This is a genomic window from Teichococcus rhizosphaerae, from assembly GCF_002631185.1.
Classification (GTDB): Bacteria; Pseudomonadota; Alphaproteobacteria; order Acetobacterales; family Acetobacteraceae; genus Pseudoroseomonas; species Pseudoroseomonas rhizosphaerae.
In genome coordinates, this window is sequence record NZ_PDNU01000001.1 from 222,076 (window position 1) to 270,991 (window position 48,916).

A 48,916-nucleotide genomic window follows, 5' to 3' on the forward strand; every position below is an offset into this window, starting at 1 on the left:
CACGGCGGAGGAAGCCAGGGGCCGGTGGAAGCCGATGCCCTGCGCCGCCGCCAGGAACTCGACGGCCAGGATGCCCGCCGTGTTGTCCGCCATCTCCGCCAGGCGCAGCGCCGCGCCGGTGGCCATGGAGACGTGGTCCTCCTGGTTGGCGCTGGTGGGCAGGCTGTCCACGCTGCGGGGGTGGGCGAGGGACTTGTTCTCGCTGGCCAGCGCCGCCGCCGTGACCTGCGCGATCATGAAGCCCGAGTTCAGCCCGCCCTCGCGCACCAGGAAGGCAGCCAGGCCGGACAGCACCGGGTCGGTCAGCAGGGCGATGCGGCGCTCGGACAGCGCGCCGATCTCGGCCAGCGCCAGGGCGATGGTGTCCGCCGCGAAGGCCACCGGCTCGGCGTGGAAATTGCCGCCCGACAGCACCTCGCCCTCGGCGGTGACGAGCGGGTTGTCGGTCACGGCGTTGGCCTCGCGTTCCAGCACGGCGGCGGCGTGGTCCAGCAGGTCGAGGCAGGCGCCCATCACCTGGGGCTGGCAGCGCAGGCAGTAGGGGTCCTGCACGCGGCTGTCGCCCGTGCGGTGGCTTTCGCGGATGGCGCTGCCCTCCAGCAGGGCGCGCAGCGCGGCGGCGGCGCGGATCTGCCCCGGCTGGCCGCGCAGCGCGTGGATGCGCGGGTCGAAGGGCGTGTCCGAGCCGCGCGCCGCATCGACGCTCATGGCACCCGCCACCAGCGCGCTGCGCCACAGCGATTCCGTGGCGAACAGTCCGGCGAGAGCGAGGGCGGTGGAGACCTGCGTGCCGTTCAGCAGCGCCAGCCCCTCCTTCGGCCCCAGCTCCAGCGGCGCGAGGCCGGCGCGCCTCAGCGCCTCGGCGCCGGGCAGCACCTCGTCGCCGACAAAGGCCTCGCCCTCGCCGATCAGCACCAGCGACATGTGCGCCAGCGGCGCGAGGTCGCCCGAGGCGCCGACCGAGCCCTTGGCGGGAATGGCCGGCAGCACGCCCGCGCGCAGCAGCCCGAGCAGTGTGGAGACCACCTCCGGCCGCACCGCCGAGGCGCCGCGCGCCAGGGAGAGCGCCTTCAGCGCCAGGATCAGCCGCACCACCGGCGCGGGGAGAAAGGCGCCGGTGCCGGCAGCGTGGCTGCGCAGCAGGTTGCGCTGCAGCCGCGCCAGGTCCTCGGTGCCGATGCGCTGGCTGGCCAGCTTGCCGAAGCCCGTGTTGACGCCATAGAGCGCCTCGCCCGTGGCGATGCGCGCCGCCAGCGCGGTGACGGAGGCCTGCACCACGCCTTCCCACCCTTCGGGCAGTTCCAGCGCGGCGCCTTCGAGGAGAGCGCGCAGATCGGCCAGCGTCGCCTGGCCGGGCGCGATGCGGCGGATGTCGCTCACCGGGCATCTCCCAGCATCGGCAGGTCCAGCCCCTGTTCCCGCGCGCAGTCGATGGCAATGTCGTAGCCCGCATCGGCATGGCGCATGACGCCGGTGGCCGGGTCGTTCCACAGCACGCGCTTCAGGCGCCGCGCCGCGTCCTCCGTGCCATCGGCCACGATCACCATGCCGGCGTGCTGCGAATAGCCCATGCCGACGCCGCCGCCATGGTGCAGCGAAACCCAGGTGGCGCCGGAGGCGGTGTTGAGCAGCGCGTTCAGCAAAGGCCAGTCGGACACGGCGTCTGAGCCGTCCTTCATCGCCTCCGTCTCGCGGTTGGGCGAGGCGACGGAGCCGGAATCCAGGTGGTCGCGGCCGATGACGATGGGCGCCTTCAGCTCGCCGCGCGCCACCATCTCGTTGAAGGCGAGGCCGAGCCGGTGCCGCTGCCCGAGGCCCACCCAGCAGATGCGCGCCGGCAGCCCCTGGAAGCGGATGCGCTCGCGCGCCATGTCCAGCCAGCGGTGCAGGTGCCTGTCGTCGGGGATCAGCTCGCGCACCTTGTCGTCGGTGCGGCGGATGTCCTCCGGGTCGCCGGACAGCGCGGCCCAGCGGAAGGGGCCGACGCCGCGGCAGAAGAGCGGGCGGATATAGGCCGGCACGAAGCCCGGAAAGCCGAAGGCGCCCTCCAGCCCTTCATCCTTGGCCATCTGGCGGATGTTGTTGCCGTAGTCGAGCACGGCGCTGCCCATGCGCTGGAAGTCCAGCATCGCCTGCACATGCGCCACCATCGACTTCTTCGCCGCCGCCGCCACGGCCTTCGGGTCGCTCTCGCGCTTCGCTTCCCATTCCGCCAGCGTCCAGCCGGCGGGGAGGTAGCCGTTGGCGGGGTCGTGCGCGCTGGTCTGGTCGGTGACGATGTCGGGCACCACGCCGCGCTTCACCAGCTCGGGGAAGATCTCCGCCGCGTTGCCGAGAAGCCCGATGCTGACAGGCTTCTTCTCGATGCAGGCGGCGCCGATCATCGCCAGCGCCTGATCGACCGAGGTGGCGCGCCTGTCGAGATAGCCGGTCTCGAGCCGCTTCTCGATGCGCGAGGGCTGGCACTCCACCGCCAGCACGGAGGCGCCGGCGAACACGCCCGCCAGCGGCTGCGCGCCGCCCATGCCGCCGAGGCCGCCGGTCAGGATCCAGCGCCCGGCGAGGTCGCCGCCGAAATGCTGGCGCCCGGCCTCCACGAAGGTCTCGTAGGTGCCCTGCACGATGCCCTGGCTGCCGATATAGATCCAGGAGCCCGCCGTCATCTGGCCGTACATCATCAGCCCGGCGCGGTCGAGCGCGTTGAACTGCTCCCAGTTCGCCCAGGCCGGCACGAGATTGCTGTTGGCGATCAGCACGCGCGGCGCGTCCTTGTGCGTCTCGAACACGCCCACCGGCTTGCCGGACTGCACCAGCAGCGTCTGGTTCTCCTCCAGCCGCTTCAGCACGGAGAGGATGGTCTCGTAGCTCTGCCAGTCGCGCGCGGCGCGGCCGATGCCGCCATAGACCACCAGCTCGCCCGGGCGCTCGGCCACCTCGTCGTCGAGGTTGTTCATCAGCATCCGCATCGCCGCCTCGGTGGTCCAGTGGCGGGCGGTGAGGGTGTCCCCGCGCGGGGCGCGGATGGCGGGCGCGTTGCGGAACCGGGTCTGCGACATGGGTCTGTCTCTTCCGATGCGGGTCAGTCGAGCGCGCTGCCGAGGCGGTAGCGCGTGCCGGGATGGGTGAGGAAGGCCCGCGTCGCCACCACGCGCCACGACCAGGTGCGGCGGTGGACCAGCAGGCAGGGCTCGTCGGGCGGAATGTCCAGCGCGGCGGCGATCTCGGGGGCGGGGCGGGTGGCTTCCACCACATGCTCCACCCGCTCGGGCGGCGCGCAGGAGGTGAGGTAGCGGTAGGGCGTGATGCGGGTGAAGTCCTGCTCCAGGAAGCGCGGAGCGATCACCGGGTTGACGAGGCGCTCCTCGAACTGCACGGCCACGCCATCCTCCCGGTGCACCAGCCGCACCTCGAACAGTTCTGCTCGTTCGGGCAGGCCGAAGGCGGCGGCCATGGCCGCATCGGCGCGCAGGCGGCCGAGCGAGAGCACTTCGGCGCCGTGCGTGCCGCCGCGCTCGCCGATCTCCTCGGCGATGTCGCGCAGCTCCAGCAGGTTGGATTGCGGCTTGGCGCCGGCGACGAAGGTGCCCACGCCCTGCACCCGCACCAGCAGCCCCGCATCGGCCAGCTCGCGCAGCGCGCGGTTGACGGTGACGCGGGAAACGCCGGTCAGCCTCACCAGCTCATGCTCGGAGGGCACCCGGTCCTCCGCGCCCCATTCGCCGCTGGCGACGCGGCTGAGGATGAAGGCCTTGATCTGCTGGTAGCGCGGCGTCGCCGGGCTGGGGGTCGGCAGCAGGGCGGGGCGTCCGGCGGCTTGCATGGTGCGGAGCATGGTTGTCTTGACAAGTCCAGTCAACTGGAAAGACGATGCGCTCCATCGTCGTGAGAAGGCTTCCCGGCATGACCTCCTACTTCGCCCCCGCCGCCCTGCTTCCCGATGGCTGGGCGCGCGACGTGCGCATCGAGACCGATGCGGCCGGCAGCATCTCCGCCGTGCTGGCGGGGGCGGCACCGGAGGGGGCGGAACTTCTGCCGGGCGTGGTGATCCCCGGCGTGCCGAACCTCCATTCCCACGCCTTCCAGCGCGCCATGGCCGGGCATGCCGAGCGCCGCTCGCCGCCCGAGGCGCGCGACGCGGAGGGGGGCGAGGATTCCTTCTGGACCTGGCGCACCACGATGTACCGCTTCGTCGGCCGCTTCACGCCGGAGGACGCGGAAGCCGTGGCCGCGCAGCTCTACGCCGAATGCCTGGAATGGGGTTTTACGAGTCTCGCCGAGTTCCACTACCTGCACCACCAGCCGGACGGCACGCCCTATGACGAGCCGGCGGAGATGGCGCTGCGCCACCTGGCGGCAGCGCGCAGCACGGGCATCGGCATCACCCTGCTGCCCAGCCTGTACCGGCATGGCGGCATCTTCGGAAAGGAGCCGGTGCCGGGGCAGCGGCGCTTTCTCAACGACCTCGACGGCTTCTGGCGCATCGCCGATGGCATCCGGGGCGCCATCGCGGGCGACGCCCAGGCGGGGCTCGGCCTCGCGCCGCACTCCCTGCGCGCGGTGACGCCGGAAATGCTGGCCGAGTGCGCCCGCTTCGAGGGTCCCATCCACATCCACGCCGCCGAGCAGCGGCGCGAGGTGGCGGAATGCCTCGCCGCCACCGGCGCCCGCCCGGTGGAATGGCTGCTGGGCAACATGCCGCTCGATGCGCGCTGGTGCCTGATCCACTGCACCCACATGACGGAGGAGGAGGCCGCCGCCCTGGCGCGGAGCGGCGCGGTGGCGGGGCTCTGCCCCAGCACGGAGGCCTCGCTCGGCGACGGCATCTTCGGCCTGCCGGCCTATCGCGCGGCGGGCGGGCTTCTCGGCTTCGGCACGGACAGCCATGTCGGCACCTCGCCGCGCGACGAGATGCGGCAGCTCGAGACCAGCCAGCGGCTGGCATGGCAGCACCGCTCCATCGCGACCGACGCGGCGCACCCGCATCCCGGCCGCAACCTGCTGGAGGCGGCGCTGGCGGGCGGCGCGCAGGCCAGCGGACGGGCGGTCGGCGCCATCGCGCCCGGCCGGCGCTGCGACCTGGTGGCGCTGGACGACGGGCACCCCGCGCTGTGCGGCCGCCGGGGCGACGAGCTGCTCGATGCCTGGGTGTTCAGCGGCCAGGGCAATCCGGTGCGGCAGGTGGTGGCGGGAGGTCGCGTGGTGGTGCGGGAGGGGCGGCACGTTGCGGCGGAGCCCATCGCCGCCGCCTTCCGCGCCGCGATGCGGAGGCTCTCGGCATGACCCCCGCCATCCGCGTCGCGCGGCCCGAGGAGATGGGGCTGCTGCTCGACTGGGCGGCCGAGGAGGGGTGGAACCCCGGCCTCGCCGATGCCGCCGCCTTCCATGCCGCCGACCCTGGCGGCTTCCTGCTGGGTGAGGTGGCGGGCGAGCCCGTGGCCTGCATCGCGGCCCTGCGGCAGGGCGCGCGGCATGGCTTCATCGGCTTCTATATCGTGCGGCCGGAATGGCGCGGGAGAGGCATCGGCATCGCGCTCTGGCGGGCGGGCATGGAGCGTCTCGCCGGGCGCGTGGTGGGGCTGGATGGCGTGGTGGCGCAGCAGGCGAACTACGCGCGCTCCGGCTTCGCGCTGGCCTGGCGCAACGTGCGGTATGCCGCCGGGGCGCCGCGCGCGGTGCCGGGGGCATCGGGCAGGGTGGTGCCGGCGGCGGAGGTTCCCTTCGCAGTGCTGGCGGCGCTCGATGCGCGCGTCTTTCCGGCGCCGCGCGAGGAATTCCTGCGCGCCTGGCTGGACGCGCCGGGCCACCAGGCCCTCGCGGTGCTGGACGAGGCGGGCGCCGCGCGGGGCTTCGGCGTGCGGCGCCCCTGCCGGGAGGGCAGCAAGATCGGCCCGCTGACGGCGGCGGCGGCGCCCTTCGCGCGGGCCTTGTTCAACGCGCTGGCCGGCGATGCGCCCGGGCCGGTGTTCCTGGACCTGCCCGAGCCCAACGCGGCCGCCGTGGCGCTGGCCAGGGAGGCCGGCATGGCGCCCGTGTTCGAGACGGCGCGCATGTATGCCGGCCCCGCGCCCCGCCTGGCGGTGGGCGAGATCTTCGGCGTGGCGAGCTTCGAGCTGGGCTAGGAGGGCCGCCGCCTCATCCGGCCGCGGAGACCGCCTCCGCCGCCCGCATCACCCGCAGGAAGTTGCCCGACCAGAGCAGCCCGACGGCCTCCGCGTCATAGCCGCGGCGCAGCAGCTCGGCGGTGAGGTTGGCGCTGTCGGCCGCGCTCATCCAGCCTTCCACGCCGCCGCCGCCGTCGAAATCGGAAGACAGGCCGACATGGGCGATGCCGATGCGCTGCACCGCGTAGTCCACATGGTCGGCGATGTCCGCCACGCGGGCGCGCACCTTGCCGTCCGGCCCTGGCCCGCGCAGGAAGCCGGGCACGGCGGTGATCTGCATCAGCCCGCCGCTGGCGCGCAGCGCGTCCATCTGCGTGTCGTCGAGGTTGCGCGGGTGGTCGCGCAGCGCGCGGACGCAGGCATGCGTCGCCACCACCGGCGCGCGCGAGATCTCCACCGCCTGCAGCATGGCGCTCTTGGCGACGTGGCTGACATCGACGAGCAGGCCGAGCGCGTTCATCTCCGCCACCGCCTCGCGGCCGAGGCTGGAAAGGCCGCCATGCAGCACCGGCCCGTCGCCGAGATCGGGACGGGGGATGGCGCTGTCGGCCAGCAGGTTGTGGCCGTTATGGGTGAGGGTGACGTAGCAGGCGCCGAGGCCGCGCCACAGCGCCAGGCGGGACAGGTCCTCGCCCATGCCGTAGCCGTTCTCCACCGCCAGCATCACGCCGAACTTCCCGCTTTCCCGCAGCGTCTCCAGCTCGGCCGCGCGGCTGACGATGCGGCGGTCCTCGCCGCCGGCCGTGGCGCGGATGGCGCGCAGCATCGCCTCGCAGCGCCGGGCGGCGGCCGCGTGCCCTTCCGGCGTGCGCGGTCCCTGCGGCAGGTAGGCGGCGAACACCACGGCGCGCAGCCCACCCGCCCGCATCTTCGGGAAGTCCACGCAGCGATTCGTCTCGCCGCGCGGATCGGGCGTCTCGGGCCAGGGGATGTCCACATGCGTGTCGAGCGTCAGCGTCGCGGCGTGGACGGCGGCGGGGGGCTGGATGTCGGTCATGTCTCGTCCTGCGGCGGTGGCTGTCGCCGGAATCTCGGGCGGGGCGGCGGCGGCGTCAATCGGGCCGCGCGCCGGCCAGGCCGTGGCGGTTTCCTCAGGCCGCCTTCTCGAGGTTCCAGAACAGGGCGATGGGGCTCGGCACGAAGCCCGAGAGCTTCGTGCTGTAGGCCTGCGGGGTGAAATACTGGCCGAGCGGCAGGAAGGGCGGCTCCTCGAAGGCGATGGCCTGCATCTGGCTGGTGATGCGGCGCTGCTCGGCGGCGTCGGCCGCGTCGAACCAGGCATCGCGCAGCGCCTCCATGCGCGGGTTGGGGCGGGTGCCGTAGAGATGCAGGTGGCTGCCGGGGTTGGAAACCCACAGCCCCGCCCAGCCGGTGCAGTAGCAGTGCCAGTTCGCCCGCTCGGCAGAGCCCGAGGCGTTGGCGCGGCTGATCAGCGTCCCCCAGTCCACGCTCTGGTAATCGACGTTGAGGCCGATCTCGCGCAGCATCTGCTGCGCCACCGGCGACATGGCGGCGGCGGAGGAGATGTCGGTGGCCGCCATCTGGATGATGGTCTCGCCCTGGTAGCCGGCCGCCTTCACCGCCTGCCGCGCGCGCTCGATGCTGCGCTCGCCGGTGACGGCCTCCAGCCCGGCCTCGCTCGCCGCCGGCGAGCCGGGCAGGAAGGCGCCGACGCCGGTGCGGTAGAGCGAGGGGTCGTCGCCCACCAGCGACTGCATGTAGTCCACCTGCCGCAGCGCCGGGAACAGGGCGCGGCGCATCGCGGGGTTGTCGAAGGGCGGCACGCTGTCGTTCAGGCGCAGCTCGGCCCAGACGCCGATCGGGTCGATCGTCTTCACATCCAGCCCGCGCCGGCCGCGCAGCAGCGGCAGCAGGTCGGCGAGCGGCCGTTCCAGCCAGTCCACCTCGCCCGTCTGCAAGGCCGATATGGCGGTGGAAGGGTCGGGCATGATGCGCCACTCGACGCGGTCGAGCTTCGCCACCTTGCCGCCGGCCCACATGTCGGGGCGCTCGTCGCGCGGGACGTAGCTCTCGTTGCGGGTGAACACGACGGAGGCGCCGGAGACCCATTCCTCCCGCCGGAACACGAAGGGCCCGCTGCCGGTGAAGTCGGTGACGGTGGTGGTGGCGGGCGTCCGCGCCACGCGCTCGGGCATGATGTAGCAGGCGGTGGCGCCAAGGCCGTAGAGCAGCTGATTGTAGGGCTGCTTCAGCCGGATCTCGAACTCCGTGTCGCTGGTGGCGCGCATCTCGTCGAGCTGGGCCGCGAGGCGCTTGCCGAACAGGTCGCGCTGCGACCAGCGGTGGATGGAGGCCACGCAATCGGCCGCGCGCACCGCCTCGCCATCGTGGAAGCGCAGGCCTTCGCGCAGGCGGAAGCGCCAGCGCAGCCGGTCCGCGGAAAGCTCGTGGCCCTGCGCCATCTGCGGGCGCGGCTGCAGCTTGCTGTCCAGGCCGTAGAGCTGGTCCCAGATGGCGCTGGCCGCGTTGAGCGAGATGAGGGTGCTGGATTGCAGCGCGTCCGGCGTCTGCAGGTTGGTGTGCGGCACGAAGCGCAGCGTGCGGGCGGCGGACTGCGCCAGGGCAGGGCGGCCCGGCGCGCCCGCGCCTGCTGCTACCAGCCCGGCGCCCAGTCGCAGGGCGGCGCGGCGGGGGAAGGCGGAGGCGGTCATGCTGTCTCTCCCTCGGCTTTCGGCTCCTGGAGCCTGGGCGCCGCCGAGGAAGGGGGCAAGCGGCACCGCGCGCCGCTCCGCCTTTCCTGATGTCGCTCCGTTGCGGAGCGGGCCCGTCAGCCCCGCCGGAGGGCGGCGGTGACGCGCGCCACCATCTCCGGCAGCGCTGCCGGGTCAAGCCAGCGGAAGGTGGCGACGATCGCGTTCTCCGGGTCGATCCAGATGTAGTTGCCGCCCGCCCCTTGCGCGAAGAAGCTGGCGCGGCTGGCGCCCGGATAGCGGCCCTGGCCGTTCAGCCACCACAGCAGCCCGTAATCGGCGTTCAGGCGGCAGGGGGTGGTGCAGGCGGCAACCCACCCCTCGGGCAGCACGCGGCGGCCTTCCCACACGCCGTCCCCCAGCATCAGCAGGCCGATGCGCGCCTGGTCCTCGGCATGGGTGAAGACGCCGCCGCCCCAGTGCCCGCCACCCGAGACGGACTGGACGCGGCGGCCGCCGATCTCGACGAAGCTGGTGCGATAGCCTTCCCAGCGCATCTCGCCGCTGCCGCCGATCGGCGCCATGATGCGCTCGGCGAACACCTCGGGCAGCGGGCGGCGGAAGCGGTGCAGCAGCGCCAGGGACAGGGCGTTCACCCGCACGTCGTTGTATTCCCAGTAGGTGCCGGGCGCCTTCAGGGGGCGCTCATGGCCCTTGGGGCCGCTGCCCTCGCGCTTCAGGTCGCGGCCGCGGTCGATGCGGTCGGCCTTGCCGAAGAGGGTGCCCTCCCACTCGCTGGTCTGGTCCAGCAGCATCCGCCAGGTGACGGCGCCGTTGCGCGGCCCGGTGAAGGCCGGGTCGTCCACGCTGGCGGCGACGGGGGCGTCGAGGCTGTCGATCAGGCCGTCGCCCAGGGCGAGGCCGGCCAGCAGCGCGAGGTAGCTCTTGGCCACGCTGAAGGTCATGTCCACCTGCCGCGTGTCGCCCCAGCGCGCCACCAGCGCGCCCTGGCGCAGGATCAGCCCGTTCGGCGCGCCGCGCGGGGCGGTGTTGCCCAGCACCTCGTTATCCGGCGCCGGCTCGAAATAGCCGCTCTCCAGATGCGCCAGGATGTCGCGCGGGAAGGGGCTCTCATGCGCCGTGGCGAAGGTGACGGCCGCGCCGAGGGCGTCGGGGTCGAAGCCGGTCTCGGCCGGGCTCCGGGTGGGGAAGGGGAGGTTCGATTCCATGGCGGCGACGGTGGCGCCGCCAGCAGGCCCGCGCAAGCACCCCGCCGGAGGGGTGCGCGGCGAACAGGGCGACACCATCTCTGCGCCAGCATCCCGTATCGAGGAGAGATCCATGCCCGACCAAGCCCCGCGGGAGACCGCCATCCTGGGTGGCGGCTGCTTCTGGTGCATCGATGCCGCCTATCGCGAGCTGACCGGCGTGACCGAGGTGGTTTCCGGCTATGCCGGCGGCCATGTCGTGAACCCGACCTATGAGCAGGTCTGCGGCAAGCGCACCGGCCATGCCGAGGTGGTGAAGGTGGTGTTCGACCCCGCCGTCATCTCCTATGCCGACATCCTGCGCGTCTTCTTCACCCTGCACGACCCGACGACGAAGGACCGGCAGGGCGCCGATGTCGGCCCGCAATACCGCAGCATCATCCTCACGACCTCCGAGGCGCAGGCCGGGACGGCGCGCGGGGTGATGGCGGAGATCGAGGCGGCGGGCCTGTGGCCGGCCCCGCTGGTGACGGAGCTGGAGCCCGCCGGCACCTTCTGGCCGGCCGAGGCGGAACACCAGGACTACTTCGCGCGCAACCCGTGGTCCGGCTATTGCCGCGTGGTGGTGGCGCCCAAGGTGGCCAAGTTCCGCAAGAACTTCGCCAGCCGGCTGAAGAGCCGCGCCGCCTGAACAAGGCCCGCCCGGGCACGCGCCGCACAGCCCTGGCGCGCCCGAAGCCCCGCCCGCCAATGCGCGGCGGGGCCTTGCGCTGCCCAGGATGATCAATGGCTTGGTGGGTGCCCTGGCGGGCCTCTGCGGCCTCGCGGGCCGTGGCGGATGGGGTGGGATTCGAACCCACGATACCCTTTTGAGGTATACACACTTTCCAGGCGTGCGCCTTCGACCGCTCGGCCACCCATCCAGCGCAGGGCGGCGGTATAGCAGCCTTTTTGCGCCCGGCAAGGGGCGAGATGCGGTTTTGCCGCCAGCCAGGCCCCAGCTCCGCAAGTGACAGAAGATTTTCCGAGAGCCGCACCGCTCCACGGGGGGCATTTGCGGACCCGGCGGGGGGCGGCGCGGCGAGATACGCGCTGAACGCGGGAAGGACCCGCGTTTTTTTCGGCCTCAAAGTCCCGATTTCTGTTGCGGGGGCACCCCCCCATGCCCCATATGCGCCGCCGTTGACCTGATCGATCCACGATCACCCTGGTCATCTTCTGGTGGGAAGGAGCCCTCAAACCATGGACGCTCTCGTTTCTCCGCTGGGGATGGTTTCGGATTGCAGCCCGAGCGAAGCCCAGTCTGTTGATATCCGCGGCGAGGCGAAGGACCACTTCGTCGAGCGCGACGGTGTGCGCTTTGCCGGCACGCATCTGATCGTCGATCTGTGGGGCGCCACGAATCTCGACGACCCCGCGCACATCGATTCCGTTCTGCGCGAGGCCGCCATCGAGACCGGCGCGACCATCCTGCACGGTCACTTCCATCACTTCGCTCCGGACGGCGTTTCCGGCGTGCTGGTGCTGGCCGAGAGCCACATCTCGATCCACACCTGGCCGGAGCGCGCCTACGCGGCGCTCGACATCTTCGTCTGCGGCATCTGCAACCCCTACAAGGCGGTGCCGATCCTGAAGAAGGGCTTTGGCCCGGAGCGCGTGCAGCTTGCCGAGCACAAGCGCGGCCTGATCGGCTGACACCAGCCTTTCACGTGACGAGGCGGGGGCGGGGTCTCACGATCCCGCCCCCTTCTTGCGTTTCCCGACCGAGGAACTTCTCCATGCCGACCGATTCTTGGGTGAACGAGACGCTCTACGCCGAGTGGGGCCAGCGCTTCCTGGTGAAGCGCGAGCTGGCCCGCGTGCAGAGCGACTTCCAGGACATCATGCTGTTCGAGAGCTACAGCCACGGGCGCGTCATGCTGCTCGACGGCGTGGTGCAGATCACCGAGAAGGACGAGTTCGTCTATCAGGAGATGCTGACCCATGTGCCGCTGCTGGCGCATGGCGACGCGAAGCGGGTGCTGATCATCGGCGCCGGCGACGGCGGCGTGCTGAAGCGCGTGCTGCAGCACCGCAACGTCGAGAAGGCCGTCATGGTCGAGATCGACGGCGAGGTGATCCGCCTCTGCAAGGAGCACATGCCCGACATCGCCGGCGACGCCTGGAACGATCCGCGCGCCGAGGTGATCGTGGGCGACGGCATCGACTATGTGCGCAAGGCCGAGGCCGGCAGCTTCGACGTGGTGATCGTCGATTCGACCGACCCGATCGGCGTCGGCGAGGTGCTGTTCACCGACGAGTTCTATGCCAACGCCGCGCGCCTGCTCTCCGGGCGGGGGCTGATCGTCAACCAGTGCGGCGTGCCGGCCATGCAGGCGGAGGAGCTGGCCGAGACCAGCCTGCGCCGCGGCAAGGTCTTCCCCGACATCTGGGCCTATGTGGCCGCGGTGCCGACCTATGTCGGCGGCTTCATGACGCTGGGCTGGGCGGCGAAGGACGCGACGCTGCGCCAGGTGGACACCGCCACCATCCGCGCCCGCGCCGAGGCCGCCGGCATCCTGGGCGCCACCGGATACTGGACGCCCGAGATCCACACCGGCGCCTTCAACCTGCCGCCCTACATCAGCAAGCATCTGCCGCAGGGTTGATGCCGGACGGGAAGGGGGAGAGCGGCGGCTTCCCCCTTCGCGGTTTCGCGTTGCCTCACAGGAGGCGCTGCAGCCGCTCCACCCGCGCGAGCAGGCGGCGCAGCGCCAGCCTGGCCTCGTCCTGCCGGGCGGCGGGCAGGGAAAGCGTGGCGGCGCAGAGGGCGGTGATCTCGGCATCCAGGCCCTCCAGATCGACGGCCCGGCCGCCGCTGGCCAGCGCCTCGGCTAGCGTCAGCGTCGCTTCCGTCGATTCGAGGGCGGCCATCAGGGCGGGCAGGGGCGTGGCGGGCATGTGGAAAGGCTAGCGCGGCCTTTCTTACCGGAATCTGCAAGACGTGCCGCCCTAACGAAATCCTCACCTCCCGGCTGCCATCCTGCCGTCTCCCACCGCGCGCACGGAGGCACCATGGAGATCAACGAGGCGCTGGACACCTGCCTGGCCGGCATGCTGGCGCCGTCGGAGCGGCTGCTCGCCCTCGCCAGCCAGCTCTCCCGGCGGAAAGATCCGGCGCCCGCGGCCGGCGCCGGACAGATCCCGCCCACATCCTTTCGCGGCCTGGAGGGGGTGGACGGCACGCCGCCGCCCGCCGGCGTCGCCGCGCGCAACCGCCTGGTGCTGGGCAATGCCCGCGCCACCCTGCGGCAGGCGCTGGAGCAAACAGGCGGCCAGCGAAAAGCCTGACATCACGGGTTCGTGATGATAGGGTTCAAGGGTCATGGCGCTGCGCGATTCCTGGAGCCGCTGGATGGGCCGCCTGTGGCCCGACCCTGCGGGAGCCTTCCAGTCCCTCCTGGCCGGCTTGCCGGAGCCGGCGCTGTGGCTCGACCGGAAAGCCTGCCTGCGCGGCGGCAACGCCGCCTTGCGCCAAGCCCTGGGTCCGAGCCTGCCGCTCCGCATCGGCCAGCCCGCCACCCTTTTCTTCGCTGCCGGTTCCCGCGCTGCCCTGAGGCTGTGGCTGGAAGGCGGCACCGAACCCGCCGAGCTTCGCCTGGCCGCGCCACAGGGACAGACGGGCATGGCGGTGTTGCCGCGGCGCATCATCCTGCCGCGCGGCGAATCGGTGCTGCTGCTGGCGGATGCCGCGCCACGCCAGGCCCTGGCCGCGCAACTCGCGGAGTCGGACCGGCTGCAGGCCCTGGGCAGCCTTGCCGGCGGCATCGCCCACGACTTCAACAACCTCCTGAGCGTGGTGCTGGGCGCCACGGAGGAGGCGCAACGGCGCCTCGGCGCCACCCCCGACCCCGCCATGGCTGCGGAGCTGGAGCAGGTGCGGCAGGCGGCGGAACGTGGTGCCGCGCTGGTGCGGCAGTTGCTGGCCTATGCGCGGCAGCAGGTGCTGGAGCCCCGGCTGGTGCCGCTGAACACCGCCGTCTCCGCCATGGCGCGGATGCTGCGCCCGCTGCTCGGCCGCGCCATCCTGCTGGAACTGGCACTGGATGCGCCTGAGCGCATGGTGCTGATCGATCCCTCGCAGCTCGACCGCGTGCTGATGAACCTGGCGATGAATGCCCGCCAGGCCATGCCGGAGGGTGGGCGGCTGGTGCTGTCCACCAGCCGCGCGCTGCTGCTGCAGCCCGAGCCCGCCATGCCCGAACCCCTTCCGCCCGGGCGCTGGACCGTGCTGGAGGTGCGCGACAGCGGCCACGGCATCCCGCCCGAGATCCTGCCGCGCATCTTCGAGCCCTTCTTCACCAGCCGCGCCAAGCAGGGCGGCACCGGCATGGGGCTGGCCACGGTGCATGGCATCGTCCGGCAATCGGGCGGCTACATCGCGGTGGAAAGCCGGCCGGGGCAGGGCACGCGCATCCGCATCCTGCTGCCGCGCGTCGAGGCGCCGGTGTCCGGGGCGGCGGGCCCGCCTGCCGCCGATCCGCCTCCTGCCCTGGCCTTGGCGCCGGACGCTTCCGCGCCCGGCACTGAGGCCGGCACTGAGCCCCTGCCGGGGCCGCTGCTGCTGGTGGAGGACGAGGCGCCGCTGCGCCGCCTGGCCGAGCGGACCTTGCGGCGGGCCGGCTGGTCCGTGCTGGTGGCGGAGGATGCGGAGGCGGCGCTGGCCATCGCCGCCCGGGCGCCGCCCGCCCTGCTCGTGACCGACGTGATGATGCCGGGCTCCATGGATGGCCCCGCCCTGGCGCGTGCCCTGCGTGCCACGAATCCACGCCTGCCGGTGCTTCTGGTGAGCGGATACGCGCCATCCGTGATAGAAGAGGGCCTTGCCGGCGAGGCGCTGCGCTTCCTGGCCAAGCCCTATGGTGCGGCCGAGCTGACGGCGGCGGTGAAGGACTTGGCGGCGGTCGCGGAAGGCTCTTGCGAAACGCGTCAATCATGAACATATAGCGAACACAGGGATGGTGCGAAGGGGTGGCGCGGGGCGCGACCTTTGCTCCATCCACATGTTATTCCAGACACCCGGAGCGGTCCCCAGGCCGCGCCCGATCGCGAGACGAACAGAGCCGAAGGGCGAAGAGGTTCCAGAATGGATAAGAACAAGGCGCTCGACGCCGCGCTCAGCCAGATTGAACGGGCCTTCGGCAAGGGCTCGATCATGCGCATGGGCGCCAAGCAGCAGTCCGACGAGATCGAGGTGATCCCCACCGGCTCGCTCGGCCTCGACCTGGCTCTCGGCATCGGCGGACTGCCCAAGGGCCGCATCGTCGAGGTGTATGGCCCGGAAAGCTCGGGCAAGACCACGCTCGCGCTGCACGCCATCGCCGAGGCGCAGAAGCGCGGCGGCACCTGCGCCTTTTTGGACGCCGAGCACGCGCTCGACCCCGGCTATGCCCGCAAGCTCGGCGTGGACGTGGACAACCTGCTGATCAGCCAGCCCGATGCCGGCGAGCAGGCGCTCGAGATCGCCGACACGCTGGTGCGCTCCGGCGCCATCGACGTGCTGGTGGTGGACAGCGTCGCCGCCCTGGTGCCGCGCGCCGAGCTGGAAGGCGAGATGGGCGACAGCCATGTCGGCCTGCATGCCCGCCTGATGTCCCAGGCCCTGCGCAAGCTGACCGGCTCCGTGTCCCGCTCCAACACGCTGCTGATCTTCCTGAACCAGATCCGGCTCAAGATCGGCGTCATGTTCGGCAACCCGGAAACGACGACGGGCGGCAACGCCCTGAAGTTCTATGCCTCCTGCCGCCTCGACATCCGCCGCATCGGCCAGATCAAGGACCGGGACGACGTCATCGGCAACCAGACCCGCGTGAAGGTGGTGAAGAACAAGATGGCCCCGCCGTTCCGGCAGGTCGAGTTCGACATCATGTATGGCGAGGGCATCTCGAAGGTGGGCGAGCTGCTGGACCTTGGCGTGAAGGCCGGCGTGGTCGAGAAGTCCGGTGCCTGGTTCAGCTGCGACAGCCAGCGCATCGGCCAGGGCCGCGAGAACGCCAAGCAGTACCTGCGCGACAACCCCGCCATGGCGGACAGCATCGAGCAGCGCATCCGTGCCCAGGCCGGCATCGTCGCCAACAGCCTGATGGTGGCGGGCCCCGATGCGGACGACGCCGCCGCGGCCGAGTAAGGCGGCAAGGCAGCGGCGCGGGGAGCGGAAACGCCCCCCGCGCCTTTTCCGTGTTCAGCGGCCGAGCAGGCCGCGCAGCAGGTCCACCGGGCTGGAAGGGCGCTCCTGCGGGGTGGCGGCGGGCTTGGGCGCCGGAACCGGCCCGGCCCGGCCGCCACGCGCCACGGCGAGCTGCTGCGCGCAGTCGGGCAGGGCGTTGCCGCGCCCGGCGAGCTGCTGCGCGAGCTGGCCCAGCACGGAGCCCTGGTTCTCCATCTGCCGCGCCACCAGGTCGCCCACGATGCCGGCGGTGGCATCGGCCACTCCGGCCGGGTCCAGCCGGTAGCTCGGCGCGGCCAGCGTGCCGCCCACCAGCACCGGGGCCGTCAGCCCCAGCCCGCCGAGCCGCACCTGCGGCAACAGGCGCAGCGCGAGCTTCTCCTGACCGAGATCGATGCTGCCGCTGCCCACCACATCGGCGAGGCCGGTTTCCAGCAGCATCGCCTGCGGCCGGGCGACACCCTCCCGCAGGTTCAGCCGCAGGGCGATGCAGCGCAGCGGCGTGCCGCCCTCGGTCGGCGCGTTCGGCACCAGCATGCGGCGCAGGTCGCCGCCCAGGCGGTCCAGCAGGCGGTTGTCGATCTGCCCGTTGGCCATGGCGAGGCCGAGATGCCCGCTCAGGCTGGCCGCCAGCGCGCGCAGCCCGGCACCCGCGCCGACGAGATCCGCCTCCACCTCCAGGCGGCCGCTCGCATGGCCGTTCAGGCCATAGGCCTGCAGCAGCGGCCGCAGGTCCAGCCCCGCCCCCTCGTGCCGCAGCGCCAGGGAAAGGCGCGGAACGGGGCCGGTGGCATCGGCGCCGAGGCGGCCACCCAGGCGCCCGCCGGGCAGCGTCACCCCGAGCGGCTCCACCGCGAGGAGGCCATCCTGCAGCTTCGCCGTGCCGCGCAGGTCGCGATAGGCGACCCCCTTCGCCACCAGTTCCGCCACGGCGAACTGCACCTCGCCATCCAGCCCGCGCGGCGCCAGGCCGGGCAGCGGCAGGTCCGGGATCACCCGTCGCGGCCCAGCGGTTCCGGCGGGCGGCGCGGGCGGGCGCGGCGGCACGTCCGGGGCCGCGGGAGGCGCAGCCGGCGCGGGAGTGGCGTTCGGGGTAGCCGGCGGGGACGCCAGCAGCGCGTCGAGGTCGAGCCTTGCCGCGTTCAGCCGGGCGGTCAGCGCCGGGCGGGGGCCGCCCGTGGCCAGCCGCGCCTCGCCCTCGAGCACGGCCTCGCGGGCGCGCAGGCGGAGCCCTTCGAGGACCGCCCCGCCCGCCGGCAGCAGCAGCCGGCCTTCCAGGCTCGCCTCGGTCAGGCGTGGCCCCGGCAGGCCCAGCGCCGCCAGCAGCGCCGCGGTGTCGGGCGCGGCGAGGCTCAGCGCGACCGCGGCGCCGTCCAGCCGCGGCCCGTTCAGCTCGGCCCGCGCCTCGGCGGTGGCGCCGGCGCCACGCAGCGCCAGCCGCAGCGGCCACGGGCCGCTACCCAACAGGGCCGCGGGGCCGGGAATCTGCCCTTCCGCGCGCACCGGCAGGCTCCCCCAGGCGAGTTCCGCCTCAAGCTGCCCCGGCGCTTCCGGCTCCGCCAAGCGGAGCGTCGCCGCGCCCAGGGAGAGGCCGGGCAGGAAGGCGCCGAGATCGCCGCCCGCGCTGCGGGCCGTCAGGGGGCCGATCCGGGGCGGTTGCCCGGCGCCGCCATCGGCCAGCTCGGCGTCCAGTTCCAGGGCGCGCAGCGGCGGCAGCTTGGCGCGCGGCAGGAAGGGCGCGAGGCGGGCGGTGCTGTCCGCCATGGCCTTCACGTTCAGCCGCCAGCCGGCGGCGACCTCCGGCCGTGTGGCGCTGCCATCGGCCACGAGCCGGAGCCCGGGCGCGGACAGCGCCACATGCAGCGGCCAGGGAGCGGCCTGATCCTCCGGCGCGGAGCCGGTGCCGAGGAGCCGCGCCAGCGGCCCGGCCTGGCCCTCCAGCGCCACCGCCACGCCGCGCAGCCCGAGCGTGCCCCGCAAGCCGAGCGGCGCCGCCGGCGTTTCCGCGCGCAGCGCCAGGCCGCGGATCTCCAGCACCTCGCGCCGCGCGGCGCGGGGATCGTGCCAGGTGAGCCGCCCGCCCTCGATGTCGATGGCGGCGATGAACAGCGCCAGCCGCCCATCGCCCGCACTGTCCGCCATGGCGGCATCTGGCCGGTCCATGGCGGGGCCGGGGGCGGGGGAGAAGCGCCAGTTGCCCCGGCCGCGCGCATCCACCTCCAGCAGCAGGTCCGGCTCCACCAGCGTCAGCTGCTCGAAGGCGATCCGGCGCGAAAGCAGCGGCAGCAGCGCGAGCCGCGCCTCGACGCGGCGGGCGGTCAGCATCTCCGGCCGGCTGCCGCCCGGCATGTTGGCCAGCGACACGCCTTCCAGCGTCACCGTCGGCACCAGGGACAGCTTGATGCCGACCGGGCCGGACAGGGTGAGGGCGCGCCCCGTCGCCTGTTCCACGGCGGCGGTGATGCGCGGGCGCAGCACGGAATCGCGCAGCGCCAGCTTCAGCCCGCCCCAGGCCAGGACGGGCAGGGCGAGGATCACGGCGGCGCCGATCAGCGCGGCGCGGCGCGGGCGGCGGGGCGCGGCCATGCGCTCAGCTTACCCGGCGCGGCTGCGGCGTGCGCGGCACCTCGAAGCCCAGGGTGCGGAAGCTCTCGACCATGTGCGGCGGCAGCGGCGCCGAGACCTCCAGCGTGCCCCCTTCCGGATGCGGCACGCGGAGCGCGCGCGCATGCAGGTGCAGCGCGTGGGACATGCCCTCCAGGTGCGCGGCCTGCCCGCCATACTTGCCATCGCCCAGGATCGGGCATTCCAGCGCGGCGGTGCAGTGGACGCGGAGCTGGTGGGTGCGGCCCGTCAGCGGCCGCAGCTCCAGCCAGGTGGCGTGGCGGCGCGCCACGTCCACCGTGCTGAACTCGGTGACGGCGGGCACGCCTTCCTTTCCCTCGGCCGGCGCGGTGCGCTCGCCCTGGCCGGTGCCGACGCGCGCCAGCTTCATGTCGATCCGCCCCGCCTCGTAGCGGGGCTGGCCCACCACCAGCGCCCAGTAGGTCTTCTGCGCGTCCCGCCCGCGGAAGGCACCGGCCAGGTGGCGCGCCGCCCGCGCGTCCCGCGCCAGCAGGATGACGCCCGAGGTGTCGCGGTCCAGCCGGTGGACGAGGCGCGGCCGCTCCTCATGGCCGAAGCGCAGCGCGTCCAGCATCCCGTCCAGGTGCTTGCGGATGTTCGGGCCGCCCTGCACCGGCAGGCCGTGCGGCTTGTTCAGCGCGATGATGCTGTCGTCGCGGTAGAGCACCAGCTTCTCCAGCGCCCGCGCATCCTCCTCGCTCACCTCCCGGTCGCGGCGCTCGGGCTCGGGCGCGGGGCCCTCCGGCAGGGGCGGGATGCGGATCTCCTGGCCGCGCGACAGGCGGGTGTTGGCCTCGGCGCGCTTGCCGTCGACGCGGATCTGCCCGGTGCGCAGCATCTTCTGCAGCGCGCCCTGCGTCACCTGGGGGAAGTGCCGGCGGAACCAGCGGTCGAGGCGGGAATCCTCGTCCGCCGGATGGACGATGCGATGCTGGATGGTCATGCGCGGGGAGGTAGCCCCGGCGGCGCGCCGCGTCGAGCGAAAACCGGGCCGAATCCGCTTGCGCGAAAGGAATATATTCCTTATTTCCTTACCATCTTACTTTCCTTGGGAGGCCGCGCATGAACACCCCGAAACTGGCGAAGCTGACCAGCAAGAACCAGCTCACCCTGCCGCGCGCCGTGGTCGCCGCCCTGGGCCACCCGTCGCACTTCCGGGTCCAGCTGCATGCTGGCGCGCTGGTGCTGTGGCCGGGGCGGGTGGTGACGGTGCTGGACGAGCCGGAAGCGGCGATGATGCTCGAGGGTAGGGCCGGGAGCGCGCCGAAGTAAAGGTATTTATTCCTCTGCGTCGCGCCACTGCCGGCCGGCCATGCCCTCCGGCCGGGCCGCTTCCGGCAACAAGCGGCGCGGCGCGGGGCGGGTGAATGATCGGACGCGGCCGGCGTTCCTTTCCCGATCCGCAACAGGAGACGGAACATGGATGACGGCCGGGTCTGGTCCTTCGAGGAAAGCCTCTGGACGGGGGATGCCGAGCACTACCGCGAGCTGGTGGACGAGGAGTGCCTGATGGTGCTGCCGCAGCCGCCCTTCGTGCTGAGCGGCGAGCAGGCGGTGGCGGCGGTTTCCGACACGCCTCGCTGGACCAAGGTGGCGATCTCGGAGCGGCAGGTCTCGCGCCCGCAGGAGGGGCTGATCGTCGTCGCCTACAAGGTGAACGCCGAGCGCGAGGGCACCACGCCCTATGAGGCGCATTGCACCTCCACCTACCGGCGGCTGGAGCATGAGGTGTGGCGCGTGGTGCAGCACCAGCAGACGCCGCCGCTCACCGTCACGCCCTGAGCCGGCGCGCCGCCGCCCCGCGCCGGCCAGAGCGGCGCGGGAAGAAGGGGGCGGCGCGGGAAGAAGGGGGCGGCGCGGGAAGAAGGGGGCGGCGCGGGAAGAAGGGGGCGGCGCGGGAAGAAGGGGGCGGCGCGGGAAGAAGGGGGCGGCGCGGGAAGAAGGGGGCGGCGCGGGAAGAAGGGGGCGGCGCGGGAAGAAGGGGGCGGCGCGGGAAGAAGGGGGCGGCGCGGGAAGAAGGGGGCGGCGCGGGAAGAAGGGGGCGGCGCGGGAAGAAGGGGGCGGCGCGGGAAGAAGGGGGCGGCGCGGGAAGAAGGGGGCGGCGCGGGAAGAAGGGGGCGGCGCGGGAAGAAGGGGGCGGCGCGGGAAGAAGGGGGCGGCGCGGGAAGAAGGGGGCGGCGCGGGAAGAAGGGGGCGGCGCGGGAAGAAGGGGGCGGCGCGGGAAGAAGGGGGCGGCGCGGGAAGAAGGGGGCGGCGCGGGAAGAAGGGGGCGGCGCGGGAAGAAGGGGGCGGCGCGGGAAGAAGGGGGCGGCGCGGGAAGAAGGGGGCGGCGCGGCAAGAGGGCAGTGGCGCGGGAAGGGGAAGCGCAGGGGCCGCCTCAGCCCGGGGGGCGGCCCAGTGCGTGGCCCAGCGCGAAGGCGGCGGCGAAGGCGCCGAGCCCGCCCAGCAGCGTCAGCCCCAGATAGAGCGCCGCCAGCGCCGGGTTCCGCAGGAACAGCGTGCCGGCGTCGAGGGAAAAGGCGGAGAAGGTGGTGAAGCCGCCGAGAAAGCCGGTGACGACCAAGAGCCGCGCTTCCTGGCCGAATGGCATGCCGCCCAGCATGGCCCCGCCCAGCAGCCCGATGGCGGCGCTGCCGGCGACGTTCACCGCCAGCGTGCCCCAGGGCAGGTGGGTGCCGAGCCAGCCGGCGCACCAGATGCCCACCGCGTAGCGCAGCACCGAGCCCGCCGCGCCGCCCGCCGCCACCAGGGCCAGCAGCCCGGGCGAGAAGGGGCCGCTCAAGCCGGCCCGCCGCGCCGGGTGCGGCGGGCGGGCGGGGCGGCCGCCTCCTCGCGGGCGCGCTCCTCCCGCAGCCGCGCCCAGTGCTCGAGGCGCTCCAGGATGCGCGCCTCCATGCCGCGCCCGGCGGGGCGGTAGAACTGCGCGCGGTCCATCCCGTCGGGGAAGTAGTTCTGGCCGCTGAAGCCTTCCGCCTCGTCATGGTCGTAGGCGTAGCCGTCCCCGTAGCCGAGGCTCTTCATCAGCTTCGTGGGCGCGTTCAGGATGTGGGCGGGCGGCATCAGGCTGCCGGTCTCGCGCGCCGCCCGCCGCGCCGCCTTGTAGGCGGCATAGACGGCGTTGGACTTGGGCGCCGTGCCGAGATGCACCACGAGCTGCGCCAGCGCCAGCTCCCCTTCCGGGCTGCCGAGCCGCTCATAGGTTTCCCAGGCGGCGATGGCGGCGGGCAGCGCGGTGGGGTCGGCCAGCCCCACATCCTCGGCCGCGAAGCGGGTCAGGCGGCGGGCGATGTAGCGCGGGTCCTCGCCGCCCTCCAGCATGCGGGAGAACCAGTAGAGTGCCGCGTCCGCGTCCGAGCCGCGCAGCGACTTGTGGAGCGCGGAGATGAGGTTGTAGTGCTCCTCGCGGTCCTTGTCGTAGAGCGCGGCGCGCTTCGCCAGCAGCGCGGCGAGACCGGCGGGGTCGAGCGGCGCGGCGCCCTCGGGCAGGGCCAGGAGCTGCTCGGCCATGTTGAGGAGGTAGCGGCCGTCGCCGTCCGCCATGGCGCGCAGCACGCCGCGCGCCGCCTCGTCGAGCGGCAGGGGGCGGGCGGAGACGTCCTCGGCGCGGGCCAGCAGCCGCTCCAGCGCCGCGTCGTCCAGCCGCCGCAGCACCATCACCTGGCAGCGGGACAGGATGGCGCCGTTCAGCGCGAAGGAGGGGTTCTCGGTCGTCGCGCCGACCAGGGTGACGGTGCCGTCCTCCACCACGGGAAGGAAGCCGTCCTGCTGCGCGCGGTTGAAGCGGTGGATCTCGTCCACGAAGAGCAGCGTGCCTTGCCCGCCGCTGCGCCGCGCCCGGGCCTCGTCGAAGGCGCGCTTGAGGTCGGCCACGCCCGAGAACACCGCCGAGAGGGCGGCGAAGCGCAGCCCCGCCGCCTCGGCCAGCAGGCGGGCGATGGTGGTCTTGCCCACCCCCGGCGGCCCCCACAGGATCAGCGAGGCGAGGGCGCCGCGCTCCAGCATGCGGCTGATGCTGCCTTGCGGGCCGAGCAGGTGCTCCTGTCCCACCACCTCCTCCAGCCGGGCGGGGCGCAGCCGGTCGGCGAGCGGGCGGGGCGCGCCGGGCTCCGGCGGCGGGCCGTCCTCCCCGGCCGTGGCGGGGGGCTGGCCAGGGGGCATTCCGGGGGTAGGGCCGAACAGGTCCCCGGCGGGCGGGTTGGCGGCGGTGGCGGGGCGGCGAGGGGGCATGAGGGCCTTATAGCGCCGGGCGGGCGGCGCTGGCTTCCCCCCGCCGGTTCTTCCCCGGCGCCCGGCGCGATGTGAGTTCTTCCCACATCGGGTCCGCCGCGCTAGGTCAGCGGCCACGGAATGACCACGCCCAGGGCCACAAAGCGGAAGGCGACAGAGCGGACGATGACCAGCAGCAACGACATCCGGGCCACCTTCCTCGACTACTTCGCCCGCAATGGCCACACGGTGGTGGAATCCTCGCCCCTCGTGCCGCGCAACGACCCGACGCTGATGTTCACCAACAGCGGCATGGTGCAGTTCAAGAACGTCTTCACCGGGCAGGAGAAGCGGCCCTACAGCCGCGCCACCACGGCGCAGAAGTCGGTGCGGGCGGGCGGCAAGCACAACGACCTCGACAATGTGGGCTACACCGCGCGGCACCACACCTTCTTCGAGATGCTGGGGAACTTCTCCTTCGGCGACTACTTCAAGGAACAGGCGATCACCCATGCCTGGACCCTGCTGACCAGGGATTTCGCTCTCCCCAAGGAGAAGCTGCTGGTCACGGTGTTCTCGGAGGACGAGGACGCGGCCGCCCTGTGGCGCAAGATCGCGGGGCTGCCGGACGAGCGCATCATCCGCATCGCGACCTCCGACAATTTCTGGCGCATGGGCGACACCGGCCCCTGCGGCCCCTGCTCCGAGATCTTCTACGACCACGGGGACAAGATCCCCGGCGGCCCGCCCGGCTCGCCGGACGAGGACGGGGACCGCTTCATCGAGATCTGGAACCTGGTGTTCATGCAGTACCTGGAGGAGCCGGCGGGGACCCGCAACCCGCTGCCGCGCCCCTCGATCGACACCGGCATGGGCCTCGAGCGCTTCGCCGCCATCCTGCAGGGCAAGCACGACAACTACGACATCGACACCTTCCGCGCGCTGATCCTGGCCTCGGCCGAGGCGACGGGGCAGGAGCCGGACGGGCCGTTCCGGGTGAGCCACCGCGTGGTGGCGGACCACCTGCGCTCGGGCGCCTTCCTGATCGCCGACGGGGTGATGCCCTCCAACGAGGGCCGTGGCTATGTGCTGCGCCGCATCCTGCGCCGCGCCATGCGCCACGCCCACATGATGGGCGCCCAGGAGCCGCTGCTCTACCGCCTGCTGCCCGCCCTGATCCGCCAGATGGGCGCCGCCTATCCCGAGCTGGTGCGCGCGGAATCGCTGATCAGCGAGACGCTGAAACTCGAAGAAAACCGCTTCCGCAGCCTGCTGGAGCGCGGCCTCGGCCTGCTGGCGGAGGAGAGCGAGAAGCTGGGCGAGCGCGGCACGCTGCCCGGAGACGTCGCCTTCAAGCTCTATGACACCTATGGCTTTCCGCTCGACCTGACGCAGGACGCGCTGCGCGGCGAGGGCAAGGCGGTGGATGTCGCCGGCTTCGAGGCCGCCATGGCCGAGCAGAAGAAGCGCGCCCGCGCCGCCTGGGCCGGCTCCGGCGAGGCGGCCACCGAGACGCTGTGGTTCGACCTCAAGGAGAAGCTCGGCGCCACCGAGTTCCTGGGCTACTCCACCGAGAGCGCCGAGGGCGAGATCCTCGCCGTGGTGGCGGGCGGGGCGGTGGCGGAGAAGGCCGGCCCCGGCACCGAGGTGGCCGTGGTGCTGAACCAGACCCCCTTCTACGCCGAGAGCGGCGGCCAGGTGGGCGACAGCGGCACCATCACGGCCGCCGACGGCCTGCGCATCGCGGTGCGGGACACGCAGAAGAAGCTCGGCCTGTTCGTGCATCTCGGCACGGTGGAGGCGGGCGAGGCGCAGCCGGGCAAGGCGGTGCTGGCGGAGCTGGACCATGCGCGCCGCGGCGCCATCCGCGCCCACCATTCGGCCACCCACCTGCTGCACGAGGCGCTGCGCCGCCGGCTCGGCAGCCATGTGGCGCAGAAGGGCTCGCTCAACGCGCCGGACCGCCTGCGCTTCGACGTCAGCCAGCCGACGCCGATGCAGCCTGACGACCTCGCCTGGGTCGAGGCCGAGGTGAATGCCCGCATTCGCGAGAACGCCGAGGTGGTGACGCGGCTGATGACGCCCGAGGCCGCGGTCGAGGCGGGCGCCATGGCGCTGTTCGGCGAGAAGTATGGCGACGAGGTGCGGGTGGTCGGCATGGGCCATGACGAGGCCGCCACCGAGAAGCACGGCGTCTATTCGCTGGAGCTGTGCGGCGGCACGCATGTGCGGCGCACGGGCGATATCGGCCTGTTCAAGATCGTGGGCGAGAGCGCCGTCTCGGCCGGCGTGCGGCGCGTGGAGGCGGTGACCGGCGCGGCCGCGCTCGCCGTGATCGAGGCGGAGCAGCGCACGCTGCGCGAGGCCGCCGCCGCGCTGAAGATCGCCCCCGCCGAGCTGCCGGCGCGCATCGCGGCGCTGGTGGAGGAGCGGCGCAAGCTGGAGCGGGACGTGGCCGAGCTCCGCAAGAAGCTCGCCACCGGCGGCTCCGACGCCGCCATCGAGGAGGTGGGGGGGCTGCGCTTCTCGGGGCGCGACCTCGGCGAGGTGCCGCCGCGCGACCTGAAGGGCCTGGCCGAGGCCATCCTGAAGTCCGGCACCACCGACGTGGTGGCGCTGCTCTCCACCGCCGAGGGCAAGGCCAGCATCGTGGTCGGCGTGGCGGAGGCTGCGAAGGGCAAGGCAGACGCCGTGGCGCTGGTGCGGGCGGGCAGCGCCGCGGTGGGCGGCAAGGGCGGCGGCGGGCGCCCCGACATGGCGCAGGCCGGCGGGCCCGAGGCCGGCAAGGCCGCCGAGGCGCTGGCCGCCATCAAGGCCGCCATCGGCGCCACGCTGGCCGCATGAGCGGAGGCGGCCCGGATGCGGTCGGCGGCGCGGCGCGCTGCCGCGCCCGCGCGCTCGGCCTGCGCCCGGGCATCTTCCCGCCCGGGGCGCTGAACGCCATCACCGATGTGGCGGGCGTGCTGGTGGGGCAGGTGACGAAGCGGGAGGGGGAGTTCACCCGCACCGGCGTCACCGCCATCCGCCCGCATGGCGGCAACCTCTTTCGCGAGCGGGTGCCGGCGGGGCTCGCGGTGATGAACGGCTTCGGCAAGCTGGCCGGCGCCACGCAGCTCCAGGAGCTGGGCGAGCTGGAATCGCCCATCGTGCTGGTCAACACGCTCAGCGTCGGCCGCGCCATGGAGGCGGTGGTGGACTGGACCCTGGCGCAGCCCGGCAACGAGGCGGTGCTCTCCGTCAATGCCGTGGTGGGCGAGACCAATGACGGCCGGCTGAACGACATCCGCCGGCGCGGCATCGAGGGCGCGGACGTGCTGGCGGCGCTGGAAGGGGCCACCGCGGGCCCGGTGGCGGAGGGCAGCGTCGGCGCCGGCACGGGCACCATGGCCTTTGGCTGGAAGGGCGGCATCGGCACCTCCTCGCGCCGCCTGCCGGAGGCGCTGGGCGGCTTCACCCTGGGCGCGCTGGTGCAGAGCAACTATGGCGGCGCGCTGCTGATGGACGGGCACCGGGTGGGGGAGGCGCTGGGCCGCTTCCATCTCCGCGAGCACGCCGACAAGGGCGACGCCGATGGCTCGGTGATGGTGGTGCTCGCCACCGACGCGCCGCTCTCCGACCGCAACCTCTCGCGCCTGGCGCTGCGCGCCATGGCGGGGCTGGCCCGCACCGGCGCCGCCTTCTCGGACGGCTCGGGCGACTACGCCATCGCCTTCTCGACCCATCCCGGGGTGCGGTGCCCGCGGGACAGCTATCCCGACTGGCCGAACGAGCGCATGTCGCCGCTCTTCGTAGCCGCCATCGAGGCGGTGGAGGAGGCGGTGCTCAACTCGCTCACCATGGCCACCACCATCGAGAGCCGCGACCCGCTGACGCGCCGCAAGCGGAAGGGCGAGGCGATCGACCTCGGCGCGTTGCGCGCGCTGCTGGCGGGACGGGGCGCCCCGGCGGGTTGAGGGCGGCGGCGGCGGAACCGGCGCGGCGGTGGCGGGTTGCAGGAACGAACCCTCCAGGAGGCGCAGACATGCCGACCCGCACCGTCGATTGTCCCGTGGCCCTGCGGGCCAATCCGGCCCTGGCCCAGAGCTACAAGGGCCGGGACGTGACCATCACCGTCGCCGAGGGGCACCCGCCCCGGCTGATCATCACCGCGCCCGACGAGGCGGCGCTGGACCAGGTGGAGGTCTGGCTGGCGGAGATGGACACGCCGGCCGATTGAGTCCGGCAGCCGCGTCAAAAACAAGAATCGCCTTGGAAAACAATTCCGGGGCTCGGCGCGCGGACACGAAAACGGCATTTGACGCCCGGCTGGCGGCTTCGCAGTAAGAGCGGCAGTCGCAGCAGCCAAGGCGGTTCATGCCCTCCGGTCGTCCTTTCCCTTCCCCGGCGCTGGTTTCCATCGCCGTGCCCGTGCTGAACGAGGAGCACTACATCGCCGGCTGCCTCGCCTCGCTGCTCGCGCAGGGCGATGCCTACCGGCTGGAGATCCTGGTGCTGGACGGCGGCAGCACCGACCGCACGCGCGAGATCGTGGCGGAGATCGGGGCCAGCCATCCCGAGGTGCGGCTGCTGGACAACCCGGCGCGGCTGCAATCGGCGGCGGTGAATTTGGCGGCGCGCGAGGCGAGCCCCGAGGCGCGTATCCTGCTCCGCGCCGATGCCCATGCCTGGTACCCGCCGGGCTTCGTCACCCGCGTCTGCCGCTGCATGGAGGAAACGCCCGACGCCACCTCCGTGGTGGTGCCGATGCGCACGGAGGGGCGTGCGGGGATGCAGCGCGCCATCGCCCTGGCGCAGAACAGCCGCCTCGGCAATGGCGGCTCGGCGCACCGCGCGGGCGGTGTCTCGGGCTGGGTGGACCATGGCCACCATGCCGCCTTCGACCGTGCCTTCTTCCGCTCCCTCGGCGGCTATGACGAGGCCTTCACCCACAACGAGGACGCCGAGCTGGACCACCGCGCGCATCTGGCGGGCGGCAAGGTCTGGATGTGCCGGGAAGCGCCCGTTACCTACTTCCCGCGCAAGGACCTGCCCGCGCTGGCGCGGCAATACATGAAGCACGGCGCCGGGCGCGCCCGCACCCTGATGAAGCACGGGCTGCGCCCCCGGCCGCGCCAGATGGCGCCGGTGCTGGCGCTGCTGGGCTGCGCGGGCGCGGTGCTGCTGGCGCCGTTCTGGCCGCCCTTCTTGTTCGTGCCCCTGCTCTATGCCGCCATCTGCCTGGGCTGGGGCGCGGCCCAGGCCCTGAAGGCGCGGGACCTTTCCCTGCTGCCCGCGGGCCTGGCGGTGATGACCATGCACCTTTCCTGGGGCTTCGGCTTCCTGCGCGGGGTGCTGCGGCACCGCCGCGAGGGAATGCCGGCGCCCGTGCTGCAGCGCACGGGCACGTAGCTGCGCCTCAGCGCCCCACCGCGTAGCCCTGCATGCCGCGCGGGTTGGCGCCCGCGAAGATCTGCCCGTCCAGCTCCTGCCGCACGGCGGAAAGCCGGCCCTCGGACCAGTCGCCGCCCATCTCGGCCTGGTGGCCGCGCGCCAGCATCTCCCGCAGCACCTCCGGCGCGTAGCGGCCCTCCAGCACCACCTTGCCCGGGCGCGCCACGCGCGGCCAGAAGGAGGAGGGCCAGTGCTCCGTGTGGAAGGCCGGCGCGTCGATCGCCTGCTGGATGTTCAGGCCGTGGTTCAGCATGCGCGCCAGCATGATGGGCTGCCACTGGTCCTGCTGCTCGCCGCCCGGGGTGCCGAAGGCCATCCAGGGGCGGCCGTCGCGCAGCGCCATGCCGGGGGAGAGGGTGGTGCGCGGCCGCTTGCCGGGCTTCAGGCCGTTGGGCAGCCGTTCATCGAGCCAGAACATCTGGCCGCGCGTGCCGAGGCAGAAGCCCAGGCCCGGAATGGCGGGCGAGGATTGCAGCCAGCCACCCGAGGGCGTGGCCGAGACCATGTTGCCCCAGCGGTCGATGACGTCCACATGGCAGGTATCGGCGCCCGAGACGCCGAGGCGGGACACGGTGGGCTCGCCCACCCCCGCCACCTCCGAGAGCTTCTGCGCGCGGGCGGCGGCGCCGTGGTCCACCCAGCCCTCATGGCCGGGGATGCGCCCCGGGCGCAGCTCCAGCGAGGCCGCGGCGCCGAGCAGCGCGCGCCGCTCCGCGTTGTACTCCTCGGAGAGCAGCGTCCCCACCGGCACCTCGCAGAAATCGGGGTCGCCGTAGAAGGCCTCGCGGTCGGCGAAGGCGAGCTTCATGGCCTCCACCACATGGTGCGCGAAGTCGGCGCCCACCGGGTCCATGGCGGCGAGGTCGAAGCCGGCCAGGATGGCGAGCGTCTGCAGCATGGCCGGGCCCTGGCTCCAGGGGCCGCACTTCAGGATGGTGGTGCCGCGGTAGTCATAGGCCAGCGGCTTCTCCACGGGAGCGCGCCAGCGCGCCATGTCGTCGCCGCTGAGCACGCCCCGATGGGCGCGGCCCGAGGCGTCCAGCGCCTCCGTGCCGCGGCAGAAGCGGTCGATCGCCTCGGCGACGAAGCCGCCATACCAGGCGCGGCGGGCGGCATCGATCTGCGCCACCCGGTCGGGCCCCGCCGCCTCGGCCTCGCGCACGACGCGGGCATAGGTTGCGGCGAGCTCCGGGTTGCGCCACAGCCGGCCGGCGCGTGGCCCGCCATCGCGCAGCCACAGCGCGGCGGAGGTCGGCCAGGCCTGCTCGAAGAGCGGCCGCACGCTTTCCACCGTGGCGGCGATGCGCGGCACATAGTGGATGCCGCGCGCGGCGTAGCCGATGGCGAATTCCAGCACGTCCGCCAGCGTCCAGCTGCCCCAGTCGCGCAGCATGGTGGCCCAGGCGTCGAAGGCGCCGGGCACCATGGCGGGCAGCAGGCCGGTGCCGGGGATCATGTCGAGCCCGAGCCCGTCCCTCACATGCCCGACCGTGAGCCCCGCCGGCGCCGGGCCCTGGCCGCAGATGACGTGCTGCGCGCCGGCCTTCGCGTCGTGGATGATGATGGGGCAGTCGCCGAGCGGGCCGTTCAGGTGCGGCTCGGCCACCTGCAGGGTGAAGCCGGCGGCGGCGGCGGCGTCGAAGGCGTTGCCGCCGCGCTCCAGCACCGCCATGGCCACCTGGCTGGCGATCCAGTGCGTGCTGCCGACCGCCCCGAAGGTGGCGGCGATCTCGGGGCGTGTCGTGAACATTTCATGGCCTCCCGGGAGGAATGCTTGCGCCTTGCTGATTGCGCGCCGAAAAGCCACCGGTCAACCGGCGGAAAGGGTGGAGCGGGATGGCTGGCAGTCTGGTGACGGTGGTGGGCGCCTCGGGGGCGGGAAAGGACACGCTGCTGGGCGCCGCGCGCGCGGCTCTCGCCGCCGATCCGCGCTTCGTCTTCGCGCGCCGCGTCATCACCCGCCCCGCCGAGGCGCGAAACCATCCCGGCGCCGAGGACCACAGCCCGATGACCGAGGCCGAGTTCGAGGCGGCGCGCGCGGATGGCGCCTTCGCGCTGCACTGGCGGGCGCACGGGCTCTGCTACGGCATTCCGCGCGCCATCGAGCGCGACATGGTGGAGGGGCGGGTGGTGGTGGCCAACCTGTCCCGCACCGTGCTGGCCGAGGCCGCCGCGCGCTACCGGCTGCGCGTGCTGCTGGTGACGGCGCCGCCCGCCGTGCTGGCGGCGCGGCTGGCGGGGCGGGGGCGGGAAAGCGCGGCCGAGATCGCGCTCCGCCTCGGCCGCGAGGCGACGCTGCCCGAGGGGCTGGCGGTGCGGGAGGTGGCCAATGACGGCACGCCGGAGGAAGGCGCCGCCCGGCTGCTGGCGGCGTTGCGGGCGGTGGCGGCGCCATTCCCGCCGGAGCGGCTTGCGGACCGGCTTCCACCTGGCAAGGCTTTTCCGGAGCCCGGCCGGCCGAACGGCTGAGGGCGGCAAGGGGCGGGGCCGCCGGGCATGGTGGCCACGAAGGGGGAAAGGGCGCACCGCGCGGCAACCCCCGAACGGCCCTGGAAAGGCGGCGGGGGTGTCCGGCAGCCTATCGACCTTGCCTTGGTCCCGCACCCTGGGCGGCCGCCTTTCCGGAGCGGTTTGCGTTCGCCTTGGCTCACCTCTGCTGCTCCAGCCTTCCGTTTTTGCGAGCATCTTCACCCGATCGGATGCTTCCATCCGATCGGGTGAAGATGCTCTAGGCGGCGCGGAGGGCTTCCCCGGTGCCGCCATGGTGCAGGTGGCAGGCGGCGCTCTGCCCCGGTGCCACCGGCAGCAGGGCGGGCGGCTCCACCCGGCAGCGCGGCCCGGCATGGGGGCAGCGCGGATGGAAGTGGCAGCCCGGCGGCGGCGAGAGCGGCGAGGGCAGCTCCCCCGCGATGGGGTGGAACACGCCGCGCCCCTGGCCCAGCCTCGGCACGCTGTCCAGCAGCGCGCGGGTGTAGGGGTGTGCGGGGGTGGCGTAGAGGGTGCGGGTGGGCGCCAGCTCGACGATGCGGCCGAGATACATGATCGCCACGCGGTCCGAGACGTGGCGCACCACGCCGAGGTCGTGGCTGATGAACAGGCTGGTGAGCCCGAGCGCCTGGCGGAGGTCCATGAACAGGTTCAGCACCTGCGCCTGGATCGACACGTCGAGCGAGGCCACCGGCTCGTCCAGCACCAGCAGCGCCGGGTTGAGGGCGAGGGCGCGGGCGATGGCCACGCGCTGCCGCTGGCCGCCGGAGAACTGGTGCGGGTAGCGGCCGCGCAGCGCCGGGTCGAGGCCCACGCGCCGCAGCGTCTCGGCCACCAGCGCGTCCGCGCCGGCGCGGGGCACCATGCCATGCGCCACCGGGCCCTCCGACACCGTCTCCCCCACCTTCATGCGCGGATCGAGGCTGGCGAAGGGGTCCTGGTGGATCATCTGCACGCGCGGGGTGCGCTTGCGGCCGCCGGGCATGACGGGGGCGCCGCCGAACAGCACCGCCCCCTCGCTCGGCGCGTAGATGCCCGCCACCATGCGGCCGAGGGTGGACTTGCCGCAGCCGCTCTCCCCCACCAGCCCGACCACCTCGCCCGCCGCGACGGAGAGCGAGACATCGGTGACGGCGCGCACCACGCGCGGCGGTGGCGGCCTGCCGAGCCAGGCGGCCAGCCTCTCGCCCAGCGGCACGGGCTGGCGGAAGCGCTTGCTGACCCGTTCGACGCGCAGCAGCTCGGTCATGCGGTGGTCCCCGCCGGATGGTGGCAGAGGGCGGTGTGGCCGGCGCCGAAGCCGGCCTCCGGCGGCGGCGTGGCGCAGACCGGCGTGGCGCGCGGGCAGCGGGTGCGGAACAGGCAGCCCGCGTCGGCGGCCCCGCCCGGCCCCTGCGGCGGCAGCCCCGCGGCGAGCTGCGGCAGCCGCGCGCCGGGCGCGTGCCCCGAGGGGACGGAGCCCACCAGCGCCACCGTGTAGGGGTGGCGGGGTGCGGCGATGACGGCGCTGGCCGGGCCGCGCTCCACCACCCGGCCGGCATACATGACGCAGAGGGCGTCCGCGAGGGAGGAGACCACGGCGAGGTCGTGCGTGATCCAGAGGAAGGCGGTGCCGGTGGCGTCGGCCAGGCGCCGCACCTCGGCCAGGATCTGGCCCTGGATGGAGACGTCGAGCGCCGTGGTCGGCTCGTCGGCGATGATGGCCTTGGGGCGGTGCAGCAGGGCGGTGGCGATGGCCACGCGCTGCCGCATGCCGCCCGAGAGCTGGTGGGGGTAGGATTCGAGCCGCGCGCGCGGGCTCGGGATGCCGACCACGGCCAGCGCCTCCTCCGCCCGCGCCCAGGCGGCGGCGCGGGAGACGCGGTCATGCGCGCGCACCGCGGCCGCCATCTGGGTGCCGATGCGCAGCACCGGGTTCAGCGTCATCAGCGGGTCCTGGAACACCATCGCCACCTCCGCGCCGCGGATGCGCCGCAGGGCGGAGCCGGACAGGCCGTTGATGGGGCGGCCCTCCAGCAGCACCTGCCCGGCGGTGATCCGCCCCGGCGGCTCCACCAGGCCCAGGATGGAGAAGCCGGTGACGGACTTGCCCGAGCCGCTCTCCCCCACCAGGCCGAGGATCTCGCCGCGGCGGATCGAGAAGGAGACGCCATCGACCGCGCGCACCACGCCGGCGCGGCCGGGGAACTGGGTGCGCAGGCCGCGCACCTCCAGCGCGGGAGGCGTGGCGCCCGTGCCGGGAGCCGGCTCCATGCCTGTCGCGGCGCCGCTCACCGGCGGCGCTTCGGGTTGAGCACCTGGCGGAGCTGGTCGCCCACCAGGTTGATGGCCAGCACCGTCACCATCAGGGTGATGCCGGGATAGACGGAGATCCAGTAGCGGCCCGAGAGCAGGAACTGGAAGCCGTTGGAGATCAGCAGCCCGAGCGAGGGCTGGGTGATGGGCAGGCCGAGGCCGAGGAAGGAGAGCGTCGCCTCCAGCGAGATGGCGGTGGCGATCTGCACGGTGACCACCACGATCAGCGGGGGGAGGGTGTTGGGCAGCAGGTGGCGCAGCAGCACGCGCCGGCCGGAAAGCGGGGTGGAGAGCGCCGCCTCGATGTAGTCCTTGCGCCGCTCGGCGCTGGCCGCGCCATAGGCGGTGCGGGCGAAATAGGCGTATTGCGCGGCCACCAGCGCCGCCATGAGCTGCAGCACGCCCTGGCCCAGCATGGCCACCAGCACCAGCGCCAGCAGGATGGCGGGAAGCGAGAGCTGGAGATCGACCACCCGCATGGCCAGCGCGCCGAACCAGCCGCCGTAATAGGCGGCCGAGAGGCCGATGGCGGTGCCGAGCGCCAGCGCCACCAGCCCGGCCGAGACGGAGATCGTCAGGCTGAGGCGCAGGCCGTAGAGGATGGCGGAGAACAGGTCCCGCCCCGCATTGTCGGTGCCGAGCCAATGGGCGTAGCCGCCCGAGCCGACCTCGCCGGGTGGCAGGCGGGCGTCGAACAGGTCGAGCCCCGCCTGGTCGTAGGGGTCCTGCGGCGCGATCCAGGGCGCGAGGAGGGCGAGCGCCACGATGGCCAGCACCACCAGCAGCGCCGCGACGGCGACGGGGCTGCGGCGGTATTCGCGCCAGCCCTCGGCCAGGGCGGTGCCGCTCACGCGCCGCCCTTCAGCCGCACGCGCGGGTCCAGGAAGCCATAGGTCAGTTCCACCACGAGGTTGATCACCACGAAGAGCAGCACGACGAGGATGAGGTAGGCGACCATCACCGGCCGGTCGAGCGCGGTGATGCTCTCGATGATCAGCTTGCCCATGCCGGGCCAGTTGAACACCGTCTCGGTGACGACGGCGAAGGCGAGGGTGGAGCCGAACTCCAGCCCGAACACCGTGACGATGGGGATGCCGATGTTCTTCAGGACGTGCAGCCCGACGACCTGCCATTCCGGCAGCCCCTGGGCGCGGGCGAAGCGGACATGCTCGGAGCCCATCACCTCCTCCGTGCCGGCCCGCACCAGGCGGATCAGCAGGCCGAGCTTGAACAGCGAGAGGTTGAGGGCGGGCAGGATCAGGTAGGTCCAGCCCTGCGCGCTCCAGATGCTGAGGCCGAGCGGGCCCACCGGGCCGCGCCCGCCCGAGGGCAGGAGGCGGAACTCCACCGAGAAGAACAGGATCAGCAGCAGCCCCACCCAGAAGGTGGGCACCGAGAAGCCCAGCACCGAGCCCGCCATGATGACCTTGCTGGAGCGCGCCTCCGGCCGGTAGCCCGCCCAGATGCCGAGCGGCACGCCGAGCAGCGTCGCGATCAGCATGGCGGTGACGGCCAGCTCCAGCGTCGCCGGCAGGCGCGACAGGATCAGCGACAGGACGGGGATGCGGAAGACGAAGCTGTTGCCGAAGTCGCCGCTCAGCACGTTGCCGATGAAGTGGCCGTACTGGCGCCACAGCGGCAGGTCCAGGCCGTATTGCCGGATCAGCGCCGCCCGCATGTCGGGCGTGGCGGCGGGGTCGATCAGCACGTCGATCGGGTTGCCGATGGCGTAGACGCCAAGGAACACCAGAACCGACATCACCAGCATCACCAGCGCGGCCTGCGCCAGGCGCCCGAGGAGAAAGCCCAGCATGGCCGCGCGGACGCTCTCCCTCAGCCCGCCTTGGGCGTGATGCGGTGGGCCAGCGTCTCCTGGTCCACCCGCGTGGTGAAGGCGAACTTGCCCTTGCCCATGGCCCACACCGTCTGCGGCATGACGATGGGCAGCATCGGCCGGTCCTTCATGCTGATCTCGGTGGCGCGCTCGAACAGGGCGCGGCGCTTCGCGTCGTCCAGCTCCGCGCTGCCCTGCTCCAGCAGCCGGTCCACCTCGGGGTTGGAGTAGTTGGCGCGGTTGAAGCCGCCGAAGCCCTTGGCGGCATCCTTGGTGTGGACCAGGGCGCCATAGGTGTAGGCGGCCTCGCCGGTCAGCGTGCCCCAGCCGGACATCTGCAGGCTGTAGTCGCCGCGCGTGCTGGCGGGGAAGAACACCGTGCCGGTCAGCGCGTTCGGGATCACCTTGAGGCCGAGGCGCGACCATTGCTGGGCCAGCGCCTCGCACAGCGCGCTGTCGCCGGGCAGGCGGTTGCTGGTGGAGAAGAACTCCACCTCGAAGCCCTTCGGGTAGCCGGCCTCGGCCAGCAGCGCCCTGGCGCGGGCGAGGTCCGGGCGGCGCTCGGGCAGGTTGGCGCTGGAGCCGAAGAAGTTGTCCGGCATGAGCTGGCTCATCGGCTTGGCCAGCCCCTCGAACACCACCCGCGCCAGGGCGCGGCGGTCGATGGCGAGGTCCATCGCCTCGCGCACGCGCGGGTCGAGGAAGGGGTTCTTCTCGATCTCGCGGCCATCCACCTTCACCGGCTTGGGCAGCTTCTCGGCCAGGTTGAAGTAGACGTTGAAGACATAGACGCTGTCGCCGACCAGCACCTCCATCGTGCTGTCGCGCTGCAGGGCCGCGACATCGGTGGCGGGGACGTAGTTGACGATGTCCACCTGCCCGCTCTTGAGCGCCGCGATGCGGGCCGCGTCGTTCGGGATCTCGCGGCGGATGACGCGCGCCCAGGGCTGCTGCCCGCCCCACCAGCCATCGAACCGCTCCAGCACCAGGTCGCCGCGCGGCTCCCACTTGACGAAGCGGAACGGCCCGGTGCCGATGGCGGCCTCGCCGGAGTTGAACTGCTCGTTGCGCGGCCCCATGCCGATCCGGTGGCTGACGATCATCAGCCGGCTGAAGTCGTTCGGCAGGGAGGGGGCGGGGCCGTTGGTCCTGACCCGCACCGTCAGCCGGTCCACCACCTCGGCGCCGGTGGCGCGCTTGGTGTAGAGCGTCATGCTCATCGGGCCGGTCACCTGCGGGATGCGCTCCAGCGAGAACTTCACGTCCTCGGCCGTGAAGTCCGAGCCGTCGTGGAACTTCACGCCGTCGCGCAGCTTGAACTCCCAGGTGGTGTCGTCCACCGCCTTCCAGGACAGGGCGAGGCCGGGCTGCAGGCCGAGATTCTCATCCTGGCCCACCAGGCTGTCGAAGATGTGGCGCAGCGCCTCGATATGGCCGCCGAGGGTGGACCAGTGGGGGTCGATGCTCTCCGGCCCGGTGCGCACGCCCACCGTCAGGGTGCGGCCGCCGGCCTGTGCGAGGGCGGGGCGGGGCATGACGGACAGCGGCAGCGCGGGAAGCAGCGTGGCGGCCACGCCGGCCGACAGGAATTGACGACGTTGCATGACCACACCTTCGCTGTTGTGCGGCGCCCGCGGCATCTCGCCCCGGGGCCGGAATTGTTCCGGGGAAGCGTAGGATCGGACCGCCGGGCCCGTCAATGCGAAGCGGCCGTGCCTCATGCCCAGCCCTCCGCCAGGATCTCGCGCGTCTCGGCCACCGCCGTTTCCCAGATGTCCAGCATCTCGGCATCCGCCCGCTGGTAGAGGCCGCCGAAATTGCCGTCCCCCAGCAGGCGGCGCGCCTCGCCGGGCGGCACGGCGCGCAACCTTTCCGTGTCCACCACCGGCTTGGCGGCGGCGGGCGGAACCTGGCCGGCCAGCCGGGTCCAGGGGAAGTTCTCCATCCAGGAGGCATGCGTCCCCACCGGGTCGTGCAGCCGCGCGCGGGCCAGCGTGCGCGGCGCGTTCCACCAGTTGTGGAAGCGGATTCGGCAACCGGCGTGCTCGCCCATGAACTCGGCCGCCGCCGCCCGCGCCGGGTCGTTGCCGCCATGGCCGTTGACCACGAGGATGCGGCGGAAGCCCGAGCGGTGCAGGCTTTCCAGCACGTCGCGCACCACGCGCAGATGCGTCTCCGCGCGCAGCGACACCGTGCCGGGATAGGCGGTGAAGGCGGGGGCGATGCCATAGGGCAGCACGGGGAACACCGGCACGCCGAGGGGCTCGGCCGCCTCCTCGGACACGCGCGCGGCCAGGATGCTGTCCACCGCGAGGCTCAGCCAGGCGTGCTGCTCGGTGCTGCCGAGGGGGAGCACGGCGCGGTCGTCATGCCGCAGCCATTCCTCGACCTGCATCCAGTTCATCGCGTCGATGCGCATCGGGCGGGCCGTCCGTGCCAGGTGGCGGGACCGCCACGCTAGACCCGCCGCCGCAAGGCCGGAAACCCCGGCCGCGCCGCTTTTCGCCGCTTCCGGCACGGTGCTGCACAGGGCGTGTGCAGGCGCTGCCCGCCCTTGCGGCTTCCGGACCTTCCCGGCCCGCCGCGCTCAGCCCAGCAGCGGCAGCCGCTCGGCGATCAGGAAGGGCGCGTCCGGCGCGGCCTGGGTGAACAGGCAGAGCTGCCGCACATGGCGCATCCGCCCCGCCGCCGGCCCCAGCGCCGCCTCCGCCGCCGGGCGCACCACCGCCATCTCCTCCGCCGTCAGGCGGCGGGACAGGGTGAGGTGGAAGCGCCAGGCTTCGAACACATGCGGGTAGCCCCACTGCCCCAGATGCGCCCGCTCGCGCTCGGAAAGGCGCTCCGGGCGGCGGCGGGCGATCTCGGCCTCGGTGGGGGGGGCGCGGTGCGGGTCGAGGCTCCGCACGCAGTCATCGGCGAAGTCGTGCAGCGCCGGGCAGCGCGTCACCTCGCGCAGCGCCAGGAAGCCGTCCAGGCTGGCCACGCGCAGCGGCGGCAGCGCGAAGGGGCGGGTGCGCGCGGCGAGGTGCATCGCCGCCGCCCGCGCCTCGGCATAGCTGGTGGACAGGCGGAAGGGCGGCTTCAGCGTGGCGTGGAAGCCGTAGCGCCGCGCATCGGCGGTGATCTCCGCCATGTCCAGCCCGCCGAGCGGCGCCTGCGGGATGGTGGCGCCCGTCTCGGCGTCCCGCCCCAGCCAGGCGGAGGCCGCCGCGTGCAGCGGGTCCGCCAGCTCCGGCGCCCAGTAGAGGGCGAGGCGCGTCCGGCCGGGGTCGTTGCCGATGGCGGGCCCAGGGGAACGACTGGGGCTCACGCGATGCGCTCCCCGGCGCGCCACACGGTGCGGACCACGGGCATCGGCCCGGCCGGCCCGTCCAGCGGGCGGATGCGCACGAGGTCGGCGCGCAGCTCCGGGGCGATGCGGCCGCGATCGGCCATGCGCAGCATCCGCGCCGGCGCCTCGGTGATGGTGGCGATGGCGGCGGCGAGGCCGATCTCGCCCGCCGCGCGCCAGGCGGCCTCGATCATGGCGGGGGGCACGTAGTCGCTGGCCAGCACGTCCACGAGGCCGGCGCGCACCAGGTCGGCCGCCGCCACGTTGCCCGAGTGGCTGCCGCCGCGCACGATGTTGGGCGCGCCGGCGATGATCTCCATGCCCGCCCCGCGCGCCGCCTCGGCCGCCATCATCGAGACGGGGAACTCCGAGATCAGCACGCCGTCGGCGGCGTTCTCGGCGATCTCCTCGGCGTGCCAGTCGTCGTGGCTGGCCAGCGCCATGCCGCGCCCGCCGAAGCGCTCCAGCAGCGCCCGGCGCTGCGGCCCGCGCAGCCGCGCGCGCTGCGCCACCAGCTCCTCAATGCGGCGGTCCACCTCGGCGATGGACTTGCCGCCGCGCACCCGCATCTGCCGGTAGCGCTCGATGTCGGCGTACTGCCCGACGCCGGGGGTGTGGTCCATCAGGCTGACCATGCGCACCGCCGGGTGGTCCGCCACCGTCTCCAGCAGCGGCAGCAGGTCGGCCGCCGGCAGCTCGCAGCGCAGGTGCAGGTAGTGCTCGCTTTTCAGCAGGCCGGTGGGCACCAGCGCGTCGAGGTCGCGCACGCCGTTGAGGAAGGTCTCGGTGCGCTCCGCGTCGAAGCCGAGATCGCCCAGGCAGAGCGCGTCCAGCACGGTGGTGACGCCGGCCGCCGCCGTCTGCGCGTCATGCGACAGGAAGGCGGAGCGGGACGGCCAGCGGGCCAGCGAACGCGGCTGGACCTGGCGCTCCAGGTTGTCGGTGTGGACGTCGATGACGCCCGGGATCAGGTGGTCTCCTTCCAGGTCGCACGCGGCCGGGAGGTGGCTGCGGCCGGGCTGTATCTCGGCGATCCGCCCCTCGCGCAGCACCAGCGTGCCGGGTTCCACCCGGTCCGGCAGCACGAGCAGGGCATTGGTCAGGATGGTCTCGGGGGTCATGCGGCGTCCTGGATGGGCAACACTTCGAAGAGACGGCCGGCCACCTGGTCGCGCACTTCCGCGTCGTGGAAGATGCCGATCAGGGCCGTGCCGGCGCGCCTGGCCTCGGCGATGAGGCCGATCACCACCGCGCGGTTGGCGGCGTCGAGGCTGGCGGTGGGTTCGTCCAGCAGCAGGATGGGGTAGCCGGGGGCGAAGCCGCGGGCAAGGTTCACCCGCTGCTGCTCGCCGCCCGAGAAGGTGGCCGGCGGCAGGTGGTGCAGCCGCTCGGGCAGGTTCAGCCGCAGCAGCAGCTCGCGCGCCCGGGCGCGGGCGGCATCGGGCGCCGCGCCGCGCGCGATCAGCGGCTCGGCCACGATGTCGAGCGCGCCCACGCGGGGGATGACGCGCAGGAACTGCGACACATAGCCCAGCGTGTGCCGGCGGATCTCCCGCACGGCGCGGGGGTCGGCCGCCGTCAGCTCCACCGCCTCGCCGCCGTGGCGCAGCCAGATGCGCCCCTGCTCGGCGCCGTAATTGCCGTAGAGGCAGCGCATCAGCGTGGACTTGCCGGCGCCCGAGGGGCCGGAGAGCGCCACGCACTCGCCAGGGCGCACCGCGAGGTCGATGTTCTCCAGCACGGGGATGCGGAGCCCGCCCTGGAGGTGCAGCCGGAAGCTCTTGCCGAGCCCCTCGGTCCAGAGGGCATTGTCGGACATGCTCATGCGGCCAGCACCGAGGCGACGAGGAGTTGCGTGTAGGGGTGCTGCGGGTCGTCCAGCACCCGGTCGGTCAGGCCGTGCTCCACCACCTGGCCGCGCCGCATCACCAGGATGCGGTGGGCGAGCAGGCGGGCGGCGGCGATGTCGTGCGTCACCAGCAGCACGGCGATGCCGAGATCGGCCACCAGGGCGCGGATCAGGTCCAGCAGCCGCGCCTGGACGGACACGTCGAGCCCGCCTGTGGGCTCGTCCATGAACACCAGGCGCGGGCGCGTCACCAGCGTGCGGGCGATCTGCAGCCGCTGCTGCATGCCGCCCGAGAAGGTGCGCGGCAGGTGGTCGATGCGGGACGGGTCGATCTCCACCCGCTTCAGCCACTCGGTGGCCTCGTCGCGGATGCCGCCATAGTTGCGGGCGCCGATGGCCATCAGCCGCTCGCCCACATTGCCGCCGGTCGAGACGCCCATGCGCAAGCCATCCCGCGCGTTCTGGTGGACGAAGCCCCAGTCGGTGCGCATCAGCCGGCGCAGCGCGGCCTCGCCCATGCCGTGCACGGGGTGGGCGTGGCCCGCGGGGTCGCGGTAGAGCACGGTGCCGGCATCGGGGCGCATCTGCCCGGCCAGCACCCGCAGCAGCGAGGACTTGCCCGAGCCGCTCTCGCCCACGATGGCGACCACCTCGCCGGGGTGGATGTCGATCGCCACCCCGTCCAGCGCGCGCACGGCGCCGAAGGCGAGGTCCAGGCCGGAGGCTTCCAGCAGGGGGGCGCTCATGCCGCGTCCTCCGTCTCGGAGGCCGGGGCGGCGGCGGCCGCTTCCTGGCGCTCCTCGCAATAATCGGTGTCGGAGCAGACGAACATGCGGCCGCCCCGGTCGTCGGTCACCACCTCGTCGAGATAGGAGGTGGCGGAGCCGCACAGGGCGCAGCACCCGTCGGCGCGGTGCGGGCGGAAGGGGTGGTCCTCGAAATCCAGGCTGCGGACCTCGGTATAGGGCGGCACGGCGTAGATCTTCTTCTCGCGGCCCGCGCCGAAGAGCTGGAGGGCGGGCATGCGGTGCATCTTCGGGTTGTCGAAGGCGGGGATGGGTGAGGGGGACATCAGGTAGCGCCCGCCCACCATCACCGGGTAGTTGTAGGCCGTGCTGACATGGCCGTGGCGGGCGATGTCCTCGTAGAGCTTCACATGCATCAGCCCGTAATCGGCCAGGGCGTGCATGCGCCGCGTCTCGGCCAGGCGCGGCTCCAGGCGGAACAGCGGCTCCGGCATCGGCACCTGGTAGACGATGGTCTGCGCCTCGGTGAGCGGCGTCTCGGGGATGCGGTGGCGGGTCTGGATGATGGTGGCCTCCGCCGTGCGGGTGGTGCCCCGCACGCCCGCCACGCGGCTGAAGAAGCGGCGGATGGAGACGGCGTTGGTGGTGTCGTCCGCGCCCTGGTCGATCACCTTCAGCACGTCGCGCGGGCCGAGGATGGCGGCCGTCACCTGGATGCCGCCGGTGCCCCAGCCATAGGGCAGCGGCATCTCCCGCGCGCCGAAGGGCACCTGGTGGCCGGGGATGGCCACGGCCTTGAGCAGCGCGCGGCGGATCATCCGCTTCGTGTTCTCGTCCAGATAGGCGAAGTTGTAGCCCCCGGACCCAAAGCCTGAATCGTGGCTCATTCCGCCACCTCCTCCTCGCGCGGCGCACGCATGGCCTCCCGCTCGGCCGTGGCGGTGGCGCGCATCCGGCGCACCACCTCCAGCTCGCTCTGGAAGTCCACGTAGTGCGGCAGCTTCAGGTGCTCGACGAAGCCGGTGGCCTCGACATTGTCGGAGTGCATCAGGACGAACTCCTCGTCCTGCGCGGGGGCGGTGCGCTCCTCGCCCAGCTCGCCCGCCATCAGCGCGCGGTCCACCAGCGCCATGGCCATGGCCTTGCGCTCGCCACGGCCCAGCGCCAGCCCGTAGCCGCGGGTGAACTGCGGCGGCTCGGCCTTCGAGCCATGGAACTGGTTGACCATCTGGCACTCGGTGACGTCGATCTCGCCGATCTCGATCTCGAAGCCCAGCTCCGGCGGCGTCATGCGCACGGCCACGCTGCCCTGGCGGATCTCGCCCACGAAGGGGTGGGCGTTGCCGTAGCCGCGCTGGGTGGAATAGCCGAGGCCGAGCAGGAAGCCCTCGTCGCCGCGCGCCAGGTTCTGCAGGCGCGCGGCGCGGCTGGCGGGAAAGGCCAGCGGCGCGCGGGTCAGGTCGGCCGGCTCGCCGGGGGCGGGGGCCTCGCGCGCCATCAGCCCCTCGCGCGCCAGCAGCTCGGTGACGTGCGGGGCGGGCTCCTGCGGCGCCTCGGCCTGGGGGGCGGGCGGCGGTGGCGGCGCGCCCTCGGCGGCGAGGGCGAAGTCCAGCAGGCGGTGGGTGTAGTCGTAGGTCGGGCCCAGCACCTGCCCGCCGGGCAGGTCCTTGTAGGTGGCCGAGACGCGGCGGCGGATGCGCATGGCGCCGGTTTCCAGCGGCGCGGCGTGGCCGAAGCGGGGCAGGGTGGTGCGGAAGGCGCGCAGCAGGAAGGCGGCCTCGATCAGGTCGCCCTGCGCCTGCTTGATGGCGAGCGCGGCGAGGCCGCGGTCGTGGCACGCCCCCTCGGCCATCACCCGGTCCACCGCGAGGCCCATCTGCGCCTCGATCTGCGCGACGGAGAGGGCGGGCAGGCCGGGATCGCCGCGCCGCGTCTCCTCCAGCCAGGCATGGGCGTTGCCGATCGCCCGCTCGCCACCCTTGACGGCGACATAGGCCATGGTCTCAGCCCTCCATCACATGGGTCGTGCGCGGCAGGGCGGCAATGCGCGTGCCGGCGCAGAGGATGACGTCCATCCCGCGCGGATAGAGCGGCGCCAGCGCGGCGCGGGCGGCGAGGAAGCCCTCCGGCAGCCCTTCCACATGCAGGCGGTGCTCCCGCTCGATGCCGGGGCCGGAAAGCCGCAGCGCGCCGCCTTCCCGCAGCGCCGCCACCTGCAGCACCAGCGTGGCGCCGTCCTGCGGCGCCTCGTCAGTGCCGAGGTCGATCTCCTCCAGCGCCGGCGGCGTGCCGGTGACGCAGAGAAAGGTGGCGGCGGCGGGGGAGGCCACCAGCGGGCAACCGGCATGGAAGCGCAGCCACTCGGCCGCCGCCGTGCCGGCATCGGAGAAGACCGGCGTCTCGGCGTCGGCCAGGGTCAGCAGCACGGCGGCGGTGGCGGGCTGGAGCGGCGCGGGCGGCGTGAGGCCGGGGGGAAGCGCCTGCACGCGGCCGGGGCGGCTCATCGCCTCCAGCACGGCGCGGAAGCCGGACTGCGCGTCCAGCACGGGGTCGTGGAAGCCGGGCTGCATCATCGCATCGTCGCCATGGTGAAGAACTGCACGCGGGTGGCGGCGGCCTTGCGGGCCTCGGCCTCGGCGGCGCTGGCCTGGGCGCGCGCCAGCGGCTCGATCACGGCCGCCAGCAGCGCCGGGCGGCGGGCGGGGTCGAGCAGGGCGGCGTCCAGCACCGCGGCCAGCTCCGCCTGCGCCCTGTCGCGGCCCGCCACATAGGCGTGGCCCAGATGGGCCTGGCCGGCCGGGCCGTCCTCCAGCCGCACGGAGCAGCGGGTGACGGTCATCTCGGACAGGTTGAAGGCCGCGCCATCGCCGCCGGCGCGGCCGCGCAGCATGACGAGGCCGGTTTCCGGCCCGCGCAGCCGGGTGTGCGGCGGCAGGGGGGGAGCGTCCTCCAGCCGGGCGCGGAGCTCGGCCAGCCCGGCGCGCGCCAGCACCGCCATCCAGCGCTGGCGCGCGGCCGTGTCCGGGGATGTTCCGGGTGGTTGGGTGGGGGCGGGTTCAGGCAAGGCGGACCTCGGCGGTCGTGGAAGATGTCTAGACGACTAGATATCCGCCGGGTTACCGTCAATTCGAAACTGGCATGCCGGAGCCCTCATGGAGTTGAAGTTTCGATGACGCCGCCGCTGACGGAGGCGCAGGAGCCGCCCCTGGCGCGGGGCGATGGCGTGGCCCTGTGGCGGCAGATCGCCGCCGTTCTGGAGGCGGCGATCGGGCAGGGCGAGCTGCCCCCCGGCGCCCGGCTGCCCACCGAGGCGGCGCTCGCCGCCCAGCACGGCGTCAACCGCCACACCGCGCGGCGGGCGCTCGACTCCCTGGCGCAGCGCGGGCTGATCCGCGTCGAGCAGGGGCGCGGCTCCTTCGTGGCGGAGGATGTGGTGGATTACCGCCTCGGCCCGCGCACCCGCTTCTCCGAGCTGATCCGCGCGCAGCGGCGGGAGCCGGAGGGGCGCATCCTGTGGGCGCGGGAGGTGCCGGCCGAGGCGGCGGTGGCCGAGGCGCTGCACCTCTCCCCCGGCGCGCCGGTGCTGGCGGTGGAGCGTCTGGGCCTGGCGGATGGCCGCCCCGTGGTGCTGGGGCTGCACCATTTCCCGCTGCCGCGCTTCGCGGGGCTGGCGGGCTCGCTGGCGGGGGGGCATGGCTCCATCACCCGGGCGCTCGCCGATTGCGGCGTGGCCGACTACCGCCGCGCCTGGACGCGGCTGACCGCCCGCATGCCAACCCCCGAGGAGGCGGCGCATTTGCAGCAGGCGCGCGCCCGCCCGGTGATGGTATCCGAGGCGCTGACGGCCGACCTGGCGGGCCGGCCGATCGACCATACGCTGTCGCGCTATGCCGCCGGGCGCGTGCAGATCGTCATCGAGGACGGCGCGGGAGCGGCATGATGCGGGACTGGCTGATCGAGGATGGCCGCGTGCTGGCCGGGGGCGCCCTGCGGCCGGGCACCCTGGCGCTGGGCGGCGGCGTGGTGCGGGAGCGCCCGGCACCCGGCGCGGCGCGGCTCGATGCGGGCGGGCTGCTGGTGCTGCCCGGCATCGTCGACATCCATGGCGACGCGCATGAGCGGCAGTTCCAGCCGCGCCCGGGCATCAACATGCCGGCCAGCCTCGCGCTGCGCGATTCGGCGGCGCAGATCCTGGCCGCCGGCATCACCACCGCCTTCCTGGGCGTGACGCTCTCCTGGGAGCCGGGGCTGCGCTCCATCCAGGCCTGGCGGACGCTGCTGGCCGGCCTCGCGGCGCTCGCCGCCACGCCGGGCGGCTGGCACGGTGCCGAGCTGCGTGTGCATCTGCGCTTCGAGGCCGACAACTTCGCGGCGCTGGACGAGGCGGTGGCGGACATCGCCGCGGGGCGCGTCCATCTTCTGGCCTTCAACGACCACACGCCGGGGATCCTGCGCAAGCTGGAGGGGGAGGCGGCGGCGGCGAAATATGCCGAGCGCTCCGGCGTTCCGGTCGCCGCCTTCCGGGCTCTGGCGGAGGCGGCGGTCGCGCGGCGGGGCGATGTGCCGGCGGCGCGGCGGCGGCTGGCGGAGGCGGCGCGCGCCGCCGGCCTGCCGGTCGCCAGCCACGATGATGCCACCATCGCCGAGCGCGAGGCGTTCCGGGCGCTGGGTGCCGGGATCTGCGAGTTCCCGATGGCCGAGGCGGTGGCCGAGGCGGCGCGCGCGGCGGGCGAGGCGGTGGTGATGGGCGCGCCCAACGTGGTGCGCGGCGGCAGCCATCTCGGCTGGGCCAGCGCCGCGCCGCTCGCCGAGCGCGGCCTCGTGACGGTGCTGGCCTCGGACTATGTGTGGCCCTCTCTGCTGGAGGCGGCCTTCGTGCTGGAAGCGCGCGGGGTGCTGGACCTGCCCGCCGCCTGGGCGCTGGTCAGCGCCAACCCGGCCGCGGCCGCCGGGCTGCGGGACCGGGGCCGGCTGGAGCCCGGGCTGCGCGGCGACGTGGTGCTGGTGGACCCCGCGCGCCGGGCGCCGGTCGCGGTGTTCTGCGCGGGCCGGCTGGCCTGGCTGGCGCCGGAGGCCTCGGCGCGCCTCGGCGTGGCGGCGGCCATGGCGTGAGGTGGGCGGCGGCGGCAGGCGGGCGGGGAGGGCATGGCGCCGCCCCGGCCGGGCCATGCGCAGCAAAGCCGCGTGGCAACGGCAAGCCGGCGGCAACGAAAAAGGGCGCCGTTGCCGGCGCCCTTTTCCATGATTGGCTCCCCGAGTTGGACTCGAACCAACGACCTAGCGATTAACAGTCGCGTGCTCTACCAGCTGAGCTATCGGGGATCAGCGTGTGGCCGGCGCTATAGCGGGGCGTTCCGGGCTCTGCAAGACCCCTTTGAAACCGTTCCGCTTTCGCGCCGTCCACCGGATGACCGGTGGGGTAGTCCGTGGAGGCCCGAGCCGGAATTGAACCGACGTACGCGGATTTGCAGTCCGCTGCATCACCACTCTGCCATCGGGCCTTCGGTGGCGGTGTATCGGGGGTCTGAGGCTTCCGGTCAAGAGCGCCTCGCGCTTGGCGTGCGGGTTCGGCCGCGCCTATAAGGCTGCCACGGCGCGGCAAGTGGCCCGTGCCCCGGCAGTCGAGGACAGCAGGCGATGGATTTCGCGGGTGCGCGCAAATGGATGGTGGACGGCCAGCTCCGGCCCAACAAGGTGACCGACCCGCGCATCATCTCGGCCATGCTGGACCTGCCCCGGCACCGCTTCGTGCCGCAGGCGCAGGTGCCGCGCGCCCATGCCGATGAGGACGTGCCGCTGGGCGGCGGCCGCGTGATGATCCAGCCGATGATGCTGGCGCGGCTGATGCAGCTCGCCCAGATCCGCGCCGACGAGCAGGTGCTGCTGCTGGGCGCCGGCAGCGGCTATGGCGCGGCGCTCGCCGCCCGCATGGGCGGCCGCGTGACAGCGGTGGAGAGCGACCCGGCGCTGCTCGCCCTGGCGCGCGATGCGCTGGACGAGGTGTCGGTCGCGCCGGGCAGCATCCGCCTGGTGGAGGGCGATGCCTCGCGCGGCCACGCCGCGGGCGCGCCCTACGACCTGATCCTGATCGAGGGGCAGGTGCCGGAAATTCCCGCCGGCCTCGTGGAGCAGCTGGCCGAGGGCGGGCGCGCGGTGGCGGTGCGCCGCCTGCCGGGCCAGTCCGGCGCCGCCGTGCTGGGCCGCCGGCTGGGCGGCTCCTTCAGCGTCAGCGAGGCGTTCGACTGCAACACCGCGCCGCTGCCCGACTTCCTGCCGCAGCCGGGCTTCGTGTTCTAAGGCCCTTCCGGCCTCTTCCCGTTCTTCACCCCGTTCTTCTTGGCGCGGGCGGCGGCCGCCCGCTCCCGCGCCGCGCCCTTTTCCACGCTGCCCGCTGGCAGCCGCCGCGCCGCTCCGCTAGCCTGCGCCGTCCCCGGGCCTCCGGCCCGGATGTTCGCCGCCCGGGCAGCAGGCCCGGCCTTCTCCGCAGGAGCATGCCCGTGCCCATGAAAGTGTTTTCTCCGGTGCTGCGTCCGGTTGTGGCTGGTGTGGCGGTGTTGCTGCCGCTGCTGGGTTCTGGGGTGGCTGTGGCGCAGACGCTGCAGGAGGCGCTGAGCCAGGCCTATGCGAACAACCCGGTGCTGCAGACGCAGCGGGCGCAGCTGCGGGTGGTGGACGAGAACGTGCCGCAGGCGCTGGCGGGGTGGCGGCCGAGCGTGGTGGTGGCGGGCAATGCCGGCTATGTGGACGGGCAGGTGCGGCAGCGCGTGACGGATGCGTTCGGCACCACGCGGGGCATCTACAACGACGTGAACCGGCAGACGGCGGGGCTGAACGCGACGGTGACGCAGCCGCTCTACAGCGGCGGGCGGACGGTGGCGGCGACCAAGCGGGCGGAGAACCAGGTGCTGGCGCAGCGGGCGCGGCTGCTGGCGGCGGAGCAGCAGGTTCTGTCGGACGTGGTGCAGGCCTATGTGGCGGTGATCCGCGACCAGGAGACGCTGCGGCTGAACGTGAACAACGTGCAGGTGCTGCAGCGGCAGCTGGACGCGACGAACGAGCGCTTCCGGGTGGGCGAGATCACCCGCACGGACGTGGCGCAGGCGGAGAGCCGGCTGGCGGGGGCGCGCTCGGCGCGGGCCAATGCCGAGGGCACGCTGCAGACCAGCCGGGCGACCTTCCGCCGCGTGGTGGGGCTGGCGCCGGAGCGGCTGGTGGCGCCGCAGCCGCTCGGCGTGCCGGTGCGGGCGGAGGCGGATGCGCGCGAGGTTGCGATGCGCAACAACCCCGCCGTGGTGGCGGCGCTGTTCGACGAGGCGGCGGCGCGCGACGCGGTGGACGTGCAGATGGCGGCGCTGCTGCCGCAGGTGAGCGTGCAGGCGCAGGCCTTCCGCTCGGACAACCAGCAGCAGCCGCACACGCGCGGCACGGGCCAGCAGATCACCGCCAACCTGTCGGTGCCGCTCTACCAGGGCGGGGCCGAGCACGCGGCGGTGCGGCAGGCGCGGCAGGATGCGGTGCGGCTGCGGCAGGTGGTGGACGACCAGCGCCGCCAGGCGATGCAGCAGGCGACGCAGGCCTGGGAGGGGCTGCAATCGGCCCGCGCCCAGGTGGAGAGCGTGCGGGCGCAGATCCGCGCCGCCGAGATCGCGCTCGACGGCGTGCAGCGCGAGGCGGTGGTGGGCAGCCGCACCACGCTCGACGTGCTGAACGCCGAGCAGGAGCTGCTCAACGCCCGCGTCACCCTGGTGCAGGCGCTCTCCAGCGTCGTCACCGCCAGCTACAACCTCGCCGGCGCCGTCGGCCGCCTCACCGCCCGCGACCTCGCCCTCCCCGTCGCCCAGTACGACATGGAGGCCTACTACAACACCGTCCGCTCACGCTGGTTCGG

The 48,916-nt window shown here is 73.4% G+C and carries 45 protein-coding genes and 3 tRNA genes (1 of these 48 cut by a window edge); 19 read left to right on the top strand and 29 right to left on the bottom strand.

The genetic code is table 11. The features are described 5' to 3' along the window. The 3 genes in view from hutH to hutC are tightly spaced (at most 23 nt apart) and all read right to left on the bottom strand, a layout consistent with a single transcriptional unit that may run on beyond the window. Nucleotides 1-1,380, bottom strand: partial view of a histidine ammonia-lyase gene (gene hutH, locus CR162_RS01010; RefSeq protein WP_099093670.1) — the 5' portion only. The gene continues 129 nt to the left of window position 1, outside the view; the window shows 1,380 of its 1,509 coding nt (coding positions 1-1,380); the start codon lies at nucleotides 1,378-1,380; its stop codon lies off the left edge, out of view. Next, nucleotides 1,377-3,056: a urocanate hydratase gene (gene hutU, locus CR162_RS01015; protein WP_099093671.1), complete on the bottom strand. Its 1,680-nt coding sequence runs from the start codon at nucleotides 3,054-3,056 to the stop codon at nucleotides 1,377-1,379. The genes hutH and hutU overlap by 4 nt, the downstream gene beginning before the upstream one ends. Nucleotides 3,057-3,079: 23 nt before the next feature. Further along, entirely contained in the window at nucleotides 3,080-3,820 is a 741-nt protein-coding gene (gene hutC / locus CR162_RS01020) for a histidine utilization repressor (RefSeq protein ID WP_099093722.1), read from the bottom strand. A 47-nt stretch (nucleotides 3,821-3,867) separates the two neighbouring features. On the opposite strand from hutC, the gene CR162_RS01025 reads away from it, so the two are divergent. Then, the gene (locus tag CR162_RS01025) at nucleotides 3,868-5,280 is read left to right on the top strand and encodes a formimidoylglutamate deiminase (protein ID WP_367604082.1); all 1,413 of its coding nucleotides are present in this window, start codon (nucleotides 3,868-3,870) and stop codon (nucleotides 5,278-5,280) included. Then, a complete protein-coding gene (locus CR162_RS01030) occupies nucleotides 5,277-6,119 on the top strand; it encodes a GNAT family N-acetyltransferase (protein WP_099093672.1) in 843 nt (280 codons plus the stop codon). Before CR162_RS01025 ends, CR162_RS01030 begins: the two co-directional genes overlap by 4 nt. 13 nt (nucleotides 6,120-6,132) lie before the next feature. Here CR162_RS01030 and CR162_RS01035 read toward each other — a convergent pair whose 3' ends face one another. From CR162_RS01035 to CR162_RS01045, 3 genes are all read right to left on the bottom strand, one after another. Further along, nucleotides 6,133-7,158: a dipeptidase gene (locus CR162_RS01035; RefSeq protein ID WP_099093673.1), complete on the bottom strand. Its 1,026-nt coding sequence runs from the start codon at nucleotides 7,156-7,158 to the stop codon at nucleotides 6,133-6,135. 94 nt (nucleotides 7,159-7,252) lie between these two features. Further along, the gene (locus tag CR162_RS01040) at nucleotides 7,253-8,833 is read right to left on the bottom strand and encodes an ABC transporter substrate-binding protein (protein WP_099093674.1); all 1,581 of its coding nucleotides are present in this window, start codon (nucleotides 8,831-8,833) and stop codon (nucleotides 7,253-7,255) included. A gap of 116 nt (nucleotides 8,834-8,949) precedes the next feature. Next, nucleotides 8,950-10,041, bottom strand: a complete 1,092-nt coding sequence (locus tag CR162_RS01045) for a serine hydrolase domain-containing protein (RefSeq protein WP_099093675.1) — start codon at nucleotides 10,039-10,041, stop codon at nucleotides 8,950-8,952. 112 nt (nucleotides 10,042-10,153) lie between these two features. Here CR162_RS01045 and msrA point away from each other — a divergent pair, with 112 nt between their 5' ends. Continuing rightward, the gene (gene msrA / locus CR162_RS01050; RefSeq protein WP_099093676.1) at nucleotides 10,154-10,711 is read left to right on the top strand and encodes a peptide-methionine (S)-S-oxide reductase MsrA; all 558 of its coding nucleotides are present in this window, start codon (nucleotides 10,154-10,156) and stop codon (nucleotides 10,709-10,711) included. Between the two features lie 141 nt (nucleotides 10,712-10,852). Here the strand turns inward: msrA and CR162_RS01055 are convergent. Next, nucleotides 10,853-10,943: transfer RNA gene (locus CR162_RS01055), tRNA-Ser, on the bottom strand. Nucleotides 10,944-11,262: 319 nt separating this feature from the next. Here CR162_RS01055 and speD point away from each other — a divergent pair. Continuing rightward, on the top strand, nucleotides 11,263-11,715 hold the full coding sequence (gene speD, locus CR162_RS01060; protein WP_099093677.1) for an adenosylmethionine decarboxylase: 453 nt from the start codon (nucleotides 11,263-11,265) through the stop codon (nucleotides 11,713-11,715). A gap of 83 nt (nucleotides 11,716-11,798) precedes the next feature. Further along, the gene (gene speE / locus CR162_RS01065) at nucleotides 11,799-12,668 is read left to right on the top strand and encodes a polyamine aminopropyltransferase (protein WP_099093678.1); all 870 of its coding nucleotides are present in this window, start codon (nucleotides 11,799-11,801) and stop codon (nucleotides 12,666-12,668) included. A 55-nt stretch (nucleotides 12,669-12,723) separates the two neighbouring features. Here speE and CR162_RS01070 read toward each other — a convergent pair whose 3' ends face one another. Beyond that, entirely contained in the window at nucleotides 12,724-12,960 is a 237-nt protein-coding gene (locus tag CR162_RS01070) for a hypothetical protein (protein WP_099093679.1), read from the bottom strand. 114 nt (nucleotides 12,961-13,074) lie between these two features. Between CR162_RS01070 and CR162_RS01075 the strand changes: the two genes are divergently transcribed. From CR162_RS01075 to recA, 3 genes are all read left to right on the top strand, one after another. Then, nucleotides 13,075-13,350, top strand: a complete 276-nt coding sequence (locus CR162_RS01075; RefSeq protein ID WP_099093680.1) for a hypothetical protein — start codon at nucleotides 13,075-13,077, stop codon at nucleotides 13,348-13,350. A 34-nt stretch (nucleotides 13,351-13,384) separates the two neighbouring features. Beyond that, nucleotides 13,385-14,998 carry an ATP-binding protein gene (locus tag CR162_RS01080; RefSeq protein WP_245870052.1) on the top strand — a complete coding sequence of 538 codons (1,614 nt, stop codon included), beginning with the start codon at nucleotides 13,385-13,387 and terminating at the stop codon, nucleotides 14,996-14,998. 147 nt (nucleotides 14,999-15,145) lie between these two features. Then, nucleotides 15,146-16,186 carry a recombinase RecA gene (gene recA / locus CR162_RS01085; RefSeq protein ID WP_099093681.1) on the top strand — a complete coding sequence of 347 codons (1,041 nt, stop codon included), beginning with the start codon at nucleotides 15,146-15,148 and terminating at the stop codon, nucleotides 16,184-16,186. A 54-nt stretch (nucleotides 16,187-16,240) separates the two neighbouring features. Here recA and CR162_RS01090 read toward each other — a convergent pair whose 3' ends face one another. Together CR162_RS01090 and CR162_RS01095 are read right to left on the bottom strand one after the other, a co-directional pair. Beyond that, nucleotides 16,241-18,811, bottom strand: a complete 2,571-nt coding sequence (locus CR162_RS01090) for an AsmA family protein (protein ID WP_099093682.1) — start codon at nucleotides 18,809-18,811, stop codon at nucleotides 16,241-16,243. Between the two features lie 4 nt (nucleotides 18,812-18,815). Beyond that, nucleotides 18,816-19,793 carry an RluA family pseudouridine synthase gene (locus tag CR162_RS01095; protein WP_099093683.1) on the bottom strand — a complete coding sequence of 326 codons (978 nt, stop codon included), beginning with the start codon at nucleotides 19,791-19,793 and terminating at the stop codon, nucleotides 18,816-18,818. Nucleotides 19,794-19,912: 119 nt separating this feature from the next. Here CR162_RS01095 and CR162_RS01100 point away from each other — a divergent pair, with 119 nt between their 5' ends. Next, entirely contained in the window at nucleotides 19,913-20,122 is a 210-nt protein-coding gene (locus tag CR162_RS01100) for a hypothetical protein (RefSeq protein ID WP_099093684.1), read from the top strand. A gap of 147 nt (nucleotides 20,123-20,269) precedes the next feature. After that, on the top strand, nucleotides 20,270-20,632 hold the full coding sequence (locus tag CR162_RS01105) for a DUF4440 domain-containing protein (protein ID WP_099093685.1): 363 nt from the start codon (nucleotides 20,270-20,272) through the stop codon (nucleotides 20,630-20,632). 595 nt (nucleotides 20,633-21,227) lie between these two features. Here CR162_RS01105 and CR162_RS01110 read toward each other — a convergent pair. Both CR162_RS01110 and CR162_RS01115 read right to left on the bottom strand, forming a co-directional pair. Then, entirely contained in the window at nucleotides 21,228-21,632 is a 405-nt protein-coding gene (locus tag CR162_RS01110) for a fluoride efflux transporter FluC (RefSeq protein ID WP_099093686.1), read from the bottom strand. After that, nucleotides 21,629-23,077, bottom strand: coding sequence for a replication-associated recombination protein A (locus CR162_RS01115; protein WP_408887442.1), 1,449 nt, complete (start codon nucleotides 23,075-23,077; stop codon nucleotides 21,629-21,631). Before CR162_RS01115 ends, CR162_RS01110 begins: the two co-directional genes overlap by 4 nt. A 165-nt stretch (nucleotides 23,078-23,242) precedes the next feature. Between CR162_RS01115 and alaS the strand changes: the two genes are divergently transcribed. From alaS to CR162_RS01135, 4 genes are all read left to right on the top strand, one after another. Next, complete coding sequence (alaS, locus tag CR162_RS01120; RefSeq protein WP_099093688.1) at nucleotides 23,243-25,900, top strand: alanine--tRNA ligase; 2,658 nt, start codon at nucleotides 23,243-23,245, stop codon at nucleotides 25,898-25,900. Continuing rightward, a complete protein-coding gene (locus CR162_RS01125; protein WP_099093689.1) occupies nucleotides 25,897-27,009 on the top strand; it encodes a DmpA family aminopeptidase in 1,113 nt (370 codons plus the stop codon). Before alaS ends, CR162_RS01125 begins: the two co-directional genes overlap by 4 nt. Nucleotides 27,010-27,077: 68 nt before the next feature. Beyond that, a complete protein-coding gene (locus CR162_RS01130) occupies nucleotides 27,078-27,272 on the top strand; it encodes a hypothetical protein (RefSeq protein ID WP_099093690.1) in 195 nt (64 codons plus the stop codon). Nucleotides 27,273-27,409: 137 nt separating this feature from the next. Continuing rightward, the gene (locus CR162_RS01135; RefSeq protein ID WP_099093691.1) at nucleotides 27,410-28,444 is read left to right on the top strand and encodes a glycosyltransferase family 2 protein; all 1,035 of its coding nucleotides are present in this window, start codon (nucleotides 27,410-27,412) and stop codon (nucleotides 28,442-28,444) included. A gap of 7 nt (nucleotides 28,445-28,451) precedes the next feature. On the opposite strand, the gene CR162_RS01140 is transcribed toward CR162_RS01135, so the two are convergent. Then, nucleotides 28,452-30,236: a gamma-glutamyltransferase family protein gene (locus CR162_RS01140; protein WP_099093692.1), complete on the bottom strand. Its 1,785-nt coding sequence runs from the start codon at nucleotides 30,234-30,236 to the stop codon at nucleotides 28,452-28,454. Nucleotides 30,237-30,322: 86 nt separating this feature from the next. On the opposite strand from CR162_RS01140, the gene phnN reads away from it, so the two are divergent. Further along, nucleotides 30,323-30,955, top strand: coding sequence for a phosphonate metabolism protein/1,5-bisphosphokinase (PRPP-forming) PhnN (gene phnN / locus CR162_RS01145; protein WP_099093693.1), 633 nt, complete (start codon nucleotides 30,323-30,325; stop codon nucleotides 30,953-30,955). A 259-nt stretch (nucleotides 30,956-31,214) separates the two neighbouring features. Here phnN and CR162_RS01150 read toward each other — a convergent pair whose 3' ends face one another. The 14 genes from CR162_RS01150 to phnG all read right to left on the bottom strand — a co-directional run bounded on the left by CR162_RS01150 (nucleotide 31,215) and on the right by phnG (nucleotide 44,092). Then, nucleotides 31,215-32,222, bottom strand: coding sequence for an ABC transporter ATP-binding protein (locus tag CR162_RS01150; protein ID WP_099093694.1), 1,008 nt, complete (start codon nucleotides 32,220-32,222; stop codon nucleotides 31,215-31,217). Continuing rightward, nucleotides 32,219-33,226, bottom strand: coding sequence for an ABC transporter ATP-binding protein (locus tag CR162_RS01155; protein WP_099093695.1), 1,008 nt, complete (start codon nucleotides 33,224-33,226; stop codon nucleotides 32,219-32,221). The genes CR162_RS01150 and CR162_RS01155 overlap by 4 nt, the downstream gene beginning before the upstream one ends. A 17-nt stretch (nucleotides 33,227-33,243) precedes the next feature. Next, nucleotides 33,244-34,119: an ABC transporter permease gene (locus CR162_RS01160; protein WP_218014811.1), complete on the bottom strand. Its 876-nt coding sequence runs from the start codon at nucleotides 34,117-34,119 to the stop codon at nucleotides 33,244-33,246. Then, on the bottom strand, nucleotides 34,116-35,081 hold the full coding sequence (locus CR162_RS22595) for an ABC transporter permease (RefSeq protein WP_218014812.1): 966 nt from the start codon (nucleotides 35,079-35,081) through the stop codon (nucleotides 34,116-34,118). Before CR162_RS22595 ends, CR162_RS01160 begins: the two co-directional genes overlap by 4 nt. A 20-nt stretch (nucleotides 35,082-35,101) precedes the next feature. Further along, complete coding sequence (locus CR162_RS01165; protein WP_218014813.1) at nucleotides 35,102-36,706, bottom strand: ABC transporter substrate-binding protein; 1,605 nt, start codon at nucleotides 36,704-36,706, stop codon at nucleotides 35,102-35,104. 113 nt (nucleotides 36,707-36,819) lie between these two features. After that, a complete protein-coding gene (locus tag CR162_RS01170; RefSeq protein WP_099093697.1) occupies nucleotides 36,820-37,521 on the bottom strand; it encodes a creatininase family protein in 702 nt (233 codons plus the stop codon). A 168-nt stretch (nucleotides 37,522-37,689) separates the two neighbouring features. Then, on the bottom strand, nucleotides 37,690-38,412 hold the full coding sequence (locus CR162_RS01175; RefSeq protein WP_245870053.1) for a DUF1045 domain-containing protein: 723 nt from the start codon (nucleotides 38,410-38,412) through the stop codon (nucleotides 37,690-37,692). After that, the gene (locus CR162_RS01180) at nucleotides 38,409-39,554 is read right to left on the bottom strand and encodes an alpha-D-ribose 1-methylphosphonate 5-triphosphate diphosphatase (RefSeq protein ID WP_099093698.1); all 1,146 of its coding nucleotides are present in this window, start codon (nucleotides 39,552-39,554) and stop codon (nucleotides 38,409-38,411) included. Before CR162_RS01180 ends, CR162_RS01175 begins: the two co-directional genes overlap by 4 nt. Beyond that, nucleotides 39,551-40,258 (bottom strand): phosphonate C-P lyase system protein PhnL, encoded by a 708-nt coding sequence (gene phnL / locus CR162_RS01185; protein WP_218014814.1) that lies wholly within the window; start codon nucleotides 40,256-40,258, stop codon nucleotides 39,551-39,553. The genes CR162_RS01180 and phnL overlap by 4 nt, the downstream gene beginning before the upstream one ends. Next, entirely contained in the window at nucleotides 40,255-41,028 is a 774-nt protein-coding gene (gene phnK, locus CR162_RS01190) for a phosphonate C-P lyase system protein PhnK (protein WP_099093700.1), read from the bottom strand. Before phnK ends, phnL begins: the two co-directional genes overlap by 4 nt. Next, complete coding sequence (locus CR162_RS01195; RefSeq protein WP_099093701.1) at nucleotides 41,025-41,915, bottom strand: alpha-D-ribose 1-methylphosphonate 5-phosphate C-P-lyase PhnJ; 891 nt, start codon at nucleotides 41,913-41,915, stop codon at nucleotides 41,025-41,027. The genes phnK and CR162_RS01195 overlap by 4 nt, the downstream gene beginning before the upstream one ends. Beyond that, the gene (locus CR162_RS01200; protein ID WP_099093702.1) at nucleotides 41,912-43,027 is read right to left on the bottom strand and encodes a carbon-phosphorus lyase complex subunit PhnI; all 1,116 of its coding nucleotides are present in this window, start codon (nucleotides 43,025-43,027) and stop codon (nucleotides 41,912-41,914) included. Before CR162_RS01200 ends, CR162_RS01195 begins: the two co-directional genes overlap by 4 nt. A gap of 4 nt (nucleotides 43,028-43,031) precedes the next feature. Then, nucleotides 43,032-43,601 (bottom strand): phosphonate C-P lyase system protein PhnH, encoded by a 570-nt coding sequence (gene phnH, locus CR162_RS01205; RefSeq protein WP_099093703.1) that lies wholly within the window; start codon nucleotides 43,599-43,601, stop codon nucleotides 43,032-43,034. Next, nucleotides 43,598-44,092: a phosphonate C-P lyase system protein PhnG gene (phnG, locus tag CR162_RS01210; RefSeq protein ID WP_099093704.1), complete on the bottom strand. Its 495-nt coding sequence runs from the start codon at nucleotides 44,090-44,092 to the stop codon at nucleotides 43,598-43,600. Before phnG ends, phnH begins: the two co-directional genes overlap by 4 nt. Before the next feature lie 105 nt (nucleotides 44,093-44,197). Between phnG and phnF the strand changes: the two genes are divergently transcribed. Beyond that, nucleotides 44,198-44,968, top strand: a complete 771-nt coding sequence (gene phnF, locus CR162_RS01215; RefSeq protein WP_099093705.1) for a phosphonate metabolism transcriptional regulator PhnF — start codon at nucleotides 44,198-44,200, stop codon at nucleotides 44,966-44,968. Then, nucleotides 44,965-46,140, top strand: coding sequence for an alpha-D-ribose 1-methylphosphonate 5-triphosphate diphosphatase (locus tag CR162_RS01220; protein ID WP_218014815.1), 1,176 nt, complete (start codon nucleotides 44,965-44,967; stop codon nucleotides 46,138-46,140). Before phnF ends, CR162_RS01220 begins: the two co-directional genes overlap by 4 nt. A 134-nt stretch (nucleotides 46,141-46,274) precedes the next feature. Here the strand turns inward: CR162_RS01220 and CR162_RS01225 are convergent. Together CR162_RS01225 and CR162_RS01230 are read right to left on the bottom strand one after the other, a co-directional pair. Beyond that, nucleotides 46,275-46,350, bottom strand: a tRNA-Asn gene (locus tag CR162_RS01225). Between the two features lie 105 nt (nucleotides 46,351-46,455). Then, a tRNA-Cys gene (locus CR162_RS01230) sits at nucleotides 46,456-46,529 on the bottom strand. 136 nt (nucleotides 46,530-46,665) lie between these two features. Between CR162_RS01230 and CR162_RS01235 the strand changes: the two genes are divergently transcribed. Both CR162_RS01235 and CR162_RS01240 read left to right on the top strand, forming a co-directional pair. After that, nucleotides 46,666-47,325 (top strand): protein-L-isoaspartate O-methyltransferase family protein, encoded by a 660-nt coding sequence (locus tag CR162_RS01235; protein ID WP_099093706.1) that lies wholly within the window; start codon nucleotides 46,666-46,668, stop codon nucleotides 47,323-47,325. Between the two features lie 224 nt (nucleotides 47,326-47,549). After that, nucleotides 47,550-48,916 (top strand): TolC family outer membrane protein (locus CR162_RS01240; protein WP_245870054.1); only part of this gene is annotated, 1,367 nt, incomplete at its 3' end.

Excerpts from the sequence above, each read along its gene's own strand:
- hutU (WP_099093671.1), bottom strand. The coding sequence starts at position 3,056 with ATGTCGCAGACCCGGTTCCGCAACGCGCCCGCCATCCGCGCCCCGCGC.
- hutC (WP_099093722.1), bottom strand. The coding sequence starts at position 3,820 with ATGCAAGCCGCCGGACGCCCCGCCCTGCTGCCGACCCCCAGCCCGGCG.
- CR162_RS01025 (WP_367604082.1), top strand. The coding sequence starts at position 3,868 with ATGCGCTCCATCGTCGTGAGAAGGCTTCCCGGCATGACCTCCTACTTC.
- CR162_RS01030 (WP_099093672.1), top strand. The coding sequence starts at position 5,277 with ATGACCCCCGCCATCCGCGTCGCGCGGCCCGAGGAGATGGGGCTGCTG.
- CR162_RS01035 (WP_099093673.1), bottom strand. The coding sequence starts at position 7,158 with ATGACCGACATCCAGCCCCCCGCCGCCGTCCACGCCGCGACGCTGACG.
- CR162_RS01040 (WP_099093674.1), bottom strand. The coding sequence starts at position 8,833 with ATGACCGCCTCCGCCTTCCCCCGCCGCGCCGCCCTGCGACTGGGCGCC.
- CR162_RS01045 (WP_099093675.1), bottom strand. The coding sequence starts at position 10,041 with ATGGAATCGAACCTCCCCTTCCCCACCCGGAGCCCGGCCGAGACCGGC.
- msrA (WP_099093676.1), top strand. The coding sequence starts at position 10,154 with ATGCCCGACCAAGCCCCGCGGGAGACCGCCATCCTGGGTGGCGGCTGC.
- speD (WP_099093677.1), top strand. The coding sequence starts at position 11,263 with ATGGACGCTCTCGTTTCTCCGCTGGGGATGGTTTCGGATTGCAGCCCG.
- speE (WP_099093678.1), top strand. The coding sequence starts at position 11,799 with ATGCCGACCGATTCTTGGGTGAACGAGACGCTCTACGCCGAGTGGGGC.
- CR162_RS01070 (WP_099093679.1), bottom strand. The coding sequence starts at position 12,960 with ATGCCCGCCACGCCCCTGCCCGCCCTGATGGCCGCCCTCGAATCGACG.
- CR162_RS01075 (WP_099093680.1), top strand. The coding sequence starts at position 13,075 with ATGGAGATCAACGAGGCGCTGGACACCTGCCTGGCCGGCATGCTGGCG.
- CR162_RS01080 (WP_245870052.1), top strand. The coding sequence starts at position 13,385 with ATGGCGCTGCGCGATTCCTGGAGCCGCTGGATGGGCCGCCTGTGGCCC.
- recA (WP_099093681.1), top strand. The coding sequence starts at position 15,146 with ATGGATAAGAACAAGGCGCTCGACGCCGCGCTCAGCCAGATTGAACGG.
- CR162_RS01090 (WP_099093682.1), bottom strand. The coding sequence starts at position 18,811 with ATGGCCGCGCCCCGCCGCCCGCGCCGCGCCGCGCTGATCGGCGCCGCC.
- CR162_RS01095 (WP_099093683.1), bottom strand. The coding sequence starts at position 19,793 with ATGACCATCCAGCATCGCATCGTCCATCCGGCGGACGAGGATTCCCGC.
- CR162_RS01100 (WP_099093684.1), top strand. The coding sequence starts at position 19,913 with ATGAACACCCCGAAACTGGCGAAGCTGACCAGCAAGAACCAGCTCACC.
- CR162_RS01105 (WP_099093685.1), top strand. The coding sequence starts at position 20,270 with ATGGATGACGGCCGGGTCTGGTCCTTCGAGGAAAGCCTCTGGACGGGG.
- CR162_RS01115 (WP_408887442.1), bottom strand. The coding sequence starts at position 23,077 with ATGCCCCCTCGCCGCCCCGCCACCGCCGCCAACCCGCCCGCCGGGGAC.
- alaS (WP_099093688.1), top strand. The coding sequence starts at position 23,243 with ATGACCAGCAGCAACGACATCCGGGCCACCTTCCTCGACTACTTCGCC.
- CR162_RS01125 (WP_099093689.1), top strand. The coding sequence starts at position 25,897 with ATGAGCGGAGGCGGCCCGGATGCGGTCGGCGGCGCGGCGCGCTGCCGC.
- CR162_RS01130 (WP_099093690.1), top strand. The coding sequence starts at position 27,078 with ATGCCGACCCGCACCGTCGATTGTCCCGTGGCCCTGCGGGCCAATCCG.
- CR162_RS01135 (WP_099093691.1), top strand. The coding sequence starts at position 27,410 with ATGCCCTCCGGTCGTCCTTTCCCTTCCCCGGCGCTGGTTTCCATCGCC.
- CR162_RS01140 (WP_099093692.1), bottom strand. The coding sequence starts at position 30,236 with ATGTTCACGACACGCCCCGAGATCGCCGCCACCTTCGGGGCGGTCGGC.
- phnN (WP_099093693.1), top strand. The coding sequence starts at position 30,323 with ATGGCTGGCAGTCTGGTGACGGTGGTGGGCGCCTCGGGGGCGGGAAAG.
- CR162_RS01150 (WP_099093694.1), bottom strand. The coding sequence starts at position 32,222 with ATGACCGAGCTGCTGCGCGTCGAACGGGTCAGCAAGCGCTTCCGCCAG.
- CR162_RS01155 (WP_099093695.1), bottom strand. The coding sequence starts at position 33,226 with ATGGAGCCGGCTCCCGGCACGGGCGCCACGCCTCCCGCGCTGGAGGTG.
- CR162_RS22595 (WP_218014812.1), bottom strand. The coding sequence starts at position 35,081 with ATGCTGGGCTTTCTCCTCGGGCGCCTGGCGCAGGCCGCGCTGGTGATG.
- CR162_RS01165 (WP_218014813.1), bottom strand. The coding sequence starts at position 36,706 with ATGCAACGTCGTCAATTCCTGTCGGCCGGCGTGGCCGCCACGCTGCTT.
- CR162_RS01170 (WP_099093697.1), bottom strand. The coding sequence starts at position 37,521 with ATGCGCATCGACGCGATGAACTGGATGCAGGTCGAGGAATGGCTGCGG.
- CR162_RS01180 (WP_099093698.1), bottom strand. The coding sequence starts at position 39,554 with ATGACCCCCGAGACCATCCTGACCAATGCCCTGCTCGTGCTGCCGGAC.
- phnL (WP_218014814.1), bottom strand. The coding sequence starts at position 40,258 with ATGAGCATGTCCGACAATGCCCTCTGGACCGAGGGGCTCGGCAAGAGC.
- phnK (WP_099093700.1), bottom strand. The coding sequence starts at position 41,028 with ATGAGCGCCCCCCTGCTGGAAGCCTCCGGCCTGGACCTCGCCTTCGGC.
- CR162_RS01195 (WP_099093701.1), bottom strand. The coding sequence starts at position 41,915 with ATGAGCCACGATTCAGGCTTTGGGTCCGGGGGCTACAACTTCGCCTAT.
- CR162_RS01200 (WP_099093702.1), bottom strand. The coding sequence starts at position 43,027 with ATGGCCTATGTCGCCGTCAAGGGTGGCGAGCGGGCGATCGGCAACGCC.
- phnH (WP_099093703.1), bottom strand. The coding sequence starts at position 43,601 with ATGATGCAGCCCGGCTTCCACGACCCCGTGCTGGACGCGCAGTCCGGC.
- phnF (WP_099093705.1), top strand. The coding sequence starts at position 44,198 with ATGACGCCGCCGCTGACGGAGGCGCAGGAGCCGCCCCTGGCGCGGGGC.
- CR162_RS01220 (WP_218014815.1), top strand. The coding sequence starts at position 44,965 with ATGATGCGGGACTGGCTGATCGAGGATGGCCGCGTGCTGGCCGGGGGC.
- CR162_RS01235 (WP_099093706.1), top strand. The coding sequence starts at position 46,666 with ATGGATTTCGCGGGTGCGCGCAAATGGATGGTGGACGGCCAGCTCCGG.